Raw genomic sequence first — 57,671 nt, 5'->3', positions numbered from 1 at the left:
TATTGCTTTAAAGTTATTATACTATTAAAAGAATAACGTGAAGGAGTATCAGCAATGGAGATACTAACGGTCAAAGACCAGGAGAAATGTTACGGCGAGGAATTTCCTCAACAAGTGTTTAAAGAACGATCAGCACTGGATCCTCATCATCATACGCAGCAGCTTGCGGACATTATAACCAGCTACATGGAACCGCTCGGTATGACTGAGAATCAGCGGAATAATCTATCAGCACTGTCACAGGGGGCACCTGTAATCATCGGAGGACAGCAGGCAGGTTTATTTATCAGTCCTCTCTACACTATACATAAAATCATTTCAATTATCGTTCTGGCGAAAGAGCAGTCTGAACAACTAAACCGTCCGATTGTTCCAGTATTCTGGATTGCAGGAGAAGATCATGATTTTAGTGAAGTAAACCATGCTTATATATATGATAAGAGCAGTGTAGCGCTCAAGAAGATTAAAGTAGCGACAAAACGTCAAGTTGAAACCTCTATGTCTGACTTCATTGTGACTGATGAAGAAAAGAAAGATACAATCAATGACTTTATTTCAGCTCTGGAAGAAACTGAACAGACTAAGCATATTTATCAGTTATTATCATCTCTCCCGAATAGATGGACCGATCAGTTCAAACAATTAGTTCATGAACTATTCAAAAATTCAGGACTGCTGCTGATTGACAGCAACGATCAGTCGTTCCGTCGTCTGGAGAAGGAAACGTTTAAATACTTGCTGAAGTATCATGAAGCAATTCATAATTCATTTGTCACAGGTCAGGAAAAATCAGTACAAGCGGGCCAGGAAAAGATGATAGAAACGGGTACAAACGTTCATTTATTCATGAAGTATGAGAATCAAAGGCAGCTGCTGAACTTCGAAGAAGGAAAGTATAAATTGAATAAATCTGAAGACACCTTTACTCGTGAAGAACTACTGAGGTTAATTGACAGCGAACCTGAACTCTTCTCAAACAACGTAGTGACCCGTCCTGTTATGCAGGAACTGATGTTCAACACACTTGCTTTTGTGGGAGGACCTTCTGAAATCAAGTACTGGAGTGAACTTGCTGATATATTTTCATATATTGGGCGACCTATGCCGATTCTTGTACCAAGAATGCGGATGACTTATGTTAACCAGCGTATTCAAAAGCTCCTTGAGCAGTATGACCTGGAAATACAAGAAATACTAATGATCGGGATGAAAACATTGCAGCAGCAGTTTTTAACACAGGAAGAAAATAAACAGCTGCTGGATGCGGTCCGACAGCTCGAACATGAACTTGCGGGGCGCTTTAATGAACTGCAGCAGCATGCGGAATCGCCGCAGGTTAAACAGCTTCTTGACAGCAATTTAAAACATCATTATCAGCAGCTTGATTATTTCAAAACTGCCTATCATCGTGAACTCAGAATCAAAAATGAAGTGATCCTCCGCCACTTTAAGGAGATTGAACTGACTGTCAATCCACGCAGTGGCCTTCAGGAGAGAACGTGGCACCCAATGCAATTAATCAACGAAACGGATTTCTGCATATTTAATAAATTAAGTGATCAATTAGTGTATACTAATGATCAGGTTGTCATTAAGTTATAAAGTATGCTATCACTGTATTTTCACCCCATTTCGTCAAATGTCGAAATGGGGCTTTTTTGTATTTTATATTAAATAAATAATATATTGTGAAAATTTTAATTTTCGGTGGTACAAAGTGGGGGGATGTGGTAAATTATATTTAAGGCAGGGTGATGACTATGTTCATAGGTGAATATCAGCATCAGTTGGATACTAAGGGACGAATAATTATCCCGTCGAAGTTCCGTGGTGAATTATCAGAACATTTCGTAATTACTCGCGGCCTTGATAAATGTCTTTTTGGATACACACTTAATGAATGGCAGAAGATTGAAGAGAAACTTAAAACGCTCCCGATTACTAAAAAAGATGCACGTAAGTTCATGAGAATGTTTTTTTCCGGAGCGGTTGAAGTCGATTTAGACAAGCAGGGACGAATCAACATTCCATCTCATCTACGTGAGTATGCAGAGTTATCAAAGGAATGTGTAGTGATTGGTGTGTCGTCACGTATTGAAATATGGGATAGAACACACTGGCAGACATTCTATGAAGAAACTGAAGAGCATTATGAAGAAATTGCAGAAGAATTGATTGATCTGGATTTTTAGGAGGGAAATTATGTTCCATCACATCACCGTATTATTGCGAGAGACAGTCGATATGCTTGATATTAAAGAAAATGGTATTTATGTCGATTGTACATTAGGTGGTGCGGGACATAGCCTTTATCTCGTCAAACAGTTGTCTGACGCAGGACGTCTGATTGCTATTGACCAAGACGATGAGGCACTCAAAAATGCTGCTGAAGTATTAAAGGACCATATGCATAAAGTAACGCTCGTAAAGAACAACTTCAGAAATTTGCGGGAAGTTCTTGACTCACTCAATATTGATAAAGTAGACGGTATTCTGTATGACTTAGGTGTATCAAGTCCACAGCTTGATGATGCAGAACGAGGTTTCAGCTATCATCAAGAAGCAAGACTTGATATGAGAATGGATCAGCAGCAGAAACTTTCAGCCTACGAAGTGGTCAATGAGTGGTCTTATGAAAAACTGGTCAGCATCTTTTACCGTTACGGAGAAGAAAAATTTTCCAAGCAAATTGCAAGAAACATTGAAAAATCAAGAGAACAACAATCCATTGAAACAACTACTGAACTTGTTGATATTATTAAGGATAGTATCCCTGCACCAGCTAGGCGTAAGGGTGGACATCCGGCTAAAAGAGTTTTTCAAGCGATACGAATAGCGGTTAACGATGAGCTTGGCGCCTTTGAAGCATCTATTGAGCAAGCTATTCAATCAGTGAGAAAAGGGGGCAGAATTTCAGTCATAACCTTTCACTCACTCGAAGATCGAATTTGTAAACAGATTTTCCTTGAATATGAAAAAGGGCCGGAAGTACCAAGAGGTCTGCCTGTTATCCCTGATGAATATCAACCTAAACTTAAACGAGTGAATCGTAAAGCCGTCGAATCAACAGCTGAAGAACTGGCAGAGAATAATCGGGCAAGAAGTGCAAAGCTTCGTGTCGCAGAAGTATTAAAATAAGGGGGGGACAACATGGCGGCAGAATACATAGGCAATCATACGTATGATACAGCTTACGAAACATATGATACCAGCAGCACTAAAGTAACGACGAAAACCCATGTTGTATCGTTGTCCAAAGTAGAAAAAATGGTATATCTGACCCTCGTAGCATTAATTGCATTGGTCAGTGTTTATATGCTATCTTTAAAATACGGTGCGTATGATATGAATGTTAAGATTGCAGAAACAGATAGTAAGATAATTCATCAGCAAAGCATTAACGGAGAATTGAATTCTGAATCAATGAAGCAATCATCTTATGAGCGTATCTATAGTAAAGCGAAAGCTTATGGGCTGAGCTTGAACAATGATAACGTAAAGGTAGTGCAAAAAGATGGCAGCAATTAAAATTAAAAAAAACAAAATAGGAGCAGTCCTCTTAGTATTGTTATTCGGACTGCTCTTTTTTCTATTGATTTTTAGATATTCATATGTGATGATTTCTGGTCATTCATCTGGACAGAATTTATCCATTAAAGCCAGTGAAAAATATGCGAGGAATATTATCAATCAGCCAAAGAGGGGCGTTATATTAGACCGTAACGGTGAAGTGCTTGCCCAGGATATCAGTTCCTTTAAGCTGGTTGCAGTGCTTGACAAGCGTATGGTAAATGTAGATGAGTCTCCGGCACACGTCGTGGATAAAAAGAAAACGGCTACTAAACTCAGTCACATCATTGATATGCCGAAAAAAGAAATTTACGGGCGACTGATGACTAAAAAAGCATTTCAAGTTGAGTTCGGTAAAGCGGGCAAAGATCTGACTTATGAGCAGAAAAAGAAAATAGAAGCACTCAAGCTTCCGGGACTTACGTTCTTTTCCGAAAAGAAACGTTTTTATCCTAACGGCAACTTTGCTTCACATTTAATCGGTTACGCTGAAAAGAATCCGGAAACAAATAAAATTGAGGGAATGCTCGGTGTTGAAAAGGTTTTTGACTCATATCTTTCCGGTAAAGCCGGAAAAACTTCATATAAGCAGGACATCTGGCAGTACGTACTTCCTAATTCAGGTGATGTGACTCCCGCAAAAGATGGAGATGACATTCAACTGACTATAGATAAGAACATCCAGATATTTGTTGAAGATGCTCTTGATACAATGGTCAAAAGATATGAGCCAAAGGATCTGTTCGCGGTAGTCGCGGATGCGGATACAGGAGAAATACTTGGGTACAGTCAGCGTCCGACATTCAATCCTGAAACAAGGGAGAACTTTGGTTCAAAGTGGCAGAACGATTTGTTCCAGAACACTTATGAACCAGGGTCTACTTTTAAAACTTTCGGACTTGCAGCAGCTATACAGGAAGGTCAGTATAATCCAAACGAAAAATATAAATCCGGTAATAGAAAAATTCAGGGTCAGACCATCTATGACTGGAACAAAACCGGCTGGGGAAACATTACAGAAAACAAAGGATTTCAGTTGTCATCAAACGTGTTAATGATGAATCTGCAGGATAAAGTAGGTATCAATAAAACAAAATCATATTATGAGAAGTTTGGTTTTGGAAAAACAACGAATTCGCTCTTTGACGGTGAAGCAACCGGTCATATTTCATGGGCAGATCCTCTGAGCCGGAAAGTGTCTGCGTTCGGTCAGTCTACAACAGTCACACCCGCACAGATGCTGCAGGCTGAAAGTGCGATTGTCAACGAAGGAAATATGTTAAAGCCCTTCTATGTAAAATCAATCACCGATCAAAGTAACAATGTGCTCTTCCAAGGTAAAAAAACTGTAGTCGGGCAGCCTATTACTAAAAAGACTGCTAAACAGACGATGAAAGCACTGAAAAGTGTCGTCTATGGTTCAGAGAGTCATGCATTCAATTATCGAATTGATGATTATCAGATTGCCGGAAAAACCGGCACCGCTCAAGTGCCCGATACGGAGAATGGCGGCTATGTTCAAGGAGATAATCCTTATTTAGTTAGTTTTATGGGCTATGCACCGGCTGATAAACCTAAAGTCATTATATATATGGGGATGTCACTTGCTCAGAAGAATGCAGCAGAAGCTTATAATCTCGGCGTGTCTAAAGGTTATAAGCCGCTGATGGAGAATACACTGAAGCACTTAGATGTTGAAAATGTTAAGGAAAAAGATCAGCCAATGTCCACTAAAGTCCCTAAAACTATAGGTCAATTAGTGGATAAAGCTCAGGCAGAACTTGAAAGTAAATCAGTGGCTCCAGTCATTATCGGTTCAGGTACTAAAGTCGCAAATACTCTTCCGGCAGCAGGTCAATCATTACTTATGGGAGACAAAGTGTTCATTGTTACAGATGGAGATTTGACTATGCCTGATATTTCGGGATGGTCGAAACGTGAACTGCTGCAATTTGAGCAGCTAACGGGCATAAATGTGAAGTTTGATGGTTCAGGCTATGTAGTCAAACAATCAATCAAATCGGGTGAAGCCATTAAAAGCGGTGATGATGTAGTAGTCAGTATGGATTCACTTGATCCATTGAAGCAGTCTCCTGCCTATGATGATATTATTGATGCTAATCAGAAAGATGAAGAGAAAGCTTTAAAAAAACGGCTTGAAGAAGAAAAAGCTAAACAAAATTAAAAAGGAGAATGCGACAGCACTGTCGCTACAAATCACATGCACACATTTCCTTATGCACTGGCATCATTTATATTGACAGCTCTATTAGTTCCATTATTTATTCCATTGTTAAAGCGCTTAAAATTTGGTCAGTCTATTCGGACTGAAGGACCTAAAAGCCATATGCAGAAAAGCGGAACACCGACGATGGGCGGTCTCACTTTTTTACTCAGCACTATATTGATCAGTTTAATTGCATTAATATTTGTAGAAGATAGAGGGCCGATTATTTTACTCATATTAGTAACGATTGGATTCGGTCTCATCGGTTTTATAGATGATTACATTATAGTCGTCAAAAGGAATAATCAAGGATTGACATCGAAACAGAAATTTCTGTTCCAGATTTTAATCGCAGTAATATTTTATATTGTCAGCAAATCACTAGGACTGCTTGAATTAAATACGACTATTAATCTGCCGTTCACAGATTTAGGTATACCGCTAGGCTTATTGTATATCGTATTTATCATTTTCTGGCAAGTTGGATTTTCTAATGCTGTTAATCTGACAGATGGTCTGGACGGACTAGCAACAGGCTTATCAATCATTGCTTTTAGCTGTTACGCCATTATCGCATTGTATCATGAAGCATTTGGCATCGGTGTATTTACGATGATTTTAGCTGGCAGTCTATGCGGCTTTCTCATATATAATAAGTTTAAAGCAAAGCTGTTTATGGGCGATACCGGCTCTCTTGCGCTGGGCGGTGTGATTGCTACTGTATCAATAATGTTAAACCAGGAATTAACACTGTTATTTATCGGTCTCGTATTTGTACTGGAAACATTGTCTGTAATGATTCAAGTTGCTTCGTTCAAGATGACTGGTAAAAGAATTTTCCGCATGAGTCCGCTGCATCATCATTTTGAGTTAGGCGGCTGGAGTGAATGGAAAATTGTAATTGTCTTCTGGCTTGTAGGGTTGATCTCTGGTGCAATAGGAATTTACTTAGGAGTGAATTAGCATGAAAAATATTACGGATTATTCAGGGAAGTGCGTCCTTGTCCTCGGTCTTGCCAAAAGTGGTTATGAAACTGCCAGGCTGCTGAAAAAACTGGGGGCTGTTGTGACGGTTAATGATGGCATGGATTTAACGGGAAATCAGGATGCAGAAGAGCTTATTACAGAAGGAATCACTATTGTAGATAAGGAGCATCCCTTGTCCTTGCTTGAAACTAATGAACTGATCGTTAAAAATCCTGGAATACCATATAGTGTACCTATTCTTCAGGAAGCGGAGAAAAAAGCAATACCAATCATTACAGAGGTAGAACTTGCTTATCAGATCAATGAAGGAACGACTATTGCTGTAACCGGTACAAATGGTAAGACTACAGTGACGTCATTAATCGGGGATATGTTCAGTCACTCTTCCAAAAAAGGATTACTGAGCGGCAATATCGGCTTTGTGGCATCTAAAGTTGCTCAAGAAGCAGAACCGGAAGATACAATGATCACAGAGTTGTCTTCATTTCAATTGATGGGCGTTCAAAGTTATCGGCCACATATTGCTGTCATTACAAATATTTATTCTGCTCATCTGGATTATCATGGAACTCAGGATGAGTATGTTAAAGCTAAGATGAACATTTTTAAAAACCAGCAGAGTAAAGATTATTTAGTGTTTAATGATGCTCAGCGTGAACTCCTTGAACTCTATACAGTAAACAGTAAAGTGATTTATTTTTCGACAGTACGACCAACAAACGGTGCATATATTAAAGATGACGCAATTTATTTTCAGGAAGAACTCATCTGCAGGCTCAATCAAATTGTCCTGCCTGGAAAACATAACCTGGAAAATATACTGGCGAGTATTGCGGTATGCAAACTCTCTGGAATAAACAACGAGGCCATTATAGCGACATTGACAAGCTTTGAAGGAATTAAGCACCGCACTCAGTACGTGACGACAATTGACGGAGTGAAGTACTATAATGATTCTAAAGCGACTAATACACTCGCAACCAAGTTTGCTCTAGATGCATTCAATGTTCCTGTTCACTGGTTATGCGGCGGTCTCGATAGAGGAAATGGGTTTGAAGATCTAGATGATCATGTTAAATGCGTAGAACGTATGTACATATTTGGCCAGACGATACCAAAACTGATAGATTTCGCAAAAAAACACGATATTAATTACGAAATGTGTCATGATGTAAAAGATGCAGTTTCTAAAACCGCGAAGTTCACTAAACATGGACAAGTTGTCCTGCTGAGCCCTGCCTGTGCCAGCTGGGATCAGTATCCGACATATGAAGTTCGGGGTGAGGACTTTATCCAGCAAGTTAAGTCAATGGAATAGCAGGTGATGATATGCCCGATTCAAAAGTTGTGGAGTCAGTTAAATTTAAGAATAACGCCATCAAAAGAAGAAAAAACCGTCATCAAATTCAATTAAGTATATTCCTTGCAGTAGTAGCAATTGTAACTTTGATTCTGCTGTATATGTTCACCAGCATTAGCTATGTCAAAGACGTAACAGTAAATGACACACAGCTGATAACTGAAAAAAAAATCAAAAAAATATTGGATATATCAAAAAAGGATAGAATATACTCTCTTCCGATCAGTAAAATGGAACAAAATTTAAAGATTCAGGACGGAGTTAAAAACGTTGAAATTCATCGTCACTTTCCAAACAAAGTAACAGTTGATATCGAAGAATATGATATAGTGGGTGTAGTAGCAGATGGCAGCGATTTTAATCCACTCCTTGAAAATGGACAGATATTATCTTCTGTAAATCAGCTGGATTATAGTAGTGCACCCGTAGTCTCAGACTTTGCCAGAAAAGAAAGAATTCAGCTTGTAACTGTTCTGAATAACACCAATCCGGCCATCGTCAATGCGATATCAGAAATAAAATTCGTGCCTAACCAGGAAGCCTCAAGACGTGTCCAGCTCTTTATGAATGATGGTCTTGAAGTCATAGGAGACCTGCGTACTCTTGGAGATAAACTTGATTATTACCCGAGTATGACCAAAAAAATTCCACGAAATCAGAGCGGTGAACTGATTAAGCCTGGTATTATTGATCTGGAAGTGGGAGCAGTATTCATACCCTATGAATCGAAAAAAGCTGAGACAAGAAGACTGGAAATGGAAAGTGAAATTGCTGCAAAAAAAGAAAAAGAAGATCAGAAGCTTGAAAAATCAGTTAATGAGTTGAAAAAGCAATTAGAACAGATTAAGACTAAAAAGGATAAATCGGCGGAATAAATGAGAACTGTAGTGTGAATTTCATACTTATCGTACAATATTTATTTTAAGTTTATATTAAAATTGTCAATATCCTTGTTTTATAGTTCACATAAAGATAGCTATCATGTAAACTAAGATTAGTGTAAAATAGTATAAATTGTGTTTTGGAGGTGCCTATTAATGGAAGAGCATTATTATGTAGCCATAGATATTGGCTCAGCAAGCGTAAAAGTAATTGTCGGTGAGAAATTTCATAACGGTATCAATGTGATAGGCACTGGACAAACTTTTACGGATGGAATAAGACGCGGCGTCATTGATGATTTCGACGTTGCACAACATGCGATTAAAGATACAATAAAAAAGGCACAAATTGCTTCAGGAATAGACATTAAAGAAGTTTTTGTAAAAATGCCAATTATTCATACAGAGATTCATGATGTCACAAATGAAATTGCTTTTAACGGCGAGTCTACTGAAATTACAGGTCAGCATATAGAAGAAGTGCTGGAAAGTATTCGTGACAAGAATACGACAGATGATATAGAAATCATCGGAGTTTATCCTAGAATTTTCAGAGTGGATGATATTCATGAGGTCAGTGATCCTAAAGATATGGTTGCCACTCAAAGTCTGGCAGTAGACGCAGGGGTCATTACAACTCATCGTTCACTGCTTATCAATACACTCAAATGTGTAGAGTCATGCGGAGTTGAAGTGCTCGATGTATATTCAGATGCTTATAATTACATGAATATACTAACACCGACGGAAGTTGAACTTGGTGCATGTGTTATCGACATTGGAGACCAGTTGACTCAAGTGGCTTATTATGAGCGTGGAACATTGTTTGATGCTGATAGTTTTCCTGTCGCTGGTGCCCATATTACAGGGGATATTGCACAGGCATTAAATACTTCTTACGATAAAGCAGAAAAGATTAAAGAACAATATGGTCACGCATTTTTCGACCTGGCTTCTGAACAGGATGTCTTCCATGTCGTTCAAAATGACAGCAATGAGGAAGTAGCCTTTAATCAAAAAGAACTAAGCGACTTTATTGAAGCCCGTGTTGAAGAAATATTCCTTGAAGTATTTGATTTACTTCAGGATATGGGAATTGATAAAATTAATGGTGGGTTTGTAATCACTGGCGGCTCTGCCAATCTTCTTGGAATTAAAGAGCTGCTGATGGATATGGTCAACGAGAAAGTAAGAGTGCATGTACCAGTACAGATGGGTATTAGAAAGCCTGAGTTTTCTTCGAGTATCGCTACGATTTCAAGTGGCATTAACTTTGATGAACTTCTTGATTATGTTACAATTAGTAATCATGAAACGCAGACTGAAGATGTGTATATTGAACAAGAAAACAAACCGAAACAAAACCGGTTAGATGGTTTCTTTAAAAGAAAGAATCAGGTGAATGTCGACCCTGGTGAGTCAGTCGTCGTTAAAAATGAAACACATGATGACTCAGTAAGACAGGATGAACAACCGAGCATGATGAAAAAAATTATGAAATCATTATTTGAATAAACGGCCATTACAGTATAGGAGGAAATATTAATGTTGGAATTTGAACAAGGTTTTAATCATTTAGCAACACTCAAAGTCATTGGAGTCGGGGGCGGCGGTAATAACGCAGTTAACCGAATGATTGAGCACGGTATGAATAATGTAGAATTCATTGCTATTAATACTGATGGCCAGGCATTAAATTTATCAAAAGCGACTTCAAAGATTCAGATCGGTGAAAAACTGACACGTGGACTAGGAGCAGGGGCAAATCCTGAAATCGGTAAAAAAGCAGCTGAAGAATCCCGCGAACAGATTGAAGATGCAATTCAAGGCGCAGATATGGTGTTTGTTACTGCTGGAATGGGCGGCGGTACTGGTACAGGAGCGGCTCCAGTCGTAGCTAAGATCGCTAAAGAGATGGGAGCATTGACAGTCGGTGTAGTTACTCGTCCATTCTCTTTTGAAGGTCGTAAACGTCAGACTCAGGCGGCAGCAGGGGTCGAAGCGATGAAAGCAGCTGTAGATACTCTCATTGTCATTCCGAATGATCGTCTGCTTGATATCGTTGACAAATCTACACCGATGATGGAAGCATTTAAGGAAGCAGATAATGTATTACGCCAAGGGGTACAAGGTATTTCAGATTTAATCGCAGTATCAGGCGAAGTCAACCTTGACTTTGCAGACGTAAAAACAATTATGTCTAACCAGGGATCTGCTTTGATGGGTATTGGCGTGGCTTCAGGTGAGAACAGAGCGATGGAAGCTGCCAAAAAAGCGATATCATCACCACTTCTCGAAACATCTATTGTCGGTGCACAGGGCGTGTTAATGAACATTACGGGCGGCGAATCACTATCACTATTTGAAGCGCAGGAAGCAGCAAATATTGTACAGGACGCCGCTGACGAAGATGTTAACATGATCTTCGGTACAGTCATCAACCCTGAACTTCAAGATGAAATTGTGGTGACAGTCATCGCAACTGGATTCAATGAAAAAACAAGTGCCCGTTCAGTAAAACCACAAAGTTCATCATTCACACAGAATCCTGTTAGAGAAACAAAGGAAGAGCGTCCTGAATCAACTGTTCAGCAGACGCAGACGCAAACTTCTAATGACGCGGATCTGGATGTACCAAGCTTCTTACGTGACCGCACACGCACGCGCCGTTCAAGAAGATAATATATGAATGAAGCTGGGACTAAAATCTGATCTCTTCCTATGAGGAAGTAAGATGATTAATGTCTCAGCTTCTTTTTTTACAGGAGGTCAAAGTGACATTATTTGAAGTGAAACCTTTGCATATGGCTGTAGCAAATGAACGAGTGATAGGTATAACGATAAGACATGGTGGAAGCAGTCCATACCCTGCTGATACGATGAACATGGCTCATTATATAGATGATGAAACTGCTAATATTGTCAGTAACCAGGCGCGGTTAGCAGAAGTGATCCGCTTTCCGCGTCGCCACTGGGTGTTTCCTATACAGACACATGGAAATCATATTGCCGAAGTGACTGATCATCATAAGGGAATGAATATTGATAAAATAACTGGTGATCTTCACGGATATGATGGACTCTGGACAAAGCAGGAGGATATCTTACTGACAATGTGTTTTGCGGACTGTGTACCGGTCTATTTATACTCAAAAATTGATCAGTATATAGCGCTTGGACATGCAGGCTGGAGAGGAACGCTTGGTATGGTCACTGGACAATTGATTAAAGCATATGATCATCCAGAAGCATTAGTATGCATTATTGGACCGTCTATCTGCAGTGACTGCTACGAGGTCAATCAAGACATAAGAGACCAGTTTGACCAGTTACCTTTTAATACGGAGGAATTTTTTGAACTGAAAGAAAACGGCTGCTATAAGATTAACTTAAAGGCATTAAACCGTGAAATTGCGATTTACCATGGCGTAAAACCTGAGAACATAAAAGTGTCATCAGAATGTACAGCTGAACATCCTGATTTCTTCTCATATCGTAAAGAAAACGGAAAGACAGGAAGAATGCTTGCATTTATAGGAACGAGGAATGACCATGACAGTTAAAGAAAATTTAAATGTAATCAATGAGTCGCTTGACGCTTGTTTGAAAGAGAGTGATTTTAGTCGTCCTACTGTAATTGCAGTTACAAAATATGTTACAATAGACCGAGCGAAGGAAACCTTTAATGCAGGCATCAGGCATTTTGGAGAAAACAGAATCGAAGGTTTTAAAGAAAAGAAACTTGCTCTACCAGGAGGAACGTTTCATTTTATCGGTTCATTGCAGACAAGAAAAGTAAAAGAGATTATTAATGAAGTTGATTATTTACACTCTCTCGACCGAATATCTCTGGCAGACGAGATAGAAAAACGTGCAGAGCAACCAGTAAAATGTTTTATTCAAGTGAATACTTCAGGTGAAGAATCAAAGCATGGTCTCTCACCTGATGAAGTCGTCAATTTTGTTCAATCATTAAAAGAATACAAGAAAATTGAAGTAGTCGGACTGATGACTATGGCGCCGTTAATAGAAGATGCAGGGCTTTTAAGAAGTTATTTTGCTTCTTTAAGAAAGTTAAGAGATCGTGTTGCAAAGCTGCAGCAGACTAATGCACCTTGTACTGAACTTTCCATGGGTATGAGCAATGATTATCAACTTGCGACCATTGAAGGAGCGACATTTATCAGAATCGGCACGAAGTTAGTCGGGTAGGAGGATACTATGGCAATCAAAGATGTTTTCAAAGGATTTTTCGTGGTAGAAGATGAAGAAAATGATAACGAGATATATAGCAGTGAAGATACACGTGATGCACGTCTGAAAGAAGAAAAGAAGATGGTGCAGGAAAAAGTTGTTAAAAGTGAACCTAAAAAATCATTTAAACCAACGGAGAAAAAAATCGTGACTAAACCTAATGTTGTCAATATAAAACAAGATGTTCAATCGAATTCTAAAGTCTGCTTGTTTGAGCCTCGTGTATTCTCTGATACACAGGATATCGCAGATGAGCTTAAAAACCGTCGTGCGACACTTGTGAATTTACAGCGCATCGATAAAGTATCTGCTAAAAGAATCATCGATTTTCTAAGTGGAACAGTATATGCCATAGGTGGAGACATTCAGCGTATCGGACAGGATATTTTCCTGTGCACACCTGACAACGTGGAAGTTGCAGGTAGTATAACAGAAATGCTGGAGGCACCTGAAACTATGGAAGAAAGTTAGGAGAAAACATGTCACAGGAAATTGTCATACCTATTTTTAATTTTATTTTATTTCTGCTCCAAGTTTATTTTTACGCTATGATTGTCTATATTTTTATGTCATGGTTACCTGGCGCAAGAGAATCAGCTGTCGGCAGATGGCTTGGCAAAATTGTTGAACCGTATCTTGATATTTTTAGCCGTATCATACCGCCGTTCGGTATGTTTGATTTTTCACCTATTGTTGCAATCATTATATTTAACTTGTTTAGAAACGGTTTAATCGCTATTTTCTATCAGTTTATCATGCCTTTGCTTCATTGATATTAATTAACAATGATCAATAATCTCAATTTATTGAGGTTATTTTTTTATAGTATAAGAGGAGGCAGGAATGAATTTATTACAGCATTTCAGATATGAGGAAAAAGAGACCGTCAAGGAGATGATGCAGTTTTGTGAACGTGCAGACAATAGCTATGCTCCTGTACTCACTCATTTTCTCAATCCGCGTGAGCAGTATATTTTAACAGTGACAGCAAAACAGTTTGCCGGACTTGAAGTTCATGTATTCGGTGGAGATGACAAAGCGGAACGCAGTCGGGCCATTGTTTGTCCGGATTATTTTAAACCGACGACAGAAGACTATCAGATGTCACTGCTTGAAGTCGATTATCCTGATAAGTTTGTCACTTTGACTCATCGAAATTTGCTTGGTTCTATCATGCAGACGGGAATTAAAAGAGAGCAGCTTGGCGACATTAGAATTGGTAATAAAATACAGTTTGTTTTGACAAAACCGCTTGAATCTTTTATGATATTAGAATTAACACGCATTAAAAAAGCAACAGTATCGCTTATAGCAGTTCCATTTAAAGAATTTATCCAATCTAAGGAAGACTATGTGCAGCTTCAGACTACTGTATCAAGTTTGAGACTGGATAATATTATTCAGCAGGTGACAAATAGATCTCGTACGACAGCTCAGAAACTGATTGATTCAGAACACGTTAAAGTAAATCATACAATCATCACTAAAACGAGTTTCCCAGTTGAAGAACAGGATCTGTTATCGATTAAAGGTTATGGTCGTGCAAAAATTATTCATGTCGGCGACCGGACGAAAAAAGATAAAATCAGAGTGACAATAGAAACATTATTTAACTAAGAGGTGAACACTATGGAGTATTCTCCAAGAGATATTGAAATGAAGCAGTTCAATATAGTCCATAAAGGGCTGAACGAGAATGAAGTAAGAGACTATCTTCGTGAACTAAGCGATGAACTTGAAAGACAGCGTGAAGAAAAAGCGATGCTGCAACGCCTCATCGATGACAAAGAAGAAAATATCAATCGTTTCCGTGCAGTTGAGAATACAATTGGTGAAGCACTTGTTGTAGCACAGCGCGCGGGCGACGAAATTAAGGCAGCTGCCGGTATGCAGGCGGATGTCATCATTAAAGACGCACAAAATCATGCTGATCAGATTGTCAACGATGCGATGCAGAAAGCTCGTGAAATTAGTTTTCAGACTGAAGATATGAAGCGTCAGTCCAAAATTTTCCGTGCCCGATTCAGCATGCTCGTTGAAGCACAGCTGGATTTACTGAAGAATGACGACTGGGATTACTTATTAAATTATGATCTTGAAACAAAACCTATTGAACAATCACGTTCAAATGAGGTAGAATCAGAGTAATAGTTAAATAGCAGAGCCATTTCATGGAAAGAATGTATTTCAGCGAGCTGACGACAGTGGAAGGTCAGTATACTACCTGTGAATGTATCACTCTGTAAATCAGCTGAATAGGTAAGGAAGTGAACTCTAACTTGAGTTAAACAAGGTGGTACCGCGGAGCGATTCGTCCTTGTAACTTAGTTTAGCGTTCTTTTTTTATTCTTAAAAAATGGAGATGAGAAAATGGATTATAAAGATACTTTACTGATGCCTAAAACAGATTTTCCTATGCGTGGCGGCCTGCCCAATAAAGAACCGCAAATTCAGGCGGCATGGGATGAGAAAGACCTGTATCACAAATTGCTCGAGAAAAATGAGGGCAAGCCGACTTATACATTGCACGACGGTCCTCCTTATGCCAATGGTCAGATTCATATGGGTCATGCGCTTAATAAAATTATCAAAGACTTCATTAACCGCTATAAAGCCATGACCGGTTACTATACTCCCTATGTACCGGGCTGGGATACACATGGCCTGCCTATTGAGCAGGCACTGACTAAAAAAGGCGTCAACCGTAAAGAGATGTCTGTTGCTGAATTCCGTGAACTTTGTAAACAGTTTGCACTTGAGCAGGTCGAAATGCAGAAAGCCGACTTTAAACGTCTTGGCGTGAACGGCGACTTTGAAAATCCATATATTACGCTGCAGGAGAAATTCGAGGCAGAACAGATCAGATTATTCGGGGATATGGCGAAAAAAGGCTATATCTATAAAGGGAAAAAGCCGGTCTACTGGTCTCCATCAAGTGAATCTTCTCTTGCCGAAGCTGAAATTGAATATCAGGATAAAGTATCTCCGTCGATTTACGTGTCCTTTAACACGAAGGACGGAAAAGGTATTGTAGATAGTGGTGTTAAATTCGTTATCTGGACGACAACACCATGGACGCTGCCAGCAAACGTTGCGATTGCAGTGAATGCTGAACTGAACTATGTTCAAGTCAACGTGGAAGGCACGTCATATATCGTTGCAGAGGCGCTGCTCGACTCTGTATGTGAAGCTGTCGGCTGGAATAAAGACAGCGTCACAATCGAGAAAACGTTTAAAGGTACTGAACTAGAAAGAATTACAACACAGCATCCATTCCTCGACCGGGAGTCACTTGTTATTTTAGGAGACCACGTTACAACAGATGCAGGGACAGGTTGTGTCCATACAGCTCCAGGTCACGGTGAAGATGACTTTATCGTCGGTCAGAGGTATGATCTGCCAGTTATTTCACCAATCGATGACAAAGGTGTATTTACTGCTGAAGCTGGGGAATTCGAAGGATTATTCTATGATAAAGCGAATAAAGTCATCACTGAAAAACTTGAATCTGTCGATGCACTGCTCAAACTTGAATTTTTCACTCACTCCTATCCACATGACTGGCGTACGAAGAAACCCGTTATCTTCCGGGCAACGCCTCAGTGGTTTGCTTCAATCAATAAAGTCCGTCAGGATATACTAAATGCAATTGAAGAGACAGAATTCAAAGTAAACTGGGGTAAAACACGTATTTACAACATGATCCGTGACCGCGGTGACTGGGTTATCTCGCGTCAACGCGCATGGGGCGTACCGCTGCCTGTCTTCTACGCTGAGAACGGCGATATCATTATGGAAGAAGTGACGATTGAACATGTAGCTCAGTTATTTGAAGAATTCGGATCAAACGTCTGGTACGAAAGAGAAGCGAAGGATTTATTGCCTGAAGGCTATACACATGCCGGCAGCCCGAACGGAACGTTCACTAAAGAAACAGATATCATGGATGTGTGGTTCGATTCAGGATCGTCACACCGAGGTGTTTTAGAAGCACGCCCGGAACTCACGTTTCCGGCAGACTTGTACTTCGAAGGATCCGACCAATATCGCGGCTGGTTCAACTCATCTATTACAACGGCTGTAGCAACGCGCGGAAAATCACCTTACAAAAAGCTCTTGTCCCATGGTTTTGTCATGGACGGCGAAGGTCGTAAGATGAGTAAGTCACTCGGTAACACTATCTTACCTGAGAAGGTCGTCAAGCAGATGGGTGCCGATATTATCCGTCTCTGGGTGATGTCTGTCGATTACTTAGCGGACGTTCGTATTTCTGACGATATTTTAAAACAAGTGTCAGAAGTATATCGTAAAATCCGTAATACTTACCGTTTCTTACTCGGCAATGTTTCAGATTTTAATCCAGAAACCGATGCAGTTGCTTACGAAGATCTAACAGAAGTGGATCAGTACGTGCTGAATCGTCTTTATACTTTTGTTAATCAAGCACATATTCATTATGAAAATCATGATTATCTGTTCATCTACCAGGAACTTCAGAACTTCATCAATGTTGAACTGAGTAATTTCTATTTAGATTATGGTAAGGATATATTGTATATTGAAGGACAGAACTCACACGTGCGCCGCAGTATGCAGACTGTTCTCTATGAAGTACTAACTTCGGTCAATAAGGTGCTGGCACCAGTGCTGCCGCATACAGCAGAGGAAGTATGGAGCCATACACCTCACGTAAAAGAAGACAGTGTTCATTTAACAGATATGCCGGAAACAAAAGAAGTGGACTCAGCATTGATAGCGAAGTGGGAACGATTCCTTCTGCTGCGTGATGATGTACTGAAAGCACTGGAAGAAGCACGTAACGCAAAAGTCATCGGGAAATCACTTGAAGCAAAAGTGCAGATTTTCGCACAAAACACTGAAGACCGAGCACTGCTTGAATCATTTAACAATTTAAATCAGTTGTTTATCACCTCGCAGGCTGAAGTAGTGACAGTTGAAACAGGAAAAGCTTATGAACTGACGACTGTTGCTGTAGACAAGGCAGACGGAGAAAAATGCGAGCGCTGCTGGAATTTCTCAACAGAAATCAATGAGGATAAATTATGTCCGCGCTGTCAGAATGTACTACAGGCTGATTAATTTTAATGAAATGAAACCATCCATTGACTTGGATGGTTTTTTTATTAGAAATTATATTAATAATTATATTATGTAAACTTAAAAATAAAGACGATTATTTTGAAATGTGATAAACTAGAAAAGATTGGAGTGAGAACATGAATAAAAAGTATAACTTGTCAGTGATGATTCCTATCGGTCTTTTTTTGATTATAATGGATCAGCTGTCAAAATGGATAATCGTTAAAACAATGAATGTAGGAGACTCATTCTCTGTTATCGGAAATATCTTAGAAATAACGTCACATCGTAATAACGGTGCTGCATGGGGGATGCTGCAGAATCAGATGATATTCTTTTATATCATTACGGTTATTGTGCTGCTGGCAATACTGTATTTCTTTAAGCAGGATGCGGCCTTTAAGCCAGTGATGCAGCTCGGTTTAACGCTTATATTTGCCGGTGCTGTCGGCAACTTTATTGACCGTCTGTTCAGAGGAAGTGTCGTTGATTTCATCGATACGAAGATTATCAACTATGACTTTCCGATTTTTAATATCGCAGATTCCTGCCTGACAATCGGTGTGATCGTATTGCTCTATGAAATATTAGTGAATGAGAATAAGGAGAAAAAGCATGCAGACATATAACTTTGAAATATTAGAAGAAGAAACCGGTCAGCGGATTGATAAGTACTTGACAGACATGAATGCTGACTGGTCACGTAACCAGATTCAGGACTGGATTAAGCATGAGCTTGTCCAGGTCAATGGTAAGGTTGTTAAAGCCAATTACAAATTGCGGCTGAATGATGAGATTATCGTTACAGAAAAACCAGTAGAAGAAGTAGATCTAGTGGCTGAAGATTTAAACATAGAAATATATTATGAGGATAAAGACGTGGCGATTGTCTATAAGCCAAAGGGAATGGTTGTGCATCCGGCACCAGGTCATCCGAATGGTACATTAGTCAATGGACTGATGTATGCCATTAAGGACTTGTCAGGTATTAACGGCGAAATTCGCCCGGGTATCGTTCATCGTATTGATAAAGATACTTCTGGTCTTCTTATGATTGCGAAAAATGATATTGCTCATCGAGGACTCGTAGACCAGCTAGTCGATAAAACAGTGACACGTAAATACACAGCTCTTGTACATGGTGTCATTCCACATGAATTCGGAACAATCGATGCGCCAATCGGACGTAATCCGAAAGACCGTCAGGAGATGGCAGTGCAGGATAATGGTAAAGAAGCGGTGACACATTTCAATGTGCTTGATACATTTGATAAATATTCACTTGTAGAATGTCAGCTCGAAACAGGTCGTACACATCAGATCCGTGTGCATATGAAGCATATTGGCTTTCCTTTAGCAGGAGATCCGAAATACGGTCCTAAAAAGACACTTGATATCGGTGGTCAGGCACTGCATGCCGGAGTCATTGGTTTTACGCATCCGGTGACCAGAGAATATATTGAACGTACAGCACCGCTTCCTGAGTATTTTGAAGAACTGATTCGAAAACTCCGCAAATAATATCTTACGCATCATTGACAAATTCATTCGTTATGATACTATTTAAGTAACTTAATCACGTTGCTTTTAACTAAGTCCAGAGAGGCTTAAAAGGCGTTGAGCGGGAAAACCTCACGTCTATTAGACGTGAGGTTTTTTAGGAGGACAAAATGGAAAAAAGAGTGATTTTGGATGATAAGGCAATCGACAGAACTCTGACACGTATCGCTCATGAAATATTAGAGAATAATAAAGGAACAGCGGATCTGACATTGCTCGGTATTCGTACGCGAGGTATATATCTGGCGAATCGAATCCAGCAGAAAATCGAGAAGATTGAAGGAGTCGTTGTGCCGACTGGAGTACTTGACGTCACTGCGTACCGCGATGATATTGCTATTCGGGACGCAGTAGAAGAACAAGCCTATATCATCGAGGCAGACTTGAATAACAAGCATGTTGTGATTGTTGATGACGTACTATACACAGGTCGCACAGTGCGTGCATCTCTTGATGCGATTCTTGACAAAGTTCGTCCGAAACGCATCAGTCTGGCAACGCTTGTCGACCGCGGGCATCGTGAGCTTCCGATAAGAGCAGATTATATCGGGAAGAATATTCCGACAGCCCTGACAGAAGAAATTGTTGTCATGCTTGACGAAGTGGATGAGAAAACACAAGTATATATTAAATAGAACCTTTTAAATCGGTACGAGAGACCGGCAAAGGGCCATTAAGTGGAAACTACTTAAAGTCTCTTTGCATACGCAAAGAGACTTTTTTTGATGAGGAGAAGAGAAAATGAAGACAAATGAAGAGATATATGAACGTACAGTAGAACCGGTATACGATGTCCATGATAAACCGAGAGCACGCGAGTGGCTGTTACTCAGCTCCCAGCACTTATTCGCAATGTTCGGCGCGACGGTATTAGTCCCTTATTTGACCGGATTGCCAGTATCAGCTGCATTGATTGCCTCCGGACTCGGCACTCTACTATATCTGCTGATTACTAAAGGAATGATACCAGCATACTTGGGATCAAGTTTTGCGTTTATTACACCGATAATTGTTGGTCTAAAAACTCATGATTTAGGTGGAATGCTGATGGCACTGTTCATGTCTGGTCTATTCTATATCGTCATCGGTTTAGTAATTAAACTTACAGGTACAGACTGGCTCTTGAAACTTCTGCCTCCCGTTGTTGTCGGACCAGTTATCATGGTTATTGGGCTTGGACTTGCTCCAGTTGCAGTGAATATGGCGATGTATAAAGATAGTGCAAAGATGACGGGATACAGTGGTGAATATTTACTCATTGCAATGGTCACGTTACTCACGGTTGTTGCATTTAATATATTTGCGAAGGGCTTCTTCTCAATCATTCCAGTACTGATGGGGATTGTTATCGGCTATATCACGGCGGTACTGCTTGGTGTAGTTGATTTTTCAGGCATCAGCAAAGCTTCCTGGCTGCAAATGCCGGACATTTATATGCCATTTCGAGATTACGAGCCAACATTTGACTGGATGCTGATCATTATAATGCTGCCTATTGTTTTAGTGACAGTAAGTGAACATATCGGTCATCAAGTAGTCATCAATAAAATCGTCGGTCGAAACTTCTTTAAAAATCCAGGGCTTCACCGAAGTCTGATAGGTGACGGTGTATCTACGATGATTTCATCAATAATAGGAGGACCGCCAAGTACGACATATGGCGAGAACATCGGAGTGCTTGCAATTACTAGAATCTATAGTGTGTGGGTCATCGGTGGTGCTGCAGTTCTTGCTCTGATTCTAGGTTTCGTCGGTAAATTCACAGCACTTGTCTCAAGTATTCCTACACCGGTAATGGGGGGTGTTTCCATTCTACTGTTCGGTATTATTGCGGCAAGTGGTCTGCGTATGCTCGTTGAGTCCAAAGTAGATTTTGGAGATAAAAGAAACCTAGTCATAGCATCTGTTATTTTAGTATTAGGTATAGGTAAAGCGCATATCGATCTGAGGATACAGGATATTCATTTAAATGTCGAAGGCATGGCACTTGCGGCACTTGCAGGTATACTGCTCAATTTAATCTTGCCGGAAGCAAAAGTTCACGAAGATTACGAATAGGAGGTACATGATGAAACAGTTACATTCAATCGATGATCTGTCAGTTGACGATCTAATGAATATCATCAACCTGGCAATAGAATTCAAACAGGGTAAGGAAGTAAAACACAAAGGGTATGCGGTCAATTTATTTTTTGAAAATTCGACGCGAACTAAATGTTCCTTTGAAATGGCTGAACGTCGGCTCGGTATGGATGTCATTCCTTTTGAAACAAGTACCTCTTCTGTCGCTAAAGGTGAAACTCTTTATGATACATGTAAGACGCTGGAAAGTATCGGTGTAGATGTACTGGTTATCAGACATCCTGATAATGCATATTATGAACAGCTTCAAACACTTACTATTCCAGTCATCAATGCCGGAGACGGCAGTGGTCAGCATCCCTCTCAATGTTTGCTTGACTTGATGACGATTTACGAGGAATACGGTACGTTCAAAGATTTAAAAGTACTGATATGTGGAGATATTATCAACTCCCGAGTGGCACGGAGCAATGTTACAGCACTGACGAAACTTGGGGCAGACGTGAAGCTGGCAGCGCCAAAAGAGTGGCAGGATACATCACTTGAAGTTGAGTACGTCGCTATCGATGATGTTATTAAAGACATTGATGTCTGTATGCTGCTGCGTATCCAGCATGAGCGTCATGATGGTGCTAAGACATTTGAGAAAAGTCATTATCATATAGAATATGGACTAACTGGTGAGCGTTATGATGAGTTGAAAGACTCAGCCATCATAATGCATCCTGCTCCTGTCAATCGGGGTGTGGAAATCGACAGTGAACTTGTTGAAGCATCCAAATCACGCATTTTCAAACAGATGGAGAACGGCGTCTTTACACGCATGAGTATATTAAGTCATATTCTGAATAAAGGAGAGAAATAAGATGAGTACATTATTACGTGGTGGCAAAATATTAGTTGACGGGGAACTCGTTAAACGCGATATCAGAATAGAGGACGGCAAAGTCATAGAGATGGGTGAAAAATTAAATGTCTACAACAGTGAGATCATCGACCTGAACGGACAGTTCGTATCAGCAGGCTTTATCGATGTCCATGTGCATCTACGTGAACCGGGCGGTGAACATAAAGAGACAATTGAGACTGGAACGAAGGCAGCAGCACGTGGCGGTTTCACGACAGTATGCCCGATGCCGAATACACGTCCTGTCCCTGATACAGTTGAAAACCTAGATAAGCTGAACAAGACAATTGAAGATAACGCAGTCGTCAGAGTACTCCCTTATGCTTCCATCACTGAACGTCAGTTAGGTGAGAACTTAGTCGACTTCGCAGCGCTGAAAGAACACGGCGCATTTGCGTTCACTGATGACGGTGTTGGCGTACAGACAGCTTCTGTTATGTACGAAGCGATGCAGCATGCAGCGAAGCTTGATATGGCGATCGTTGCACACTGCGAAGATAATTCACTCATCTATGGCGGTGCGATGCACGAAGGAAAAGTGTCAAAAGAACTCGGTATTCCGGGTATTCCGAGCATATGTGAAGCAGTACAGATTGCGCGTGATGTACTCCTTGCTGAAGCGGCAGATTGTCATTACCATGTCTGTCACGTCTCAAGCATCCAGAGCATCAGAGCGATCCGCGATGCTAAAGCTGCAGGTATCAAAGTGACAGCTGAAGTGACACCGCACCACTTACTGCTGAACGAAAACGCCATCACTGAAGATGATGCGATTCTAAAGATGAATCCACCGCTCCGCTCTCAAGAAGACCAGAAGGCATTGATTGAAGCTTTGCTTGATGGCACGATTGACTTTATCGCAACGGACCATGCACCGCACGCAGCTGATGAGAAAAATCAGCCGATGACAAAAGCACCGTTCGGCATTGTCGGCAGTGAGACAGCATTCCCGCTGCTTTATACACACTTCGTCAAGAACGGCGACTGGACACTTGACCAGCTTGTTGAGTATTTAACGACAAAACCGGCAGACGTCTTCAAACTGCCATACGGTCGACTTGAAGTAGGTGCACCGGCAGATATCGCGGTTATTAACTTAGACGAAGAATACGAGATCAAGGCAGACGATTTCCTGTCTAAAAGCTCAAATACACCGTTTATCGGCCAGAAAGTATTCGGTAATGTGACATTGACATTAGCAAAAGGACAAATTGCATATCAGGAGGGACAACATGCGTAAACAGAGATTTCTAGTTTTAGAGGACGGCACCATTTTTAAAGGATACCGCTTCGGCAGCGACAAGGAGACACAGGGTGAGATCGTATTCAATACGGCGATGACAGGTTATCAGGAGACATTATCAGATCCGTCATATACAGGTCAGATTATCACGTTCACTTATCCGCTCATCGGTAACTATGGTATCAACCGTGACGACTATGAGACGCTGACACCTTCACTGAAAGGAATGGTTGTCCGCGAGGCATGTGAAATGCCGAGTAACTTCCGCAATATGGCGTCGCTTGACGCGACTTTGAAGAACTATGATATTCCAGGAATTGACGGGATTGACACACGTAAGCTGACACGTATTATCCGTCAACACGGTGTGTTAAAAGCAGCGTTCGTCAATGAGGAAGTGGACGTTGACCAGGCGATTGCAGACCTCAAGACAGCTGAATTCCGTACGGATGAAGTCGAGCAGGTATCGACTAAGACTGCTTATGTCTCAACAGGTAATGACCTGCGCGTCGTCTTAATCGACTTTGGTAAAAAAGAGAACATCGTCCGCGAGCTGAATCTCCGTGGCTGTGACGTCACAGTGATGCCGTGGAATTCGACGGCGGAAGAGATTCTGCGTCTTCGTCCGGACGGCGTCATGCTGTCAAACGGCCCGGGTAATCCGGAAGTCGTACAGGACGGTATCGAGATGATCAAAGGCATCCTTGGTAAAGTGCCGTTCTTCGGTATCTGTCTCGGCCACCAGCTCTTTGCACTTGCATGCGGTGCAACGACATTTAAGATGAAATTTGGTCACCGCGGTGCGAATCATCCGGTCAAGAATCTTGCAACAGGTAAGATTGAAATCACATCGCAGAACCACGGTTACTCTGTCGACCCTGAGACTGTTAAAGAGACAGACCTCGAGATCACGCACGTTGCACTGAATGACGGCACGGTAGAAGGTCTGCGTCATAAAGAACTGCCGGCGTTCTCAGTTCAGTATCACCCGGAAGCAAGTCCTGGTCCGCACGATCCAAACTACTTATTCGATGATTTTATTCAGATGATGAACGAAAATAAAGGGAGTGTCATAAATGGCTAAACGTAATGATATTAAGACTATACTCGTAATTGGTTCTGGCCCGATTATTATCGGTCAGGCGGCCGAGTTCGACTATGCAGGGACTCAAGCCTGTCTCGCATTACGCGAAGAAGGCTACCGCGTAATCCTAGTGAACTCTAACCCGGCAACGATAATGACGGATACAGAGATTGCGGATAAAGTCTATATCGAGCCTCTGACACTTGATTTCGTTGCGCGTATCATCCGTAAAGAACAGCCGGACGCTCTCCTACCGACACTTGGTGGTCAGACAGGTCTGAACATGGCAGTGCAGCTGCATGAAGCAGGTGTTTTAGAAGAAAACAACGTGATATTGCTTGGTACTAAGTTGTCTTCAATTGAACAGGCTGAAGATAGAGATCTGTTCAGAACATTAATGAATGAACTCGGTGAGCCGGTTCCTGAGAGTGATATTGTCAATGACGTGCAGGGTGCCGTGAAATTTGCTAATGATATTGGTTACCCGGTGATCGTCCGTCCGGCCTTCACGATGGGTGGAACTGGCGGCGGTATTTGTAATAATGAAGAAGAACTGATTGAGATTGTGACAAACGGACTGAAGTACTCTCCGGTGACACAATGTCTGATTGAGAAATCAATCGCAGGCTTCAAAGAGATTGAATACGAAGTCATGCGTGACTCAAACGATAATGCGATTGTTGTCTGTAATATGGAAAACATTGACCCGGTCGGCATCCATACTGGTGACTCCATCGTTGTCGCACCTTCTCAAACATTATCAGATAAAGAGTACCATATGCTTCGTGACGTATCCCTGCACATTATCCGTGCGCTTAAGATCGAAGGGGGCTGTAACGTTCAGCTCGCACTCGACCCGGATTCCTATAACTACTATATCATCGAAGTGAACCCACGTGTCTCACGTTCATCAGCACTCGCATCTAAAGCGACAGGTTATCCAATTGCAAAGCTCGCTGCGAAGATTGCAGTCGGTATGACACTTGACGAAATGCTGAATCCGGTGACAGGAACAAGTTATGCAGCCTTTGAACCAGCTCTTGACTATGTTGTCTCTAAAATTCCGCGCTTCCCGTTCGATAAGTTTGAAAAAGGGGAACGTGTTCTCGGCACACAGATGAAAGCGACAGGCGAAGTGATGGCAATCGGCCGTACTTACGAGGAATCACTGTTGAAAGCGATTCGTTCTCTTGAATACGGTGTTCATCATTTAGGATTACCAAACGGTGACCAGTTCGATCTTGATTTCATCGAGAAACGCATTTTAGCACAGGACGACGAGCGGCTCTTCTTCATTGGAGAAGCGCTGCGCCGCGGTGTGACACCAGAACGCATTCATGAACTGACGAAGATTGATTTGTTCTTCCTGTACAAGATGCAGCACATCATTGACATCGAGCATGACTTAAAGGAACACCCGGGTGACATCGACCGCCTGGTCTGGGCGAAGAAATATGGTTTCAGCGACCGCGTGATTGCGCACCGCTGGAATATGACAGAACGCGCGGTCTATGATATCCGTCAGAAACACAATATTATCCCGGTCTATAAGATGGTCGATACATGTGCATCAGAGTTCGAATCATCAACACCGTACTTCTACGGTACTTATGAGACAGAGAATGAATCAATTGTCTCTGACAAGAAGAAAGTCATTGTTCTCGGTTCTGGTCCAATCCGTATCGGTCAGGGCGTTGAGTTCGACTATGCGACAGTTCACGCTGTCTGGGCAATTCGCGAAGCAGGTTACGAGGCAATCATTATCAACAATAATCCTGAAACCGTCTCAACTGACTTCTCGATCTCAGACAAACTGTACTTTGAACCATTAACAGAAGAAGATGTGATGAACATCATCAATCTTGAACAGCCTGAAGGCGTCGTCGTGCAGTTCGGTGGCCAGACAGCAATCAACTTAGCAGAGAAACTCGCGAAGTACGGTGTCAAAGTACTCGGTACTTCTCTTGAGAACCTGGATAAAGCAGAAGACCGTAAAGAATTCGAGGCACTGATGCAGGAAATCGGTATTCCGCAGCCGCTTGGTAAGACAGCGACATCAGTCGAAGAAGCCGTGGCCAATGCTAACTTCATCGGTTATCCGGTTCTTGTCCGTCCTTCATACGTTCTCGGCGGCCGTGCGATGGAGATCGTCTACGATGAACAAGAACTCACAAATTATATGACGCAGGCGGTTAAAGCAAGCCCTGAACATCCGGTACTGATCGACCGCTACTTAACTGGTAAAGAGATAGAAGTCGATGCCATCTGTGACGGAGAGACTGTTGTCATCCCAGGTATTATGGAACATATCGAACGCGCAGGAGTTCACTCAGGTGACTCAATCGCGGTCTATCCTCCGCAGAGTCTATCAGAAGAACATATCAAGACACTTGCGGATTACACGGAACGATTAGCACGCGGGCTCGAGATTATCGGACTCTTAAATATTCAGTTCGTTATCGCTGATGACAAAGTCTACGTGCTTGAAGTGAACCCGCGTTCAAGCCGTACCGTACCATTCTTAAGTAAGATCACAGAAGTACCGATGGCGAATCTCGCGATGAAAGCAGTGCTCGGCGAAAAACTCACAGACAAAGGCTACACAAATGGTCTCGTACCGTTTAAAGAAGGTGTCTTCGTCAAAGCACCGGTCTTCAGCTTCAGCAAGCTGAAAAACGTTGATATCACGCTCGGACCAGAGATGAAATCAACAGGTGAAGTCATGGGTAAAGATATCACGCTTGAAAAAGCACTGTACAAAGGCCTTGTCGCAAGCGGTCTGCAGGTCAAGGATCACGGCACAGCACTTGTCACTGTAGCAGATAAGGATAAAGAAGAAGCGACTGAACTCGTGAAACGTCTCCATAACGTCGGCTACAGAATCATGGCGACGAAAGGGACAGCACAGGTTCTTAAAGAAGCAGGCATTCCCGTCGTTGAAGTCAGCAAGATCGGCGATGAACTGAACCTCCTTGATGTCATCAAAGATGGACACGTACAGCTCGTTATCAACACGATGACAAAAGGCAAGCAGTTCGAACGTGACGGCTTCCAGATCAGACGTGAATCAGTGGATAACGGTGTGCCATGTCTGACTTCACTTGATACCGCACGTGCGCTCATCGATGTTATCGAAAGCATGACGTTCAATATGAATCAGATGTAGGAGGCTATTATGCAGGAGAATATGACAGTTGTCAGTCACAACCTGATTGCACGAAATATATATGAACTGGTGATGCATGGAGATATCACGCGCAATATGAAGACACCTGGCCAGTTTGTCCATATCAGAGTCGGAGATTCTTCTGAGTTTATGCTCAGAAGACCGATTTCCATCTGTGAAGTCAATAGCGATAACGCGACTTTAACCTGTCTGTACCGTGCAGACGGCAAAGGGACGAAGGCACTTTCTAAAGCTAGAGAGGGCGATACAATCGATATACTCGCACCGCTCGGCAACGGCTTCCCGGTAGATGCTGCGAAAGAATGTGCACTCCTGATCGGCGGCGGTATCGGCGTGCCGCCGTTATACGAACTGTCAAAACAGCTGAATGCACGCGGCATTAAAACCATCCATGTGCTCGGCTTTAACTCGAAAGAAGATATCTTCTATGCGGACAAGTTCGCGGCACTCGGCGAAACACATATCGCAACTGCGGACGGCAGCTTCGGCACAAAAGGCTTCGTGACAGATGTCATTAAAAACTTACCGAAAAACTACGATACGTTCTATACGTGCGGTCCGATCGTGATGATCAAAGCGATTCAGGAGACGCTTCCTGATACTGAAGGCTACGTGTCACTGGAAGAGCGCATGGGCTGCGGTATTGGTGCATGCTATGCCTGCGTCTGCAAGGCGGATAACGAACATGGTTACGTCAAGATCTGTACAGATGGACCGGTATTTAAGAAAGGAGAGCTTGAGCTATGAGACTGAACGTACAATTACCAGGACTTGATCTGAAGAATCCTGTTATGCCGGCATCCGGCTGCTTTGCATTCGGACAGGAATACGCGCAGTTTATGGATCTGAATAATCTCGGTGCGATCATGATCAAGGCAGCGACGAAGGAACAGCGCTTCGGTAACCCGACACCGCGTGTCGCAGAGACGTCCAGCGGCATGATCAACGCCATCGGTCTGCAGAATCCCGGTGTCCATCACATTATTGAACATGAACTGAAATGGCTTGAGCAGTTCGAGACACCAATCATTGCGAACGTAGCCGGTTCGACTGAAGAAGACTATGTCTACGTCGCTGAACAGATCTCGAAGTCTCAGAATGTCAAGGCACTTGAACTCAATATCTCATGTCCGAACGTCAAGGAAGGTGGCATTCAGTTCGGGACTGACCCTGAGACAGCAGCGCGACTGACCGCTAAAGTTAAAGCGGTATCGAACGTACCCGTCTATGTCAAGCTATCACCGAACGTCACGAACATCGTGCAGATGGCGCAGGCCGTGGCACCGCATTGTGACGGTCTTACGATGATCAACACGCTCGTCGGCCTGCAGCTGAACAGTAAGACAGGTGCACCGATTATTGCCAATACAATCGGCGGTTTAAGCGGTCCTGCTATCAAACCTGTCGCTATGCGCATGGTCTATGAGGTCCGTCAGCACCTGGACACGCCGATCATTGCTATGGGCGGCGTGACGAACGCACAGGACGTCATCGACTATATCTCGGTCGGAGCGGACGCAGTCGCAGTCGGTACGGCGAACTTCCAGAACCCGACCGTCTGTCAGGATATCATCACTGAGCTGCCGGCACTGCTCGATCAGCTCGGCGTCGACCATATCCATGAGCTTAAAGGTCGTACACTCGATATTCTGGGGGTCAGATTATGAACACGAAGCCGATTATTGCACTTGATTTTAAGAATATGGAGGAAGTTCTCGCTTTTCTAAAACCGTTCGACGAGCAGCTCTTTGTCAAGATCGGTATGGAGCTCTATCTGCAGAATGGTCCTGTGATCGTCAAAGAAGTGCGTGACCTCGGTCATGATATCTTCCTGGATCTGAAGCTGCATGATATCCCGAATACGGTCAGTCAGGCGATGAAAGGACTCGCCGGTCTTGATATTCAGATGATCAATGTCCACGCTGCAGGCGGCAGCAGAATGATGGCAGCTGCACTTGCAGGTTTAAGAGAAGGTGGCAGCGAGGCACAGCTTATCGCGGTCACACAACTGACAAGTACTTCTGAAGAAATGATGAATCTGGAGCAGGGCATACCAGGCAGCATCAATGACAGCATTCTGAAATATGCACAAGTTGCAAAAAACTCCGGACTTGCTGGCGTTGTATGTTCAGCTAATGAAAGCAGGATGATTAAAGATCATCTAGGTTCTTCATTCCTGAAAGTAACTCCAGGTATCCGTACTGTTGATGATGAAGTAGGGGATCAAGTACGTGTGGCGACACCGGAATTTGCTCGGCAGAACGGTTCTACTCATATAGTTGTCGGACGATCTATTACTAAAGATAAGAATCCAGTTGCAAAATATCAGCAAATTAAGAAAGCGTGGGAAACAGAATGTTAAAAGAAGATATAGCTCGTCATTTATTAACTATCGGTGCAGTTGCATTCAGTCCAAATGAACCTTATACATGGGCATCAGGAATTAAAAGTCCGATATACTGCGATAACCGCTTAACAATGTCCTATCCTGATGTACGAGGAGAAGTAGCTGATGGATTAGTATCACTAATCAACACTAATTATCCGGATGTAGAAGTGATTGCCGGAACAGCGACTGCAGGCATTCCGCATGCCGCATTTGTTTCAGAGAGAATGAACCTGCCGATGAGCTATGTTCGTTCTTCTAACAAAAAACATGGCAAAGGCAACCAGATTGAAGGGAAAGTTGAAGCGGGACAAAAAGTCGTCGTCGTTGAAGACTTAATATCAACAGGAGGATCTGCTATTGACGCATGTGATGCTTTAAAGGCACATGGGGCAGATGTACTCGGTATAATTGCAATTTTCAGCTATCAGCTGCAAAAAGGAAAAGACAGACTGGCAGCAGCAGGATATCCATACTTCACTTTGACAGACTTCGATACTTTAGTAGAAGTAGCAGCGGATATGAACAAACTAGATAGCAAGGACATTCAATTAGTCACTGACTTCAGAAACAATCTATAATATTTCAGCCCGTTTATTGTATACTACAGTAAACGGGCTAAAATATTGAGGTGACTTATGGGTAATCGATGGGACCATATTAATTCATTTATAAAAAATAGAAATGAAACGAATAGCATTAAACGTCGGATACAGCCGAAAAACGATAAACGGATTACATTACACGCTCAAGTAGTGAAACCAGTAAAACAGTTTGACTATAAAATCGAAACGTTCATTAATTACGTGTTCTATGCTTTATCAAAACCACATATCATCGTCAATGATGAAGGGAGCAGCCGTTACTTCATATTTGCCTTCTTAAACTTTCTTCTCTATCTAATAGTCCTGTTTTTTGTAGGAAGTACAGCCTCAGGCGGTTTTAAGTGGGAGAATGGTGTGGTGAATATGCTGTTGCAGGGATTGTTCATGATATCACTGATACTTTTTACTTTTTTTATTCAGTTATTGTCCATCAACCGAATGAATACGATTTACAAAGTATTTGTTGATGCAGTCAGTTACTTTTCCTTGCTAATTCTTATCGGTCTTGTTCAGATTATTTTAAATCTGCTGAATCTACCGTTTATTCATGAGCTTGAACTTATTTCATTTCTGATAATAATGAGCGTTCCTATAAGATTATTTATGGCATATAATGAAAAGCATCAATTTGATATTGATGTCTTTAAACTTAATTTAATAGTTATTATTTTGGTGGTTATCTATATGAACATTTCAGAAAGCATACCATGGGGAAACTTTTTGGAAGGCATCAGCTCCCTGAATACTAAGAAATAATTTCAAGGGGATAATTTTTTTGCCTTGAGGAATATCAATCGTAAAATAAGAACCTGATGGAAATTTCCATCAGGTTCTTATTAAATGATATCAAAAAGTTATTCACCAAAAAACTCAGCGTTGATTTTCTCAGCTATTTCATCAATTTCGTCAGATAATAATGACACATATAATTTAATCTTTGGTTCTGTACCTGATGGTCTAAGGGCGATCCAGCCATCACTGAAGAAGAACTTAAGAACATCTGCTTTAGGCAGATTGATTGTTGACTCACCGTTGTCATCTTTACGGAGCTGTGCCTCGTAGTCTTCTACCGCGATGACTTTAAGCCCGGCAATTGATGAAGGTGTGTCCAGTCTTGCTTTAGTCATTATGTCTTGAATTTTCTGCTTACCGCTTTGTCCTTCAAATGTATGTGCAAACAACTTTTCTTCATAATGTCCGTACGTGTTATAAATATGATTCATCTTATCGACAATTGTTTTACCTTCATTTTTCAGCTCACTTGCAAGTTTGATAATCAGAGGAACAATCTGCACGGCATCTTTATCACGTACAAAAGGACTAGCCATGTAACCATAGCTCTCTTCATATCCAAAAATGTATTGATAATCTTCATTCTGCTCAAACTCAGCAATTTTTTCGGCGATGAATTTAAATCCTGTCAGTACGTCGAACATTTTGACATCATTCTTTTCAGCAACGACTTTTCCAAGTTCACTGGTCACAATCGATTTTACTGCAGCACGGTCTTTCATTCCTTCAGTTTGTTCTATACGGTAGGCAAGCAGAAGACTGCCGAGCTGATTGCCATTTAAGTAATGGAAGTCATCACCGACTTTAGCGACAACACCCATTCTGTCAGCGTCCGGATCAGTAGCAATCAAAAGGTCTGCGCCTTGTTCTTTTGCGAGTTCGACTGCCATATCAAAGGCTGCATGGTCTTCTGGATTTGCTGATGCAACACTTGAAAAGTCAGGGTCAGGCGTGCATTGTGCAGTCACTAATTTAAAGTTGCTGAAGTTCAGTGACTCCAATATTTCAGGGATGATGGGAACACTGGTTCCATGAAGGCTTGAAAAAACAACTTTTAAGTCTGATTGAGGAATATCCTGAATCAGATCAATGACCTGCTGTTTATAGCTTTCAATAACTTCAGCATGCGCCTGTTTGACTAACCCGTCTGCTTTTAACTGGTCGAGCGGTTGTACTTCGATATTCAACTCATTATCGATCTGATTAATGTAGCTGCTGACTTTCTGTGATCCGGCAAGCGCCATCTGTCCGCCGTCGGGACCATAAATTTTAATACCGTTATATTCCGGTGGATTATGGCTCGCTGTAATCATCACACCGGCATCTGCCTGTAAATGACGGACTGAATAGGAAAGTTCAGGTGTTGTGTGGTAGCGTTCAAAAATATAGGCAGTGATTCCGTTTGAACCGAGAACAGCAGCAATTTCATCACAAAATTCTTTTGAGAAGTGACGTGTATCATAGGCAATCACGACTGTCGCCTGATCAGTTACTTCGTTTAAATACTTGCTTAAACCATAAGCTACTTTTTGAACAGTGAATCGGTTTAATCGGTTAGGGCCGAGTCCAATCTTTCCTCTTATTCCTGCTGTGCCGAATGCAAGGTTAGAACTGAAGCTCTCTTCCTTCTGTTCCTCAGACAACTGATTGTACTGTTCCTCTGAAATTAGACTTTCAGATAATTTATTCTCCCATTGTTTTCTAGTTGGCATTTAAAACATCTCCTTGTTTATTAATATGATGTGCGCTTACTCAATACCGCACTTTCAAAAGGTTTCAGCATATATTTGCTTGAAACTTGATCAATCATCTGAGTCGTGCTTAACTCTGTATCGAATACCCCTAAGCGAGGAAGTTCAATCGTACAGCTCTCTTCAGATGGATTAAACATAACAATGAATTCATACTCTGTATCGAATAGTACGGCACCGAAGACTGGTGAAGGACAGTCAAACTTAATAATTCTTGATGTAATATCCTGATAATCTGTCAGACGGAAGACTTTATAATTTCTCTTTAATGCAACAGCTTTTTTGAACACTTCGAGTTCTTTTTCGTATTTTTCTCTCCTGCTCCAGTCAAGTCTATTAATATAATCACTCAAATTATATGTATTTCCATGACCATATTTAGTTCTGAAAAACTCCTGACCCGCATGGATGAAAGGAACCCCTTGACTTAAAACAGTGAATATTGTCGTCATCTGGTGAATGAGCAGTAATTCATTATGTGACCGGTCAACAGAGTAATACATGCGGTCGTATAAAGTATGGTTGTCATGTACCTCACTATAATTAATCGTCTGCTGGACATGCATATCATAATACTGCCCTCTGAAAAGATTGAACATACGGTCAAAAAATTTACCACCGCCATTCATATATCCGGTCTCAGAGATATCAAAGTTGTTACCTTTTAAAGTGTCTCTGAAAAAGTCATTGAAAAAATGAATATGAGGAACAAGATGTCCATTTGAAGGAACAGTCTTCTGATGATCGGGTAACGCTGTATTCAAGTTCCATCCTTCACCAAGCAGCAGAATATTACTATTTCTTTCATATAATACCTCATCTATCATTTTCATTGTATCAATATCGATAGATCCCATTAAGTCGAAACGAAAGCCATCTACTTTAAAATAGTCAGCATAATAGAGAAGAGAATCGACGATGAATTTTCTCGCCATCAACCGTTCAGATGCAAAATCGTTACCGACACCTGTACCGTTGCTGACAGTTAAATCCTCAAAAAACCTAAAATAATAACCAGGAACTAATTTTTCAAATGAAGAAGTAGGGCGATCAAATACATGATTGAACACTACATCAATAATAATCCCTATTCCGTGCTGATGATAATGCATGACCAGCTGTTTTAATTCGAGCAGTCTTTCTTCAGCTTGTTCTGGCACGGTAGAATAACTGCCGTCAGGTGTCTGAAAATGTAACGGATCATATCCCCAGTTGTAACTATCTTTAAACTTTATGTCATCTACTTTAGCGAAATCATTGATTGGCAGTAATTCTACATGGGTGACACCGAGTGACGAGATGTAATCAATCCCTGTGCTCAATCCATCATCAGTAGTAGTTCCGCTCTGAATCATACCAGCGAATTTTCCTCGTTTTTCTGGCGATACCCCACTATTTGGATGCATTGAAAAATCACGCACATGTACTTCGTAAATAATACTTTCTTCCGGTTTGATACTTGGTAGCATATGGTCACTGAAGCAAGCAGGTTCAATTTTTGGATCTACTATAACTCCCGCTGCTGCATTTAAAGTCAGACCTTTCGTATAAGGATCTATTACATAATGATATTCATGGTTAGTCGCAACACCATATATATAGTTCTTATTATGAAAGTCACCCATTAATGTGATGGTCCAGTTGCCATCTTTATAGGTCATGGGGTGTTTAATATCATCTATGATGACATCCGCGTATGCGGCAACAGGCGACCATAATGTAAAGCATGTTTGATTATGATGATAAACAGCGCCATATTCAGTACCGAGTTGCTGAAACTTTGCATCAAATTCCTGTGTTCTGACTATTTGTCCAATGTAAAGAGGATAGCTTTCTTCATTAAAATGAAGCCACCAGAGATGATGCAGCTCAATGTTTATTTCTGTTTTAAACGTATACACCCCGTCATGATGACAGCGATAAGAAACTGGTAACGTCATTTCATCACAACTGATGACAGCCCCGGAGAAATAATGCCAGGGATTATCTACAGTATGATAAGGCAGGTTGATTTCTGAAAAACTATCAATATAGCCTGTATATTTCATCGTACGCCTCCCCAATGAACTACATTCATTATAAACTTACGTACCATTCAATTCTATTAGCAGCCTCATGTTTTTCAAAATAAATTGAACATTCTTTCTATTTTATAATTTATTGTTATACTTCATGAGTATTTATAAGTACAATAGTTAAGAAGTCAGTTAAATTAGTTTTTATGCATAATATTATAGGGTATAAAATAATATATATAACCACTTGCATAGTGAAACGAAAGGGATGATGATATGTATGAACTTTCTGATTTGGATCAATATTTATTTCATCAAGGAACTCACTATGAGGCTTATCGATTTTTAGGTTCTCATTATATACCGGAAAGTAATGAGACGATATTTACTGTATGGGCACCTCAAGCCCATGCAGTTGCTATAGCAGTTGATGATAATAACTGGACAGGTGAAGGATACGAACTGCAAAAATTATCTGAGCAAGGGTTATGGACAGGACAATTTGATGTTCAACCTGGAACTGCATACAAATATTTCATAAGGACAGACAATGGATTTCAGTTGAAAGCTGATCCTTACGCTAGAACCGCTGAAATTAGGCCGCGTACTGCATCAGTAGTCACTGCTCCGTCTACTTATAAATGGAATGATATGAGCTGGCAGAAAAATAAAGAAAATAAAAATCCTTACACTAGTGCAATAAATATTTATGAAGTGCATTTAGGAACGTGGAAGAAGCATGATATAGAATGGACTGAGGACATGAGCATCGACAGTTATACAGATGCCACCTTTTACAGTTATAGAGAAATGGCTGCAGAATTAGTTCCCTATGTCAAAGAGATGGGATATACACATGTTGAGTTTTTACCGCTTACTGAACACCCATTTGATTTATCATGGGGTTACCAGGTCACGGGTTACTATGCACCTACTTCCCGTTTCGGTACACCGGAAGACTTTAAATATTTAGTGGACTGTTTTCATCAAGCTGGAATCGGTGTATTGATGGACTGGGTTCCAGCTCATTTTTGTAAAGATGAGCATGGACTAAGACAATTTGATGGCAGACCACTCTATGAATACAGCGATCCAAAGCGAGCTGAAAAAAGAGGCTGGGGAACACTGACATTTGATTTCGGACGTAATGAAGTTCAGAGTTTTCTTGTTTCAAATGCGAATTTCTGGCTGAAGGAATTTCATTTAGACGGACTTAGAGTTGATGCCGTCCATAGTATGACAGATTTAAACTTCGAGAATTATACAGAGGAAGAAAAAATATATAATGATGAAGGTTCGAGCGAACATAAAGAAGCTGTGGCCTTTATTAAAAAGTTAAATACAGTTCTGTTCGACTATCACCCACAGGCTCTTATCATGGCAGAGGATTCTTCTGATATGCCGCTGGTCACTGCTCCGGTTGAGCACGGGGGGCTTGGATTTAATTTTAAATGGGATCTTGGGTTTATGCATGATACGCTCGATTACTTTGAACTTGATCAAGGAGCAAGACCTTATAATCATCAGTTTTTAACATTTCCGATGATGTATCGTTACAATGAAAACTATGTACTGCCTTTTTCTCATGATGAAGTAGTGCACGGCAAACTGTCAATGCTCGATAAGATGCCAGGAGATCAATGGCAGAAATTTGCCAATTTAAGAGCATTATACGGGTATATGATGACATATCCCGGTAAAAAACTTCTGTTTATGGGAAGTGAGCTTGGTCTATACTCCGAATGGAAAGATAAAGAACAGATAGATTGGTTTCTACTTAAGTATCCGTTTCATCATGGTATGCAGAAATATGTGAAAGCTTTAAATGAATTTTACAGCAAGCATCCTGAATTATATGAACAGGATTATGATCCGCAAGGTTTTGACTGGATTGATGTAGATAATAATGAACAATCTATTATCAGTTATATCCGGACAAGTGCAGTAGGAGAACAGCTAATAGTCGTCCTCAACTTCACGGGACAAGTACATTATGATTATGTGCTCGGTGTTCCAGCTGAGGGCAGCTATCAGGAAATTTTTAATTCAGACCATGAGGACTTTGGAGGCTCAAACCAACTTGTCAATGATATACTCTTATCAAGTAAATTGGCGGTAAATGGGTATAATCAAAGTATCAAAACAAAACTGCCACCATTTGGTATGACCGTTTATAAGCAGATGGATAAAGCAGAAAAAATAACTAATGCTGGAGGAATATAAGATGAGTACAGAAGTAGTGGGAATGTTATTAGCGGGCGGTAAAGGCACACGTCTAGGACAATTGACGAAGGAAATTGCCAAACCAGCAGTGCCATTTGGTGGAAAATACCGCATCATTGATTTTACGCTGAGCAATTTGTCAAACTCAGATATCAGCACTGTAGGTGTTCTTGTACAATATTCACCATTAATGTTGAACCGGCATATTGGTATGGGTAAACCGTGGGGGCTGGATAAACAAGAAGGCGGCATTACTGTACTTGCACCATTTGCAAACCAGACCGGAGCATCGTGGTTTGAAGGAACAGCAGATGCCATCACTAAAAATATTCACTTTATCGATCAATATGATCCGGAGTACTTGCTGATTTTATCTGGAGATCATATTTATCAGATGGACTATCAAGCAATGCTTGACTTCCATAAAGCTCAGCAGTCAGATGCAACTATCTCAGTGATTGAAGTACCGATCGAAGAAGCATCACGTTTTGGAATTTTAAATACAGAAGATGATTTGAAAATTTATGAGTTTGATGAAAAACCAAAAGAACCAAAAAACAATCTTGCTTCAATGGGTATTTACATTTTCAATTGGAAAGTACTGCGTGATTATTTACTGGAAGATGAAAAAGATACTAATTCGGAACATGACTTCGGCAATGATATTATTCCTAAAATGCTGAATGATGATAGACGGTTATATGCTTACCGCTTTGATGGATACTGGAAAGATGTCGGAACAATCCAGTCATACTGGGAAGCCAATATGGATCTGCTTGAAGAAGATCTTGCAAAACTTCTGAACAGTAAAACATGGCCGACCTATTCACATGAATCGAACCTTCCGCCTCAGTTCATTGGTGACAATGCAAACATCACTAATTCTCTCGTCTGTCCTGGGTCATTTATTTTCGGTGAAGTGACGCGTTCTGTTTTATTCAGTGAAGTAACAGTAGAAGAAGGTGCGAAAGTAACAGAAGCGATTATCCATCCGAAAGCTGTCATTGGTAAAAATGCAGTCGTTAATAAAGCAATCATTATGGAAGATATTACAATTCCTGACGGAGCAGTAGTTGATGGTTCTACTGAAGAAGAACCAATTGTTGTAGGTCCGGAAAATATTAGAAATTTTATCAATGGAGGTAAATAATCATGCGTTCTTTAATGGGTTTAATTAATTTAGCGAACGAACACGATTTTCTTGAAGAGCTGACTTATTTCAGAAATGGAGCTAGTGTTCCTTTTGCCGGACGTTACCGTATCATTGATTTTACGATTTCTAATATGGTGAATACAGGCGCAAATGAAATCGGAATTTTCACTAATCAGAAATACCGGGCGTTAATGGATCATCTTGAAAATGGAGATAACTTCGGTCTTGATGATAAAAATTCCCGGTTATTCGTACTTCCTCCTGACTGGCATGATCCTACAGATATTTCGCGTGGAGATCTGCGGCATTTTCATAACAATCGCGATTATTTCAATCGTTCTAACGCGACTGACGTCATTATTTCAGGCTCGCAGTTTATCTGTAATATGGACTTTAAAGAAGCGTTGAAGCAGCATGTAGATACAGGTGCTGATGTAACGTTGATCGCAGAGCACAAAGTAACACTTGAAGAAATGCATCAACCTTTATTGCGGATTAATGATGAAGACGGCAAAGTTGTATTCCTTAACCATGATCAAGAGAATCATCATATTTTCACAGGTACGTATATAGTGAAGAAAGAAAAATTGATTGATATCGTCGATTTCTGTATTCAGAACTATAAAGATAACTTCTTCATACAAGGGATCCAGGAACGACTGGATCAATTAAATGTCAAATATTTTGATATTGAAGAAAGAACGATGTATATTAATTCCTTGAAAAATTTCTACCGTAGTAATATGTCTATTCTCGATCCAGTAGTATACAAAGAAATTTTTATGAAAAATCAAAGAATCCGTACAAAAACTTCGAGTCAACCGCCAGCAAAATATTTAAATGATTGTGTTGTAAAGAATTCAACAGTTGCAAATGGCTGTGTCATTGAAGGGGATGTTGAAAACAGCATCATCTACCGCGGTGTTAAAATAGCTAAAGGTGCTGTTGTTAAAAATTCTATCATCATGACAAACTGCACAATTGGTGAAGGTGTTATTATAGAAAATGTGATACTGGATAAAGATGTCACTGTTAATGCACATCAACGTTTAATCGGTTCTACAGATAAACCGTATGTTGTTGCAAAGCGACAAACAATCTAAATGAGGTAAACTATTATGAAAAAAATATTATACGTGGCGTCTGAATGTACACCATTCTTCAAATCGGGAGGGCTTGCTGATGTAATCGGCAGCCTTCCGCAGTATTTAAACAAAACAAAAAAATGCGACGTACGTGTCATTCTCCCGTTATATAAACAATTAAAGGAAGAATACCGTGCACAATTAAAAGAAGTGATGATTTATGATACTCAAGTGGGCTGGCGTGAACAGTATACTGGTATATATGAAATGGAATATAATGGTGTTCATTATTATTTCGTTGATAACGAATATTACTTCAACAGAGAAAGCCTGTACGGTTACATCGATGATGGCGAGCGGTTCATTTATTTCTCCAGCGCGGTAATCGAATTTATTTATCGTGGTGACTTTAAACCGGATGTACTCCATGGTCATGACTGGCAGGCAGCGACTGCTGTAGCTCTTTGCAATATTAAAAAGCCGGTTGAAGGCATCCGGACTATTTTCACGATTCATAATATACTGTATCAAGGCTGGTTGATGCATAGCGCGTTTGAGGAACTGTTGAATATCGATAGAATTCATTTCGCAGGGTTTGAATGGGAAGGGATGCTCAACTTAATGAAAGCCGGCATTTTCCATGCCGATAAAATCACGACAGTATCACCGACTTATGCTGAGGAAATTAAATCGGATTACTACGGTGAGGGCTTACAATGGATGCTGCAACTGCGCAGTCCCGATCTGATTGGTATCGTCAATGGTATTGATGTAGACGATTACAATCCGATGAAAGATAGTAATCTACAGGTCAATTATAAAACGTCTATCCCAAAGAAACGCGAAAACAAAAAATCACTGCAGCAGGAATTAGGTCTTTCTGTCGATTCAAATGTTCCGATGTTTTCTATTATTACCCGAATGGTCGAACAAAAAGGACTTCATTTAGTAATGGCAGTACTTGAAGAATTTATTCAGCAGAATGTGCAGATTGTAGTTCTAGGTAATGGTTTGTATGAATTCGAATCTTATTTCAATTATTTAGCGAATAAATATCCTGATAAAGTACATGTCACGATTGGTTTTAATGAAGGATTCTCACGTAAAATATATGCGGCAAGTGACTTCTTTATCATGCCGTCATTGTTCGAACCATGTGGATTATCACAGCTGATCGCCCTGCAATATAAAGCCATCCCGATCGTTCGTGAGACAGGCGGTCTGAAAGACACTGTCGTTCCTTTTGATATTTATAATGGTGTAGGAACAGGATTTACTTTTGTCAACTATAATGCTCATGAACTTCTCGATAAATTAAATGAAGCGCTTCGTGTTTATCACAATACTGAAAGTTATAAAGTTTTAATTAAAAATATTTCTAAAGCCAACAATAGCTGGGCGAAATCTGCTAATCAGTATTTAGAAATTTATTAAGGAGCGTTATTATGAGAACATTTACAAAATATGAGTTCCATAATCTTTTGGAAGACAAGCTCCATAAGCAGCGCATGACGACAGTTAATGAAGCTACAAATACTGACTTGTTCTATGCGATTGCAGCAATTATCAATGATGAAGTGCATCAGACCGCTCTTGAAACGATGAAAAGACACCATCAGAATAAAGAAAGACAAGTTTCCTATCTCTCTCTGGAATTTTTAATTGGTCGTCTTATTGAAAGTAATTTAATTAATACAGGATTTAAATCAGTATGTGATGAAGTGCTGATCGATCTCGGTAAAGATCCGCGTCATGTTTACCATGAAGAAGAAGATGCAGCACTAGGTAACGGTGGCCTTGGTCGCCTGGCTGCATGTTTTCTGGATTCTATTGCAAGTCTAGGCCTTGCTGGAAACGGTTTTGGTATCCGCTACCGATACGGTCTATTCGAGCAGCGGATTGTTTCCGGAGAGCAGATTGAACTTCCAGATAACTGGCTGAAAGAACCATATCCATGGGAGACAAGAAAGTTCGAAGAAACAGTGATTGTCAACTTTGGTGGTACAGTGGATTACACAATCGATGAGCATGACAATATGCATTTTACATTTAACAATCAGGAAAAAGTTCAGGCAGTGCCTTATGATGTCAGCATTGTCGGTTATCATAATGACGTTGTCAATAACTTAAGACTGTGGAAAGCTGAAGCATTTAATCGTGTGGATGACGGTCATGGTTATGATAACCGCCTGAACTACATGAACAATGTAGAGAGAATCTCAGGTGTTCTTTACCCGGATGATGAGAGTGACGATGGCAAACTGCTGCGTCTAAAGCAGCAGTATTTCCTAGTATCTGCTACGCTTCAGACACTGATTAAGAGGTTTAAAAGTATACATGAGCTTCCTCTCACGCAGTTCCACGAAAAAAATGTGATTCAAATCAATGATACGCACCCGACGCTCGGTATTCCTGAACTGATGAGAATTTTGATGGATGAAGAAGGTCTGTCATGGAAAGAAGCCTGGTATATAACAAGCCATACATTTGCTTATACGAATCATACAATCATGCAGGAAGCACTTGAAAAATGGTCATACGATCTGGTCAAGCAGCTGAATCCACGAGTGTTGATGATTATTGAAGAAATTAATCGTCAGTTCTGTCTCGATATATCAGAAGATCAGTTGAAAGACCTTTCCGTTATTGACGATGGTGTTGTTCATATGAGCAGACTTGCAATTATCGGAAGCTTCAGTGTCAATGGTGTTGCAGCCCTTCACAGTGACATCATTAAGAAGCATACTTTCAATGATTTCTATCAGCTGGACGAGGAGAAGTTCAATAACAAGACAAACGGAATTACGCATCGACGCTGGCTGTTGAATGCCAATCCTGGGCTCAGCCGCTTAATTACATCAAAAATCGGCGATTCATGGATAGCTCATCCTGATCAGTTGAGACAACTTCTTGATTTTAAGGATGATGAGAATTTTCTAAGTGAACTTGATGCTGTGAAAGTGAAAAATAAACAGCATTTAAAGAAAGTCATTTTTCAGAAGACTGGTATTGAAGTTAACGAGAACTCTATTTTTGACGTACAGATTAAACGTCTGCATGAATACAAAAGACAGCTGCTGAATGTCTTTCATATTATTTATCTCTATCATGAAATTAAAGATAACCCGACGATGGAAGTGCAGCCGAGAACGTTTATCTTTGGTGCAAAAGCCGCACCTGGTTATAAACGCGCCAAAGAAATCATCCGACTTATTCATGCTGTTGCCAATGTTATTAATAATGATGACGACGTAGCAGACAGAATAAAAGTCGTATTTCTTGAAAATTATAATGTCAGTCTTGCTGAAGATATTATTCCGGCCGCTGAGATTTCTGAACAGATTTCCACTGCTTCAATGGAGGCATCCGGTACAGGGAATATGAAGATGATGATGAACGGTGCAGTCACACTCGGAACTATGGACGGTGCGAACGTGGAAATAGACGAACGTGTAGGTCGAGATCATATTATTATTTTTGGTCTGTCTTCTGATAAAGTCATTGATTATCAGAATAACGGAGGCTACCGGGCACGTGAAGTTTACCAGACGGACGAGCGAATCAAGAGAATTATGGATGAATTAAATGATGATACATTCACTAACGGGAAGTCCTTTAATGATTTGTACTATCATTTGTTGAAGGACAATGATCCATATTTTATACTGAGAGATTTTGACACTTACGTAGATGCCGAGAAGCGGGCAGCTGCTCTATATAACGATAAGAAAAAATGGAATCAGATGAGTCTGGTTAATATAGCGGAGTCCGGATATTTCTCAAGTGACCGTACGATTAAAGATTACAATGAGGATATTTGGAAATTGAACTGAATTTTTTAGTATCATAAAAAGTATATAATACAGCCATGACTGAGATTGGGCAGTCATGGCTGTATTAATGTATTGTTGTGATTGATTATTCTTTAATTCTCATTCGATCCACCTGATTTTTGTCTGGTGTCGCATATACAGTAGCTTGATCAGTATAGGTGACAAAGCCGGGTCTCGCACCACTTGGTTTGTGAACATGTTTGATCAATGTGAAATCAACGGGCACCTGGGCAGACTGGCTGGCCTTGGAATAAAAACTTGCGATGACAGCTGCTTCAATGATCGTCTCGTCCGATGGCTCTTTCGACTGTATGACGACATGTGATCCAGGAATATCCTTCGTATGCAGCCAAGTATGATCATTTCTTGCTACTTTATTGGTCAGATAATCATTCTGTATATTATTTTTACCGACAAGAATATCTGTGCCGTCAGATGACTTGTATTTTTCCAGCTGAATCTTTTGTTTCTTTGTCGCTTTGGTCTTCTGGCGCTTTTTCATCAGACCTTGTTCCTGCAGCTCTTCGCGTATACCTTCGATATCTTCATATGAGATAAAGGCAAGCTGCGCTTCCAGCGTTTCAAGATAGGTGATTTCCTGTTTCGTTTCTGCGATTTGTTCCAGCGCATGAACTTTACGGGTTTTCATTTTATTGTACTGCTTATAATAATACTGAGCATTTTCTGCTGGTGACTTTCTTGGATTAAGTGGAATGGTAATTGTCTTATTTGTGTAGTAGTTCAATGCATCGAATTCACTTAGTCCCGCTTTTAACTGGTACATATTAGCAGTAATGAGTTCGCCGTAGAGCTGAATATCATCCATCTGCTCTGCCTCTTCAAGCTCGTGAATGAGTTTTGCAAGCTTTTTCTCATCTTTCTGCAATAGCTGTGAGATATGACGGCTTAAGTCGATGCTTCTTGATTTTATCCGCTCTCGTTCTCCTCGTTCATTATAATAATCATCAAGCAGCTCAGACAATGTACTAAATGTTTTTTCAGGAGTGCCAAGTGTCTCGAGCAGCATGAAATAAAAGAATTCTTTAGCGCCGTGCGCGTAGTAGACGGGTTGAACAGTATTCATATGTGTTTTAAAGAGCTGGAAAGCCTCGTCAATATCACTATCGAGCGCAAGCATTTCGTCTATCGCGAGAGGACTGAAACCTTCCAGTTGGTTAAGCAGCTGTTTTTTTAGCGGCATGTCACTAGTCAATAATGGTGTGACTGTTGCCAGCTCAAACGGATTATGTTTTTTAGCAGTCGGCGGTTCCTCGTAAGTGAAGCCCGGCATGATCGTCCGAGCAGCATTCGTATTGGGAGTCAGATGCTTCATGCTCTCCAAGATCTTTAAATCGCTGTCAGTTAAGATTACGTTACTATGTTTGCCCATCAATTCAATAATCAGCTTCCGTTGAACCGGATCTCCGATTTCATCCGTATTGTCAAAATCGATGACAATGATTCTATCGTTTCCTAATTGTGTAAAATTTTTCAGGATACCACCTTCAAGGTGCTTTCTCAGCACACGTAGAAACATAGGCGGTTCAAATGGATTGGAATACTTTTTCTCCGTTATATGGAAACGAGCGAAATTTGGATGACCAGATATAATCAGCTGCTGATTCTTTCTCATGGCTCTCACTGTTAATATAATCGTCTGATTATCTGGCTGTGTCACACGATTAATTCTTCCGCTCTTTAAAAAGTCCAGTTCTGCAATCATTTTTCCTGTAAATAAACCATCAAATGCCATTACTTTTCACCTCATTTATCATTAATATAGTGTATCATGATTTAAAAGGCTAAACATTAAAGATGAATAATTTATTGAACCATGTATTTTTAGCATGATTTGTGATAAATTAAGTTATAACGAATTTATAAGCAGAAAGGTCGTCGCAATGAATACAGAAAAAGGATTGCTCATTGTTTTGTCCGGCCCATCAGGTGTCGGCAAGGGTACTGTCAGAAAAGCGATATTCGATGATCCGATTACGGATTTTGAATATTCCATTTCAATGACTACTCGCAAGATGAGAGTAGGAGAAATAGATGGTGTAGATTATTTCTTTAAATCAAGAGAAGAATTTGAAGCTTTGATTGAAGCGGATGAATTCATTGAATATGCTGAATATGTTGGCAATTATTACGGGACACCAGTACAATATGTGAGAGAGACGATGGACGCCGGCAAAGATGTTTTTCTGGAAATTGAAGTCGAAGGCGCGAAACAAGTTCGCAGAAAGTTTCCGGATGCTCTGTTTATCTTTTTAGCACCACCGTCACTTGCCCACCTGGAGGAACGACTCATTGGGCGAGGTACTGAATCAAAAGATGTCATTGCCTACAGAATTTCAGAAGCGAGAAAAGAAGTCGAAATGATGAATCTTTATGATTACGTTGTCGTCAATGATGAAGTGCTGGAAGCGAAACGTAAAATTCAGACCATCGTTGAAGCTGAGCATTTAAAGCGTGAACGTATAGAAGCGAGATTCAGAAAAATGTTATTGGAGGCCAAAAAATAATGTTATATCCACCACTTGATCAAATTAAAGAAAACGTCAATTCAAAATATTTAGTCGTTACATTGGCAGCTAAACGTGCCCGTGAATTACAGGACAATCCAGATTCAAATTTATTGGAGCGCTACGTATCTTATAAACCTGTTGGTCAGTCACTTGAAGAGATTGCACAAGGTAAAATTCATATCATCGAAGAATAATTGCACGGGCGGATTGATTTCTGCTCGTTTTTATTTTGCTGATTACTAACGAATAGTGTGATCATTCATTAAAACTAGAATATCATGCATAATCCTAACGGGTGGCATCATCATTCATCAAGTATTATAATAATAAGAGCAGCAGAAATGAACGTTAATCTGGCAAACTTGTTTGTCAGATTTTTTATAGGAGGAGACATGAAAATACTATTGAATGTGACAGGTGGAATCGCTGTCTACAAGGCCATTGACTTAACGAGTAAGCTTGTTCAGGCGGGTCACGAAGTAAAAGTTCTGATGACTGAATCAGCGCAAAAGTTTGTGACACCGCTTCCTTTTCAGGCGTTAAGCCGCAACGAAGTTCATACTGATTTGTTTGATGAAACCAATCCGGAAGTCGTCAAACATATTGATCTTGCAGACTGGGCGGATATCAATGTCATCGCTCCGGCGACGGCCGCAACTATCGGCAGGCTTGCTCACGGTATCGCTGATAATATGGTAACTACGACGTTGATTGCATCGACAAAACCGACATTAATTGCTCCTGCGATGAACAGCAATATGTATCGAAATCCTGCTGTACAGCGTAATATGCAGCTTCTGAGAGAGATGAATTATCACTTCATCGATCCGAACAGCGGATTCCTGGCATGCGGCTACATTGCCGAAGGGCGTATGGCAGAGCCAATGGAAATCATTGAAGCAATCAATACATTTGTAACTGCGCAGAAATATAATAATGATTACGCAGGAAAACGGCTGCTCGTTACAGCAGGTCCTACAATTGAGCGCATTGACGCAGTAAGGTATATGACGAATAATTCAACTGGACGCATGGGTTATGCGCTTGCAGAGGCAGCAGCCTCGCGCGGTGCCATCGTGACTTTAGTGAGTGGTCCGGTCCATATTGCACCTCCTAAAGGAGTCAGTGTCGTCAATGTAGAAAGCGCGGAAGAAATGTTTGAAGCAGTAACCTCACGTATGGAGGAGCAGGACATCATCGTTAAAGCAGCAGCTGTTGCAGACTATACTCCAGTGTCCCGCCTTACTGGAAAACTTAAGAAACAGGAAGGTAGTCTTGATCTGTCATTCAAACGGACAACCGATATATTGAAATATCTCGGAGAACATAAAACTCATCACTATCTTGCTGGATTTGCAGCAGAGACTGAACAAGTAGCAGCGTATGCAAAAGGGAAACTTGAGAAGAAAAATGCTGACGTTATTATAGCGAATAATGTGGGAGATACATCCATCGGTTTTAAGTCGAATAATAATGCAGTGGAACTGTTCTTTAAAGATGGCAGTTCACATATCATTGAAAAAATGCCTAAAATTGATGTGGCTCATGAAATATTAACAGCGATAAAGAAGGATGATCATGTACGCTAAGATTGTAGTAGATGTAAATGCGAAACGGGTCGATAAACTATTTGATTATGCAGTACCAGCAGAACTTGAAAAACTCATGGCAGTCGGTATGCGTGTCGTTGTACCATTCGGTCCGAGAAAGATTCAAGGATATGTCATTGAGCTATTTGAAGGGGATTCTGATAGACAGCTAAAAGCCATTCACTGTATCCAGGATGTCACGCCGGAACTGAATTCAGAACTTATTGAACTAAGTGCGTGGATGCAGAAGACTCATATTGCTAAGCGTATTGCAGTGCTGGATGTCATGCTTCCGAACGCCGTTAAAGGCAAGTATCATAAAGTCTATAGATTAGTTGATGAAGACGTTCCGGAAAACATTAAAGTTCTCTTCAATAAACAGGGAATGAAGAAAATTGGGGAATGCTCATTAAATGATATTACACTTCTAAGACCATTGATTGAATCGGGTGAAGTCATCGAGGATATTGATGTCAGTCAGCAGCAGCGAATTAAAACTCAAAAAGCAGTAACGCTTGCAGATATGGATGTTGATTCTGCACTTAATAGTTTGCGCACAGACAAACAGAAATCACTCGTTGAACTCGTCGCTGACAATAAAATAATGACATTAAAAGAATTAAAAGATATGGATTATTCTCCGGCCGTAGTAAATGGAGTCGTAAAGAAAGGTCTGTTGAAGAAGATTGATGTCGAGGATGTCAGAGACCCTTATAAAGACCGTGTCTTTTTTGCGGATGAGAAAAAAACATTATTGCCGGAACAACAAGAAGCATATAACGCTGTCAAAGAAGCAATTGATGCTGAAAGAAACGACGTATTTCTCCTTCATGGTATAACGGGAAGCGGAAAAACAGAGGTCTATTTGCAGACCATTTCTGATGTGCTGGACAAAGGTATGACCGCACTCATGCTAGTACCGGAAATAGCTTTGACTCCTCAGATGGTTGAACGATTTAAAGCACGTTTCGGCGATGAAGTGGCGGTACTGCATTCTGGTTTAAGTGCAGGAGAACGTTATGATGAATGGCGCAAAATCAGAAGCGGAGAAGCTCGCGTATCAGTTGGTGCTCGTTCCAGCGTCTTTGCACCTTTCAAACATCTTGGTCTCATCATTATTGATGAAGAACATGAGGCAAGTTACAAGCAGGCAGATTATCCACGATATCACGCTCGTGATATTGCACTGTGGCGCGCGGAATACCACCAATGTCCAGTAATACTTGGAAGTGCTACACCGTCACTCGAAAGCTATGCTCGTGCAGAAAAAGGCGTCTATACGATGCTCACTATAAATGAAAGAGCCAATCAGTTTCCTGTACCTTCAGTGCACGTCGTCAATATGCGGGAAGAACTAGCAGCAGGAAACCGGTCTATGTTTTCAGAAACACTGACGACAGCCATCAATGACCGCATCCAAAAAGGAGAACAGATTGTCCTGTTCTTGAATCGACGGGGTCATGCTCAGTTCATGCTATGTCGCGACTGTGGATATGTGCCGCAGTGTCCAAACTGCGACATCAGTCTGACATATCATAAAGTGACCGACGATTTGAAATGTCATTACTGTGGTTATAAGGAACCGAAAGTATTAAAATGTCCGAGCTGTGACAGCGATCATATTCGTGAAATGGGCGTCGGGACACAGAAAGTTGAAGAACTGATCTACAAACATTTTGACGGTGCTAAAGTCATCCGGATGGACAATGACACAACAACCAGAAAAGGTTCACACGAACGGCTGCTGAGCCAGTTTAAAAACGGCGAAGCAAATATTCTGCTTGGTACGCAGATGATAGCAAAAGGTCTGGATTTCCCGAATATCACTTTAGTCGGCGTGCTTAATGCAGACACGATGCTTAATCTCCCTGATTTCAGGTCCGCAGAACGTACGTATCAACTGCTGACGCAGGTCGCCGGTCGTGCCGGACGAGCAGAAAAAGAGGGTCACGTCATTATCCAGACATATAATCCTGATCATTATGCAATTGAACACGCAAAGAATAACGACTTCCTTGGTTTCTATAATCAAGAGATGCAGTTCAGGAAAGTCGGAAAATATCCGCCTTATTTCTATTTAGTTAACCTGGTTTTCAGTCACAGAGATATGAAAGAGGTTCTGCTTGAAAGCAGGCATATTCATGAAGTACTGCTGCAGCATCTTAGTCCTGGCAGTTTTGTCCTTGGACCGGCTCCATGTGCTATCGGAAGAATCAATAATCAGTATAGATTTCAGATTATTATCAAGTTTAAATCTGAACCTGATCTGTTGACTGCCTTGATGTATCTAGATGATTATTACTATGATAAGTTTGTAAAAGATAAATTTTCGTTAAGTATTGACATCAATCCTCAATCCATGATGTAAAGTTGAAAATGGTGACAAAATACACTTTATGTGCTATAGTATTTTAGTAAATAAGTTGAGCTGCTCGCATAACTGCAAGCAGCTGTTTTTATGCTCAATACCTTGCTATAAGTAGCATTTATCCTATATACTATTATGATTGCATATGAATCAAGTACAACAACAAGAAATGAGGATAATGATGGCAATAAAATCATTGATTAATGATAGCAGCCCTTTGCTGCATAGAGAAGTTAAAGATGTCACTGAGTTCGACAGCTCACTCCGTGAACTGATCGCAGATCTCGAAGATACGATGTTTGATGCTGATGGTGTTGGCATTGCAGCCCCGCAGATCGGAGTCGATTTAAAAGTCGCGCTGGTCGATATGGAAGAAGAAGGTATTCTGCAGCTGATCAATCCCGAAATTATTCACTATTCTAAAGAGACAACATTAGATATTGAAGGATGCTTAAGTCTGCCGGATATATTCGGTGAAGTGCCGAGAAGTGTAAAAATTGAACTGAAGGCACAAGATGCATCTGGAAGAGCAGTAGAAATGACTGCATTTGATGATGTCGCACGTGCTATTCAACATGAAGTGGACCATCTCTATGGTAAATTATTTACTGAAAAAATGACGAGACAAATCAGCCTGGAAGAATTGGAGGAAATGTATAGCGATGACGAAGATCATATTCATGGGAACGCCTGATTTCTCAAGTCCAATACTTGAGAGATTAGCAGCAAATTATAACGTTATAGCGGTTGTGACACAGCCTGACAAACCAGTCGGACGAAAAAAAATAATGACACCACCGCCTGTGAAAGTAACAGCTGAACAGTTGAATATTCCTGTCTATCAACCTGTAAAGCTGACTGGTTCACAAGAGCTAGACGAGATTATTTCTCTCAAACCGGATTTGATTGTCACAGCAGCATATGGCCAGCTGCTGCCGGAACGTCTGCTGGAAACACCGCAGTACGGATGCATTAACGTTCACGCAAGTCTACTGCCGAAGTATCGGGGTGGTGCGCCCATTCACTATGCTGTGATCAACGGAGAACAAGAAACGGGAGTCTCTATTATGTACATGGTGAAAAAACTGGATGCAGGTGATGTGATCAGTCAGCGTGTTATTTCAATAGAGCAGAATGATACTGTTGGAACAGTACATGATAAACTATCGGCCCTTGGAGTTGAACTGCTGATGGAGACACTCCCTTCTATTATTGAAGGAACAAATTCGCGTACTCCACAGGACGAATCAGCAGTGACTTTCGCCTCAAATATTTCTCGTGAAGATGAATATGTAGACTTTAATCGGTCGGCACTTGAGGTCTATAATCAGATCAGAGGATTATCACCATGGCCAGTGGGATATGCGAACTTATCAGGAAAACCGATGAAATTATGGCATGCTGAGTTAACTGAAGGTGAAGGTACTCCTGGTCAGATTCTTCGTGCTGATAAAGACGGCATCGTCGTAGCAGCATTAGATGGAGCCGTGCTGTTGACAGAAATACAGCCGGCCGGTAAAAAACGAATGACTGCAGCGAGCTTTGCTGCTGGTCAGCAGAAAGAAATAACGGGGACGGTTTTCAATGAAGGATAATAACGTAAGACTGACAGCGCTCAATATACTGGATCAAGTGATAACAGAAGGCGGTTACAGTAATCTTCTGATTAATGATGCCATCAAGTCAGGCGGCATTGAAGTGCAGGACCGCGCACTATTGACAGAACTTGTCTATGGTACGCTGCAGCATAAACTGACACTTGAATATTATCTTGAACCTTTCATCAAGACGAATATTAAAGGCTGGATGCGACGTTTATTAATGATGAGCGTCTACCAGGCTGTCTATTTAACAAAAATACCAGATCATGCCATCATCAATGAAGCAGTAGAAATTACGAAGCGCCGAGGATCGATTGCCGGTGCTAACACGATGAATGCAATTTTACGTAACTTCCAGCGATCACCGCTGCGTGATTTTAATGATATAAAAGATGAGCTGAAAAGAATCAGCATAGAAACAAGTACACCGCTCTGGCTCGTCAAGCACTGGAAGACGCATTTTGGCCTTGAGGTTACAAAGAAAATCTGTGCGAACCTGCTTGAACGGCCTGATACAAGTATCCGTGTCAACACGACCCGGTTGACTGTGGAAGAAGCAATTCATCATCTTACTGCTGACGGCTATACAGTTAAGCAGTCGGCCATAGTGCCGGAATGTCTCTTTATTGATGGACCACCAATCGTTCAGACCCGCCTCTTTAAAGACGGTCTGGTCAGCATTCAGGACGCATCTAGTATGTTAGTGGCTCACATCATGGACCCACAGCCAAATGACATAATTCTAGATACATGCAGTGCACCTGGCGGTAAAACATGCCATATTGCAGAACGTCTGAATCATACAGGTCATATCGATGCTTTTGATATACATGAACATAAACTTGAACTGATAGACTTCAACTTGCGTAAGCTGCGCTTGACTAATGTGACCGTAGGCTTGCATGACGCACGTGCACCCTTTGACAGACAGTATGACAAAGTACTCGTCGATGCACCGTGCAGCGGTCTCGGCGTTGCTAAACGTAAGCCGGAGATTAAATATGAGAAAACACAAAAAGATATTGACCAGCTCTGGCCGCTGCAGCTGGATATTCTTCTGAACGCAGCAGATAGTGTCAAGCCAGGTGGATTACTCATATATTCCACTTGTACGATTGAACAGATGGAAAATGACAATGTCGTCTATTCGTTTATTAAACAGAACAAAGACTTTGACATCGAACCGATACAGCTCGGCGATGTAACGCATAAAACATTACAGATTCTGCCGCATGACTTTAATGCAGACGGATTCTATATCGCAAAACTAAGAAGGAAGGTCGTATCATAATGGCATTACTAGAGAAGAAGAAAAATAAATTCATGCCGAACTTCGACAAACCGTCGATTTATTCGCTGCAGCTTGATGAACTCAAAGAATGGCTTGCAGATAATAAGCAGCAAGGTTTCCGTGCGAAACAGATTTTTGACTGGCTGTACGTTAAGCGCATCACTTCATTTGACGAAATGAGTAATTTATCTAAGGAACTTCGTCAGTTACTGGAGGAACAGTTCTCAATTACGACGTTGAAGACTGTTGTTAAGCAGGAAAGTAAAGACGGAACTATTAAATTTCTTTACGAATTACAGGATGGCTACACCATTGAAACAGTGTTGATGCGTCATGACTACGGTAATTCGGTATGTGTCACGACACAAGTGGGCTGCCGAATCGGCTGTACATTTTGTGCAAGTACGCTGGGCGGTTTAAAACGTAATCTGGAAGCTGGAGAAATTGTGGCTCAAGTACTCAACGTTCAGCAGGCACTTGATTTGACGGATGAACGCGTCAGCCATGTGGTCATCATGGGTATCGGTGAACCGTTTGAGAACTATGATGAGATGATGGATTTCCTTAAAATCATCAATCATAATGACGGCCTGAACATCGGTGCACGACATATCACTGTATCAACATCCGGTGTCGTACCGCGTATTTATGACTTCGCTGATGAAGAACTGCAGATTAACTTCGCGTTAAGTCTGCATGCGGCAGACAATGACGTCCGTTCGCGCTTGATGCCGATCAATCGGGCCTATAACTTGGATAAATTAATGCCGGCTATTGAGTACTATACTGAGAAAACTGGGCGTCGTATTACGTTTGAATATGGTCTGTTCGGTGGCGTCAATGATCAGGTTCAGCATGCAAGAGAACTTGCTAAACTTATAAAACATTTAAACTGCCACGTCAATTTAATTCCGGTGAATCATGTTCCTGAGCGTGATTATGTCCGTACTTCAAAAGAAGATATCTTTAAGTTTGAAAAAGAATTAAAAAGAAATGGTATTAATGCTACAATTAGACGTGAACATGGTTCTGATATCGATGCGGCCTGTGGTCAGCTGAGAGCCAAAGAAAGACAGGAAGAAACGAGGTAGCACGCTATGGATGCACGTTTTTTTACAGATATAGGAAGGACGCGTACGCGCAATGAAGATGCGGGTGGTGTCTTTACGAATCATACGGGTCAAGTCCTATTACTTATTTGTGATGGAATGGGCGGACATAACGCAGGAGATGTTGCGAGCAGATTTGTTACTGCTAGAATGAAAGAACGTTTCCAAGAAGAGAACTTCATTGAATTTGGGCAGTCTGAAAGCTGGCTGAAATCCAATATTTCAGATATTAACCGTCAGTTATATAATCTTGCCCACCAGCATGATGAAAATCATGGAATGGGAACGACACTTGTAGCGGCATTGATATTTGACGGCAGAGTGATCATCGCAAATGTCGGTGATTCAAGAGCTTATTTTGTCAATGAGCGGGAATTCAGACAAGTGACGAATGATCATACATTTGTCAATCATCTCGTTATGGCAGGTGAACTGACAAAAGAAGAAGCGGCACGTCACCCACAGCGAAATATCATCACTAAAGTGCTTGGCACAGACAGACGTGTGCATCCTGATATTTTTGTCTATGAAACTAAACGATATGATAGAATTCTTCTGGCTTCAGATGGACTGACAGATTATGTGGAAGAACAGTTCATACATCAGGTTTTCAACGAAGAACCTGGTGTAGAACAGCTGGGTTCGAAACTGATTCAATTGGCATTGGAATCCGATGTCCATGACAATGTTTCGTTTGTTGTGGGTAATCTGGGAGGTGTTCACTAATGCTCGGGACTATTATCAGTGAACGCTATAAGTTGATTCAATATATTGGCGGCGGTGGAATGAGTAATGTCTATTTAGCGGAAGATATTATTCTGGACCGTAAAGCGGCCGTTAAGATCATCAATATTCCGCCGAACGATAAAGAGCGGGCTGTTCAGAGATTTGAACGTGAAGTGCAGAACGCAACTACATTATCTCATCCAAATATCGTCAAAGTCATTGATGTTGACGAAGATGACCATCATTACTACTTGATCATGGAGTATATCGAGGGCCCGACATTATCAGAGTATATTCGTGATAATGGACCGCTACCAGTAGATGAAGCTATTTTATTCACCAAGCAGATTCTTCGCGGCATTGGTGATGCGCACCATCATATGATTATTCATAGAGACATTAAACCGCAGAATATATTACTGACAGAGAATAAGGAAATTAAAATTACAGATTTCGGCATTGCTCGTGCCTTGAGCGAAACAGCAATGACACAGACTAACCATGTGATGGGATCTGTTCATTATCTGCCGCCGGAACAGGCTAAAGGCAAAGCAGCTGATGAGTCAGCTGATATTTATTCTATCGGTATTGTATTGTTTGAAATGCTGACAGGACATCCACCTTTTGAAGGAGATTCTCCGGTCAGCATTGCAATCAAGCATATTCAAGAGCCGCTGCCAGATATACTAGCTGGTCGCTCTGACGTACCGCAAAGCCTTGAGAACGTCGTCATCAAAGCAACGATGAAAGAAAAGTACAGCAGATATCGGACTACCGAAGAAATGTACGATGACTTATCCACTGTGCTGGATATTGAACGGCAGAAAGAACAACGTTATCAAATAGCAGATGACAAAACAATGATGATTCCAGTCGTTGATGATAACACAAAAACAGTTAGACCAGTCACTGCAGCTGTTACAAGTGTAGACAAATCGCAGCACTCAGCACCTGCTGCTAAGAAAAAGAATCGCTTTTTGATGATTCTGCTGCCGTTACTGCTCATGCTATTAATATTCGGGGCCATACTATGGTACATGTTTTCGCCTAAATATAGCGATGTTCCGAGTGTTGCAGGAAAAACATTGTCACAAACAACAGCTATATTTGAAAAAGAGAACTTAAGAAAAGGCAAAGTTGTCTATGAATATTCAGCAGAATATGATGATGGTACTGTCATCAGTTCTACTCCAAAAAGCGGAACCAAGGTCAAGGAAATGACAAAAGTAGACTTGCTGGTTTCTAAAGGAGTAAAGAAATACGGAATAAAAAATTACAAAGGTAAAAAGATTGATGAAGTGCGGGAGATGCTTGAGAAAGCTGGATTTAAGAAAGTATCTGTGAAGGAAGTATATAATGCTGAACCTGAAGGAACAATTCTCACTCAAAGTCTGAATCCGGGACAGCAGGTTGTTCCGAGTCAGTCTAATATTACCTTTAACGTCTCTAAAGGGCCTCAGCAGATCTATGTAGGGGACTATACAGGACAATCATTTGATAATGCTAAATCTGAGCTTGAAGCCCAAGGTTTTGTTGTGAATGTAGTTGCTGAGAACTATAATGAAGACATTAAAAAAGGAAACATTATTTCACAGGATGCTAAAAATATGAAATACACATTCGGTTCTACAATTAACTTTGAATTATCTAAAGGAAGAGAACCGAAAAAGGAACAAGCAGAAAAACCGACTACAGAAGAGCCATCAACTGAAAAACCAACGACAGAAGAGCCTGAAAAGCCTGATAAGCCTGATAAGAAATATACTGAAACTGTGACCATCCCATACAGAAAGTCAGAAGAAACATCGACTGAAGAAGGACAGGCGAAAGAAACACCTAAACAGACTGTTGAAATCTATATTAATGACAAGAATAACAGTCAGGATGAAGTGTTCGAATCGTTTGAACTGGATGAAGACGTCACAAAAAAAATTATGATGACCATCGAACCAGATGCGCAGGCGACATATATCATCAAAATTGATGGGGTTATCTATAAGAAGGAAGTTATTGATTACGATGAAATATAACACCAGTCTGTTGACTGGGGATTGTAAAATAAACTGTGTAAGTAGAGGGCGTACGACTCTGCTACGCAGTTTATTTTTTTAGTGATAAAATCGAATTAACTTTTTAAGGAGGTCTATAGATGGCTAAGAAAAGACGTGATCCAA

At 40.9% G+C, this 57,671-nt stretch carries 47 protein-coding genes and 1 pseudogene; 45 read left to right on the top strand and 3 right to left on the bottom strand.

Annotated features, from left to right (window positions below):
• Positions 1–54 precede the first annotated feature (54 nt).
• The 30 genes and pseudogenes from bshC (at position 55) to ERX29_RS08885 (ending at position 32,189) form a co-directional block, all read left to right on the top strand.
• Positions 55–1,602: a bacillithiol biosynthesis cysteine-adding enzyme BshC gene (gene bshC / locus ERX29_RS09030; RefSeq protein WP_133444362.1), complete on the top strand. Its 1,548-nt coding sequence runs from the start codon at positions 55–57 to the stop codon at positions 1,600–1,602.
• A 158-nt stretch (positions 1,603–1,760) separates the two neighbouring features.
• A complete protein-coding gene (mraZ, locus tag ERX29_RS09025; protein ID WP_133444361.1) occupies positions 1,761–2,192 on the top strand; it encodes a division/cell wall cluster transcriptional repressor MraZ in 432 nt (143 codons plus the stop codon).
• 10 nt (positions 2,193–2,202) lie between these two features.
• Entirely contained in the window at positions 2,203–3,138 is a 936-nt protein-coding gene (gene rsmH / locus ERX29_RS09020; protein WP_133444360.1) for a 16S rRNA (cytosine(1402)-N(4))-methyltransferase RsmH, read from the top strand.
• Between the two features lie 12 nt (positions 3,139–3,150).
• Complete coding sequence (ftsL, locus tag ERX29_RS09015) at positions 3,151–3,528, top strand: cell division protein FtsL (RefSeq protein ID WP_133444359.1); 378 nt, start codon at positions 3,151–3,153, stop codon at positions 3,526–3,528.
• Positions 3,515–5,755, top strand: coding sequence for a penicillin-binding protein (locus tag ERX29_RS09010; RefSeq protein ID WP_133444358.1), 2,241 nt, complete (start codon positions 3,515–3,517; stop codon positions 5,753–5,755). Before ftsL ends, ERX29_RS09010 begins: the two co-directional genes overlap by 14 nt.
• Before the next feature lie 36 nt (positions 5,756–5,791).
• The gene (gene mraY / locus ERX29_RS09005; RefSeq protein ID WP_133444357.1) at positions 5,792–6,760 is read left to right on the top strand and encodes a phospho-N-acetylmuramoyl-pentapeptide-transferase; all 969 of its coding nucleotides are present in this window, start codon (positions 5,792–5,794) and stop codon (positions 6,758–6,760) included.
• Position 6,761: 1 nt separating this feature from the next.
• Positions 6,762–8,102 carry a UDP-N-acetylmuramoyl-L-alanine--D-glutamate ligase gene (gene murD, locus ERX29_RS09000; RefSeq protein ID WP_133444356.1) on the top strand — a complete coding sequence of 447 codons (1,341 nt, stop codon included), beginning with the start codon at positions 6,762–6,764 and terminating at the stop codon, positions 8,100–8,102.
• An 11-nt stretch (positions 8,103–8,113) separates the two neighbouring features.
• Entirely contained in the window at positions 8,114–9,019 is a 906-nt protein-coding gene (locus tag ERX29_RS08995) for a cell division protein FtsQ/DivIB (protein WP_133444355.1), read from the top strand.
• Positions 9,020–9,181: 162 nt separating this feature from the next.
• Positions 9,182–10,334: pseudogene (gene ftsA / locus ERX29_RS08990) on the top strand (cell division protein FtsA); the annotation flags it as partial.
• A 236-nt stretch (positions 10,335–10,570) separates the two neighbouring features.
• Positions 10,571–11,707 (top strand): cell division protein FtsZ, encoded by a 1,137-nt coding sequence (gene ftsZ, locus ERX29_RS08985; protein ID WP_133444353.1) that lies wholly within the window; start codon positions 10,571–10,573, stop codon positions 11,705–11,707.
• Between the two features lie 92 nt (positions 11,708–11,799).
• A complete protein-coding gene (pgeF, locus tag ERX29_RS08980) occupies positions 11,800–12,588 on the top strand; it encodes a peptidoglycan editing factor PgeF (RefSeq protein WP_165981122.1) in 789 nt (262 codons plus the stop codon).
• Complete coding sequence (locus ERX29_RS08975; RefSeq protein ID WP_133444351.1) at positions 12,578–13,237, top strand: YggS family pyridoxal phosphate-dependent enzyme; 660 nt, start codon at positions 12,578–12,580, stop codon at positions 13,235–13,237. The genes pgeF and ERX29_RS08975 overlap by 11 nt, the downstream gene beginning before the upstream one ends.
• Positions 13,238–13,246: 9 nt before the next feature.
• The gene (locus ERX29_RS08970; RefSeq protein ID WP_133444350.1) at positions 13,247–13,750 is read left to right on the top strand and encodes a cell division protein SepF; all 504 of its coding nucleotides are present in this window, start codon (positions 13,247–13,249) and stop codon (positions 13,748–13,750) included.
• Between the two features lie 8 nt (positions 13,751–13,758).
• Complete coding sequence (locus ERX29_RS08965) at positions 13,759–14,052, top strand: YggT family protein (RefSeq protein ID WP_133444349.1); 294 nt, start codon at positions 13,759–13,761, stop codon at positions 14,050–14,052.
• Positions 14,053–14,122: 70 nt separating this feature from the next.
• Positions 14,123–14,896, top strand: a complete 774-nt coding sequence (locus ERX29_RS08960; RefSeq protein WP_133444348.1) for a YlmH family RNA-binding protein — start codon at positions 14,123–14,125, stop codon at positions 14,894–14,896.
• Between the two features lie 12 nt (positions 14,897–14,908).
• Positions 14,909–15,427, top strand: coding sequence for a DivIVA domain-containing protein (locus ERX29_RS08955; protein ID WP_133444347.1), 519 nt, complete (start codon positions 14,909–14,911; stop codon positions 15,425–15,427).
• Positions 15,428–15,649: 222 nt separating this feature from the next.
• Positions 15,650–18,379: an isoleucine--tRNA ligase gene (gene ileS, locus ERX29_RS08950; RefSeq protein ID WP_133444346.1), complete on the top strand. Its 2,730-nt coding sequence runs from the start codon at positions 15,650–15,652 to the stop codon at positions 18,377–18,379.
• A 137-nt stretch (positions 18,380–18,516) separates the two neighbouring features.
• Complete coding sequence (lspA, locus tag ERX29_RS08945; protein ID WP_133444345.1) at positions 18,517–19,008, top strand: signal peptidase II; 492 nt, start codon at positions 18,517–18,519, stop codon at positions 19,006–19,008.
• A complete protein-coding gene (locus ERX29_RS08940; protein ID WP_133444344.1) occupies positions 18,995–19,900 on the top strand; it encodes an RluA family pseudouridine synthase in 906 nt (301 codons plus the stop codon). The genes lspA and ERX29_RS08940 overlap by 14 nt, the downstream gene beginning before the upstream one ends.
• Positions 19,901–20,049: 149 nt before the next feature.
• Positions 20,050–20,574 carry a bifunctional pyr operon transcriptional regulator/uracil phosphoribosyltransferase PyrR gene (pyrR, locus tag ERX29_RS08935; protein WP_133444343.1) on the top strand — a complete coding sequence of 175 codons (525 nt, stop codon included), beginning with the start codon at positions 20,050–20,052 and terminating at the stop codon, positions 20,572–20,574.
• Between the two features lie 106 nt (positions 20,575–20,680).
• Complete coding sequence (locus tag ERX29_RS08930) at positions 20,681–21,997, top strand: uracil-xanthine permease family protein (protein WP_133444342.1); 1,317 nt, start codon at positions 20,681–20,683, stop codon at positions 21,995–21,997.
• 10 nt (positions 21,998–22,007) lie between these two features.
• A complete protein-coding gene (locus ERX29_RS08925) occupies positions 22,008–22,886 on the top strand; it encodes an aspartate carbamoyltransferase catalytic subunit (protein ID WP_133444341.1) in 879 nt (292 codons plus the stop codon).
• A gap of 1 nt (position 22,887) precedes the next feature.
• Complete coding sequence (locus ERX29_RS08920) at positions 22,888–24,168, top strand: dihydroorotase (protein ID WP_133444340.1); 1,281 nt, start codon at positions 22,888–22,890, stop codon at positions 24,166–24,168.
• Positions 24,161–25,255, top strand: a complete 1,095-nt coding sequence (gene carA / locus ERX29_RS08915) for a glutamine-hydrolyzing carbamoyl-phosphate synthase small subunit (protein ID WP_133444339.1) — start codon at positions 24,161–24,163, stop codon at positions 25,253–25,255. The genes ERX29_RS08920 and carA overlap by 8 nt, the downstream gene beginning before the upstream one ends.
• Complete coding sequence (gene carB / locus ERX29_RS08910; RefSeq protein WP_133444338.1) at positions 25,248–28,421, top strand: carbamoyl-phosphate synthase large subunit; 3,174 nt, start codon at positions 25,248–25,250, stop codon at positions 28,419–28,421. Before carA ends, carB begins: the two co-directional genes overlap by 8 nt.
• 9 nt (positions 28,422–28,430) lie before the next feature.
• Entirely contained in the window at positions 28,431–29,189 is a 759-nt protein-coding gene (locus tag ERX29_RS08905) for a dihydroorotate dehydrogenase electron transfer subunit (protein WP_133444337.1), read from the top strand.
• Complete coding sequence (locus ERX29_RS08900) at positions 29,186–30,109, top strand: dihydroorotate dehydrogenase (RefSeq protein ID WP_133444336.1); 924 nt, start codon at positions 29,186–29,188, stop codon at positions 30,107–30,109. Before ERX29_RS08905 ends, ERX29_RS08900 begins: the two co-directional genes overlap by 4 nt.
• A complete protein-coding gene (gene pyrF / locus ERX29_RS08895) occupies positions 30,106–30,804 on the top strand; it encodes an orotidine-5'-phosphate decarboxylase (RefSeq protein ID WP_133444335.1) in 699 nt (232 codons plus the stop codon). Before ERX29_RS08900 ends, pyrF begins: the two co-directional genes overlap by 4 nt.
• Positions 30,798–31,409: an orotate phosphoribosyltransferase gene (gene pyrE / locus ERX29_RS08890; protein WP_133444334.1), complete on the top strand. Its 612-nt coding sequence runs from the start codon at positions 30,798–30,800 to the stop codon at positions 31,407–31,409. Before pyrF ends, pyrE begins: the two co-directional genes overlap by 7 nt.
• Before the next feature lie 57 nt (positions 31,410–31,466).
• On the top strand, positions 31,467–32,189 hold the full coding sequence (locus ERX29_RS08885) for a hypothetical protein (protein WP_133444333.1): 723 nt from the start codon (positions 31,467–31,469) through the stop codon (positions 32,187–32,189).
• 98 nt (positions 32,190–32,287) lie between these two features.
• On the opposite strand, the gene ERX29_RS08880 is transcribed toward ERX29_RS08885, so the two are convergent.
• Entirely contained in the window at positions 32,288–33,937 is a 1,650-nt protein-coding gene (locus ERX29_RS08880) for a phospho-sugar mutase (protein ID WP_133444332.1), read from the bottom strand.
• Between the two features lie 20 nt (positions 33,938–33,957).
• Positions 33,958–36,024, bottom strand: a complete 2,067-nt coding sequence (pulA, locus tag ERX29_RS08875) for a type I pullulanase (protein WP_133444331.1) — start codon at positions 36,022–36,024, stop codon at positions 33,958–33,960.
• Positions 36,025–36,267: 243 nt separating this feature from the next.
• Here pulA and glgB point away from each other — a divergent pair, with 243 nt between their 5' ends.
• The 5 genes from glgB to ERX29_RS08850 are packed head-to-tail and all read left to right on the top strand — an operon-like array spanning position 36,268 to position 44,285.
• Positions 36,268–38,214: a 1,4-alpha-glucan branching protein GlgB gene (gene glgB / locus ERX29_RS08870; protein WP_133444330.1), complete on the top strand. Its 1,947-nt coding sequence runs from the start codon at positions 36,268–36,270 to the stop codon at positions 38,212–38,214.
• A gap of 1 nt (position 38,215) precedes the next feature.
• Positions 38,216–39,364 carry a glucose-1-phosphate adenylyltransferase gene (locus ERX29_RS08865; RefSeq protein ID WP_133444329.1) on the top strand — a complete coding sequence of 383 codons (1,149 nt, stop codon included), beginning with the start codon at positions 38,216–38,218 and terminating at the stop codon, positions 39,362–39,364.
• Positions 39,365–39,366: 2 nt separating this feature from the next.
• Positions 39,367–40,470 (top strand): glucose-1-phosphate adenylyltransferase subunit GlgD, encoded by a 1,104-nt coding sequence (glgD, locus tag ERX29_RS08860; protein WP_133444328.1) that lies wholly within the window; start codon positions 39,367–39,369, stop codon positions 40,468–40,470.
• 15 nt (positions 40,471–40,485) lie between these two features.
• Positions 40,486–41,886 (top strand): glycogen synthase GlgA, encoded by a 1,401-nt coding sequence (glgA, locus tag ERX29_RS08855; protein ID WP_133444327.1) that lies wholly within the window; start codon positions 40,486–40,488, stop codon positions 41,884–41,886.
• Between the two features lie 11 nt (positions 41,887–41,897).
• A complete protein-coding gene (locus tag ERX29_RS08850; protein ID WP_133444326.1) occupies positions 41,898–44,285 on the top strand; it encodes a glycogen/starch/alpha-glucan phosphorylase in 2,388 nt (795 codons plus the stop codon).
• A gap of 85 nt (positions 44,286–44,370) precedes the next feature.
• Here ERX29_RS08850 and ERX29_RS08845 read toward each other — a convergent pair whose 3' ends face one another.
• Positions 44,371–46,038 carry an Rqc2 family fibronectin-binding protein gene (locus ERX29_RS08845; protein ID WP_133444325.1) on the bottom strand — a complete coding sequence of 556 codons (1,668 nt, stop codon included), beginning with the start codon at positions 46,036–46,038 and terminating at the stop codon, positions 44,371–44,373.
• 148 nt (positions 46,039–46,186) lie between these two features.
• Between ERX29_RS08845 and gmk the strand changes: the two genes are divergently transcribed.
• From gmk to pknB, 10 genes are all read left to right on the top strand, one after another.
• Positions 46,187–46,810, top strand: a complete 624-nt coding sequence (gmk, locus tag ERX29_RS08840) for a guanylate kinase (protein WP_133444324.1) — start codon at positions 46,187–46,189, stop codon at positions 46,808–46,810.
• Complete coding sequence (gene rpoZ / locus ERX29_RS08835) at positions 46,810–47,007, top strand: DNA-directed RNA polymerase subunit omega (protein WP_133444323.1); 198 nt, start codon at positions 46,810–46,812, stop codon at positions 47,005–47,007. Before gmk ends, rpoZ begins: the two co-directional genes overlap by 1 nt.
• 198 nt (positions 47,008–47,205) lie before the next feature.
• On the top strand, positions 47,206–48,402 hold the full coding sequence (gene coaBC, locus ERX29_RS08830; RefSeq protein ID WP_133444386.1) for a bifunctional phosphopantothenoylcysteine decarboxylase/phosphopantothenate--cysteine ligase CoaBC: 1,197 nt from the start codon (positions 47,206–47,208) through the stop codon (positions 48,400–48,402).
• Positions 48,392–50,770: a primosomal protein N' gene (gene priA, locus ERX29_RS08825; protein ID WP_133444322.1), complete on the top strand. Its 2,379-nt coding sequence runs from the start codon at positions 48,392–48,394 to the stop codon at positions 50,768–50,770. Before coaBC ends, priA begins: the two co-directional genes overlap by 11 nt.
• Before the next feature lie 181 nt (positions 50,771–50,951).
• Positions 50,952–51,464: a peptide deformylase gene (def, locus tag ERX29_RS08820; RefSeq protein ID WP_133444321.1), complete on the top strand. Its 513-nt coding sequence runs from the start codon at positions 50,952–50,954 to the stop codon at positions 51,462–51,464.
• Entirely contained in the window at positions 51,433–52,365 is a 933-nt protein-coding gene (gene fmt, locus ERX29_RS08815) for a methionyl-tRNA formyltransferase (protein WP_133444320.1), read from the top strand. Before def ends, fmt begins: the two co-directional genes overlap by 32 nt.
• Positions 52,355–53,662, top strand: a complete 1,308-nt coding sequence (gene rsmB, locus ERX29_RS08810) for a 16S rRNA (cytosine(967)-C(5))-methyltransferase RsmB (RefSeq protein ID WP_133444319.1) — start codon at positions 52,355–52,357, stop codon at positions 53,660–53,662. The genes fmt and rsmB overlap by 11 nt, the downstream gene beginning before the upstream one ends.
• Entirely contained in the window at positions 53,662–54,753 is a 1,092-nt protein-coding gene (gene rlmN, locus ERX29_RS08805) for a dual-specificity RNA methyltransferase RlmN (RefSeq protein ID WP_424960635.1), read from the top strand. Before rsmB ends, rlmN begins: the two co-directional genes overlap by 1 nt.
• Before the next feature lie 6 nt (positions 54,754–54,759).
• The gene (locus ERX29_RS08800; RefSeq protein ID WP_133444317.1) at positions 54,760–55,497 is read left to right on the top strand and encodes a Stp1/IreP family PP2C-type Ser/Thr phosphatase; all 738 of its coding nucleotides are present in this window, start codon (positions 54,760–54,762) and stop codon (positions 55,495–55,497) included.
• Positions 55,497–57,527 carry a Stk1 family PASTA domain-containing Ser/Thr kinase gene (gene pknB, locus ERX29_RS08795; RefSeq protein WP_133444316.1) on the top strand — a complete coding sequence of 677 codons (2,031 nt, stop codon included), beginning with the start codon at positions 55,497–55,499 and terminating at the stop codon, positions 57,525–57,527. Before ERX29_RS08800 ends, pknB begins: the two co-directional genes overlap by 1 nt.
• Positions 57,528–57,671 lie beyond the last annotated feature (144 nt).

It is taken from the genome of Macrococcus lamae (assembly GCF_004359545.1).
GTDB lineage: Bacteria > Bacillota > Bacilli > Staphylococcales > Staphylococcaceae > Macrococcus > Macrococcus lamae.
Note: the sequence above shows the minus strand (reverse complement) of the source record. Positions and strands in the feature narration are given on the sequence as shown.

Excerpts from the sequence above, each read along its gene's own strand:
- bshC (WP_133444362.1), top strand. The coding sequence starts at position 55 with ATGGAGATACTAACGGTCAAAGACCAGGAGAAATGTTACGGCGAGGAA.
- mraZ (WP_133444361.1), top strand. The coding sequence starts at position 1,761 with ATGTTCATAGGTGAATATCAGCATCAGTTGGATACTAAGGGACGAATA.
- rsmH (WP_133444360.1), top strand. The coding sequence starts at position 2,203 with ATGTTCCATCACATCACCGTATTATTGCGAGAGACAGTCGATATGCTT.
- ftsL (WP_133444359.1), top strand. The coding sequence starts at position 3,151 with ATGGCGGCAGAATACATAGGCAATCATACGTATGATACAGCTTACGAA.
- ERX29_RS09010 (WP_133444358.1), top strand. The coding sequence starts at position 3,515 with ATGGCAGCAATTAAAATTAAAAAAAACAAAATAGGAGCAGTCCTCTTA.
- mraY (WP_133444357.1), top strand. The coding sequence starts at position 5,792 with ATGCACACATTTCCTTATGCACTGGCATCATTTATATTGACAGCTCTA.
- murD (WP_133444356.1), top strand. The coding sequence starts at position 6,762 with ATGAAAAATATTACGGATTATTCAGGGAAGTGCGTCCTTGTCCTCGGT.
- ERX29_RS08995 (WP_133444355.1), top strand. The coding sequence starts at position 8,114 with ATGCCCGATTCAAAAGTTGTGGAGTCAGTTAAATTTAAGAATAACGCC.
- ftsZ (WP_133444353.1), top strand. The coding sequence starts at position 10,571 with ATGTTGGAATTTGAACAAGGTTTTAATCATTTAGCAACACTCAAAGTC.
- ERX29_RS08975 (WP_133444351.1), top strand. The coding sequence starts at position 12,578 with ATGACAGTTAAAGAAAATTTAAATGTAATCAATGAGTCGCTTGACGCT.
- ERX29_RS08970 (WP_133444350.1), top strand. The coding sequence starts at position 13,247 with ATGGCAATCAAAGATGTTTTCAAAGGATTTTTCGTGGTAGAAGATGAA.
- ERX29_RS08965 (WP_133444349.1), top strand. The coding sequence starts at position 13,759 with ATGTCACAGGAAATTGTCATACCTATTTTTAATTTTATTTTATTTCTG.
- ERX29_RS08960 (WP_133444348.1), top strand. The coding sequence starts at position 14,123 with ATGAATTTATTACAGCATTTCAGATATGAGGAAAAAGAGACCGTCAAG.
- ERX29_RS08955 (WP_133444347.1), top strand. The coding sequence starts at position 14,909 with ATGGAGTATTCTCCAAGAGATATTGAAATGAAGCAGTTCAATATAGTC.
- ileS (WP_133444346.1), top strand. The coding sequence starts at position 15,650 with ATGGATTATAAAGATACTTTACTGATGCCTAAAACAGATTTTCCTATG.
- lspA (WP_133444345.1), top strand. The coding sequence starts at position 18,517 with ATGAATAAAAAGTATAACTTGTCAGTGATGATTCCTATCGGTCTTTTT.
- ERX29_RS08940 (WP_133444344.1), top strand. The coding sequence starts at position 18,995 with ATGCAGACATATAACTTTGAAATATTAGAAGAAGAAACCGGTCAGCGG.
- pyrR (WP_133444343.1), top strand. The coding sequence starts at position 20,050 with ATGGAAAAAAGAGTGATTTTGGATGATAAGGCAATCGACAGAACTCTG.
- ERX29_RS08930 (WP_133444342.1), top strand. The coding sequence starts at position 20,681 with ATGAAGACAAATGAAGAGATATATGAACGTACAGTAGAACCGGTATAC.
- ERX29_RS08925 (WP_133444341.1), top strand. The coding sequence starts at position 22,008 with ATGAAACAGTTACATTCAATCGATGATCTGTCAGTTGACGATCTAATG.
- ERX29_RS08920 (WP_133444340.1), top strand. The coding sequence starts at position 22,888 with ATGAGTACATTATTACGTGGTGGCAAAATATTAGTTGACGGGGAACTC.
- carA (WP_133444339.1), top strand. The coding sequence starts at position 24,161 with ATGCGTAAACAGAGATTTCTAGTTTTAGAGGACGGCACCATTTTTAAA.
- carB (WP_133444338.1), top strand. The coding sequence starts at position 25,248 with ATGGCTAAACGTAATGATATTAAGACTATACTCGTAATTGGTTCTGGC.
- ERX29_RS08905 (WP_133444337.1), top strand. The coding sequence starts at position 28,431 with ATGCAGGAGAATATGACAGTTGTCAGTCACAACCTGATTGCACGAAAT.
- ERX29_RS08900 (WP_133444336.1), top strand. The coding sequence starts at position 29,186 with ATGAGACTGAACGTACAATTACCAGGACTTGATCTGAAGAATCCTGTT.
- pyrF (WP_133444335.1), top strand. The coding sequence starts at position 30,106 with ATGAACACGAAGCCGATTATTGCACTTGATTTTAAGAATATGGAGGAA.
- pyrE (WP_133444334.1), top strand. The coding sequence starts at position 30,798 with ATGTTAAAAGAAGATATAGCTCGTCATTTATTAACTATCGGTGCAGTT.
- ERX29_RS08885 (WP_133444333.1), top strand. The coding sequence starts at position 31,467 with ATGGGTAATCGATGGGACCATATTAATTCATTTATAAAAAATAGAAAT.
- ERX29_RS08880 (WP_133444332.1), bottom strand. The coding sequence starts at position 33,937 with ATGCCAACTAGAAAACAATGGGAGAATAAATTATCTGAAAGTCTAATT.
- pulA (WP_133444331.1), bottom strand. The coding sequence starts at position 36,024 with ATGAAATATACAGGCTATATTGATAGTTTTTCAGAAATCAACCTGCCT.
- glgB (WP_133444330.1), top strand. The coding sequence starts at position 36,268 with ATGTATGAACTTTCTGATTTGGATCAATATTTATTTCATCAAGGAACT.
- ERX29_RS08865 (WP_133444329.1), top strand. The coding sequence starts at position 38,216 with ATGAGTACAGAAGTAGTGGGAATGTTATTAGCGGGCGGTAAAGGCACA.
- glgD (WP_133444328.1), top strand. The coding sequence starts at position 39,367 with ATGCGTTCTTTAATGGGTTTAATTAATTTAGCGAACGAACACGATTTT.
- glgA (WP_133444327.1), top strand. The coding sequence starts at position 40,486 with ATGAAAAAAATATTATACGTGGCGTCTGAATGTACACCATTCTTCAAA.
- ERX29_RS08850 (WP_133444326.1), top strand. The coding sequence starts at position 41,898 with ATGAGAACATTTACAAAATATGAGTTCCATAATCTTTTGGAAGACAAG.
- ERX29_RS08845 (WP_133444325.1), bottom strand. The coding sequence starts at position 46,038 with ATGGCATTTGATGGTTTATTTACAGGAAAAATGATTGCAGAACTGGAC.
- gmk (WP_133444324.1), top strand. The coding sequence starts at position 46,187 with ATGAATACAGAAAAAGGATTGCTCATTGTTTTGTCCGGCCCATCAGGT.
- rpoZ (WP_133444323.1), top strand. The coding sequence starts at position 46,810 with ATGTTATATCCACCACTTGATCAAATTAAAGAAAACGTCAATTCAAAA.
- coaBC (WP_133444386.1), top strand. The coding sequence starts at position 47,206 with ATGAAAATACTATTGAATGTGACAGGTGGAATCGCTGTCTACAAGGCC.
- priA (WP_133444322.1), top strand. The coding sequence starts at position 48,392 with ATGTACGCTAAGATTGTAGTAGATGTAAATGCGAAACGGGTCGATAAA.
- def (WP_133444321.1), top strand. The coding sequence starts at position 50,952 with ATGGCAATAAAATCATTGATTAATGATAGCAGCCCTTTGCTGCATAGA.
- fmt (WP_133444320.1), top strand. The coding sequence starts at position 51,433 with ATGACGAAGATCATATTCATGGGAACGCCTGATTTCTCAAGTCCAATA.
- rsmB (WP_133444319.1), top strand. The coding sequence starts at position 52,355 with ATGAAGGATAATAACGTAAGACTGACAGCGCTCAATATACTGGATCAA.
- rlmN (WP_424960635.1), top strand. The coding sequence starts at position 53,662 with ATGGCATTACTAGAGAAGAAGAAAAATAAATTCATGCCGAACTTCGAC.
- ERX29_RS08800 (WP_133444317.1), top strand. The coding sequence starts at position 54,760 with ATGGATGCACGTTTTTTTACAGATATAGGAAGGACGCGTACGCGCAAT.
- pknB (WP_133444316.1), top strand. The coding sequence starts at position 55,497 with ATGCTCGGGACTATTATCAGTGAACGCTATAAGTTGATTCAATATATT.